General features: G+C 69.4%; 54 protein-coding genes, 1 tRNA gene and 4 pseudogenes (1 of these 59 only partly in view). 21 read left to right on the plus strand and 38 right to left on the minus strand.

Annotation, left to right across the window (positions count from 1 at the left end; all coding sequences use genetic code 11):
- The 9 genes in view from ABZT02_RS39320 to ABZT02_RS39360 are tightly spaced (at most 60 nt apart) and all read left to right on the plus strand, a layout consistent with a single transcriptional unit that may run on beyond the window.
- Positions 1-236, plus strand: partial view of an MFS transporter gene (locus ABZT02_RS39320; RefSeq protein WP_356026671.1) — the 3' end only. Its footprint begins 1,000 nt before the window's first position; only the last 236 of its 1,236 coding nucleotides appear in the window; its start codon lies off the left edge, out of view; its stop codon occupies positions 234-236.
- Positions 237-272: 36 nt separating this feature from the next.
- A complete protein-coding gene (locus ABZT02_RS39325; RefSeq protein ID WP_356026673.1) occupies positions 273-575 on the plus strand; it encodes a hypothetical protein in 303 nt (100 codons plus the stop codon).
- A 52-nt stretch (positions 576-627) separates the two neighbouring features.
- A complete protein-coding gene (locus ABZT02_RS39330) occupies positions 628-1,881 on the plus strand; it encodes an ATP-grasp domain-containing protein (protein WP_356026675.1) in 1,254 nt (417 codons plus the stop codon).
- Positions 1,878-3,041 (plus strand): MFS transporter, encoded by a 1,164-nt coding sequence (locus ABZT02_RS39335; RefSeq protein ID WP_356026677.1) that lies wholly within the window; start codon positions 1,878-1,880, stop codon positions 3,039-3,041. Before ABZT02_RS39330 ends, ABZT02_RS39335 begins: the two co-directional genes overlap by 4 nt.
- The gene (locus tag ABZT02_RS39340) at positions 3,038-3,691 is read left to right on the plus strand and encodes an HAD family phosphatase (protein ID WP_356026679.1); all 654 of its coding nucleotides are present in this window, start codon (positions 3,038-3,040) and stop codon (positions 3,689-3,691) included. The genes ABZT02_RS39335 and ABZT02_RS39340 overlap by 4 nt, the downstream gene beginning before the upstream one ends.
- Before the next feature lie 51 nt (positions 3,692-3,742).
- Positions 3,743-4,603 carry a DUF317 domain-containing protein gene (locus tag ABZT02_RS39345; RefSeq protein WP_356026681.1) on the plus strand — a complete coding sequence of 287 codons (861 nt, stop codon included), beginning with the start codon at positions 3,743-3,745 and terminating at the stop codon, positions 4,601-4,603.
- Positions 4,604-4,633: 30 nt separating this feature from the next.
- Positions 4,634-5,122: a hypothetical protein gene (locus ABZT02_RS39350; RefSeq protein WP_356026683.1), complete on the plus strand. Its 489-nt coding sequence runs from the start codon at positions 4,634-4,636 to the stop codon at positions 5,120-5,122.
- A 60-nt stretch (positions 5,123-5,182) separates the two neighbouring features.
- Positions 5,183-5,968, plus strand: coding sequence for a DUF317 domain-containing protein (locus ABZT02_RS39355; protein ID WP_356026685.1), 786 nt, complete (start codon positions 5,183-5,185; stop codon positions 5,966-5,968).
- Between the two features lie 38 nt (positions 5,969-6,006).
- Positions 6,007-7,020, plus strand: a complete 1,014-nt coding sequence (locus tag ABZT02_RS39360; RefSeq protein WP_356026687.1) for a SpaA isopeptide-forming pilin-related protein — start codon at positions 6,007-6,009, stop codon at positions 7,018-7,020.
- 130 nt (positions 7,021-7,150) lie between these two features.
- On the opposite strand, the gene ABZT02_RS39365 is transcribed toward ABZT02_RS39360, so the two are convergent.
- The 3 genes from ABZT02_RS39365 to ABZT02_RS39375 all read right to left on the minus strand — a co-directional run bounded on the left by ABZT02_RS39365 (position 7,151) and on the right by ABZT02_RS39375 (position 8,383).
- Complete coding sequence (locus ABZT02_RS39365) at positions 7,151-7,297, minus strand: hypothetical protein (protein WP_356026689.1); 147 nt, start codon at positions 7,295-7,297, stop codon at positions 7,151-7,153.
- A gap of 677 nt (positions 7,298-7,974) precedes the next feature.
- Positions 7,975-8,050, minus strand: a tRNA-Trp gene (locus tag ABZT02_RS39370).
- 57 nt (positions 8,051-8,107) lie between these two features.
- A complete protein-coding gene (locus tag ABZT02_RS39375) occupies positions 8,108-8,383 on the minus strand; it encodes a hypothetical protein (protein WP_356026691.1) in 276 nt (91 codons plus the stop codon).
- Here ABZT02_RS39375 and ABZT02_RS39380 point away from each other — a divergent pair.
- Positions 8,357-8,488 (plus strand): hypothetical protein, encoded by a 132-nt coding sequence (locus ABZT02_RS39380; protein WP_356026783.1) that lies wholly within the window; start codon positions 8,357-8,359, stop codon positions 8,486-8,488. The two genes, ABZT02_RS39375 and ABZT02_RS39380, sit on opposite strands and share 27 nt — an antisense overlap.
- Here ABZT02_RS39380 and ABZT02_RS39385 read toward each other — a convergent pair.
- From ABZT02_RS39385 to ABZT02_RS39395, 3 genes and pseudogenes are all read right to left on the minus strand, one after another.
- A pseudogene (locus ABZT02_RS39385) lies at positions 8,455-8,565 on the minus strand (IS481 family transposase); the annotation flags it as partial. The gene ABZT02_RS39380 and the pseudogene ABZT02_RS39385 overlap by 34 nt on opposite strands.
- Before the next feature lie 5 nt (positions 8,566-8,570).
- Positions 8,571-9,818 carry an MFS transporter gene (locus ABZT02_RS39390; RefSeq protein WP_356026693.1) on the minus strand — a complete coding sequence of 416 codons (1,248 nt, stop codon included), beginning with the start codon at positions 9,816-9,818 and terminating at the stop codon, positions 8,571-8,573.
- Positions 9,776-9,958, minus strand: coding sequence for a hypothetical protein (locus ABZT02_RS39395; RefSeq protein ID WP_356026695.1), 183 nt, complete (start codon positions 9,956-9,958; stop codon positions 9,776-9,778). The genes ABZT02_RS39390 and ABZT02_RS39395 overlap by 43 nt, the downstream gene beginning before the upstream one ends.
- A gap of 126 nt (positions 9,959-10,084) precedes the next feature.
- Between ABZT02_RS39395 and ABZT02_RS39400 the strand changes: the two are divergent.
- The 5 genes and pseudogenes from ABZT02_RS39400 (at position 10,085) to ABZT02_RS39420 (ending at position 13,060) form a co-directional block, all read left to right on the plus strand.
- Positions 10,085-10,718, plus strand: a pseudogene (locus ABZT02_RS39400) (XRE family transcriptional regulator).
- Positions 10,719-10,913: 195 nt separating this feature from the next.
- A complete protein-coding gene (locus ABZT02_RS39405; RefSeq protein WP_356026697.1) occupies positions 10,914-11,267 on the plus strand; it encodes a DUF317 domain-containing protein in 354 nt (117 codons plus the stop codon).
- 108 nt (positions 11,268-11,375) lie between these two features.
- Positions 11,376-11,666, plus strand: a complete 291-nt coding sequence (locus ABZT02_RS39410; RefSeq protein WP_356026699.1) for a hypothetical protein — start codon at positions 11,376-11,378, stop codon at positions 11,664-11,666.
- A 15-nt stretch (positions 11,667-11,681) separates the two neighbouring features.
- Positions 11,682-12,503 (plus strand): DUF317 domain-containing protein, encoded by an 822-nt coding sequence (locus tag ABZT02_RS39415; RefSeq protein ID WP_356026701.1) that lies wholly within the window; start codon positions 11,682-11,684, stop codon positions 12,501-12,503.
- Positions 12,504-12,652: 149 nt separating this feature from the next.
- A complete protein-coding gene (locus tag ABZT02_RS39420; protein WP_356026703.1) occupies positions 12,653-13,060 on the plus strand; it encodes a hypothetical protein in 408 nt (135 codons plus the stop codon).
- A 57-nt stretch (positions 13,061-13,117) separates the two neighbouring features.
- Here ABZT02_RS39420 and ABZT02_RS39425 read toward each other — a convergent pair whose 3' ends face one another.
- From ABZT02_RS39425 to ABZT02_RS39475, 11 genes are all read right to left on the minus strand, one after another.
- Positions 13,118-13,813, minus strand: coding sequence for a hypothetical protein (locus tag ABZT02_RS39425; protein WP_356026705.1), 696 nt, complete (start codon positions 13,811-13,813; stop codon positions 13,118-13,120).
- 74 nt (positions 13,814-13,887) lie between these two features.
- Positions 13,888-14,319, minus strand: a complete 432-nt coding sequence (locus ABZT02_RS39430; protein WP_356026707.1) for a hypothetical protein — start codon at positions 14,317-14,319, stop codon at positions 13,888-13,890.
- A gap of 440 nt (positions 14,320-14,759) precedes the next feature.
- A complete protein-coding gene (locus tag ABZT02_RS39435) occupies positions 14,760-16,502 on the minus strand; it encodes a relaxase/mobilization nuclease domain-containing protein (RefSeq protein ID WP_356026709.1) in 1,743 nt (580 codons plus the stop codon).
- Positions 16,499-17,125 (minus strand): hypothetical protein, encoded by a 627-nt coding sequence (locus ABZT02_RS39440; RefSeq protein WP_356026711.1) that lies wholly within the window; start codon positions 17,123-17,125, stop codon positions 16,499-16,501. The genes ABZT02_RS39435 and ABZT02_RS39440 overlap by 4 nt, the downstream gene beginning before the upstream one ends.
- A complete protein-coding gene (locus tag ABZT02_RS39445; RefSeq protein ID WP_356026713.1) occupies positions 17,122-17,358 on the minus strand; it encodes a hypothetical protein in 237 nt (78 codons plus the stop codon). The genes ABZT02_RS39440 and ABZT02_RS39445 overlap by 4 nt, the downstream gene beginning before the upstream one ends.
- An 87-nt stretch (positions 17,359-17,445) precedes the next feature.
- Complete coding sequence (locus ABZT02_RS39450) at positions 17,446-17,637, minus strand: hypothetical protein (RefSeq protein WP_356026715.1); 192 nt, start codon at positions 17,635-17,637, stop codon at positions 17,446-17,448.
- On the minus strand, positions 17,634-19,184 hold the full coding sequence (locus tag ABZT02_RS39455; protein ID WP_356026717.1) for a hypothetical protein: 1,551 nt from the start codon (positions 19,182-19,184) through the stop codon (positions 17,634-17,636). Before ABZT02_RS39455 ends, ABZT02_RS39450 begins: the two co-directional genes overlap by 4 nt.
- Complete coding sequence (locus ABZT02_RS39460; protein ID WP_356026779.1) at positions 19,181-19,828, minus strand: WhiB family transcriptional regulator; 648 nt, start codon at positions 19,826-19,828, stop codon at positions 19,181-19,183. The genes ABZT02_RS39455 and ABZT02_RS39460 overlap by 4 nt, the downstream gene beginning before the upstream one ends.
- Positions 19,829-19,990: 162 nt before the next feature.
- Positions 19,991-20,707: a hypothetical protein gene (locus ABZT02_RS39465; protein WP_356026719.1), complete on the minus strand. Its 717-nt coding sequence runs from the start codon at positions 20,705-20,707 to the stop codon at positions 19,991-19,993.
- A gap of 7 nt (positions 20,708-20,714) precedes the next feature.
- Positions 20,715-21,617 carry a helix-turn-helix domain-containing protein gene (locus tag ABZT02_RS39470; protein ID WP_356026721.1) on the minus strand — a complete coding sequence of 301 codons (903 nt, stop codon included), beginning with the start codon at positions 21,615-21,617 and terminating at the stop codon, positions 20,715-20,717.
- Positions 21,614-21,760, minus strand: coding sequence for a hypothetical protein (locus ABZT02_RS39475; protein WP_356026723.1), 147 nt, complete (start codon positions 21,758-21,760; stop codon positions 21,614-21,616). Before ABZT02_RS39475 ends, ABZT02_RS39470 begins: the two co-directional genes overlap by 4 nt.
- Before the next feature lie 707 nt (positions 21,761-22,467).
- Between ABZT02_RS39475 and ABZT02_RS39480 the strand changes: the two genes are divergently transcribed.
- The 4 genes from ABZT02_RS39480 to ABZT02_RS39495 are packed head-to-tail and all read left to right on the plus strand — an operon-like array spanning position 22,468 to position 26,124.
- Positions 22,468-22,938 carry an XRE family transcriptional regulator gene (locus ABZT02_RS39480; RefSeq protein ID WP_356026725.1) on the plus strand — a complete coding sequence of 157 codons (471 nt, stop codon included), beginning with the start codon at positions 22,468-22,470 and terminating at the stop codon, positions 22,936-22,938.
- A 35-nt stretch (positions 22,939-22,973) separates the two neighbouring features.
- Entirely contained in the window at positions 22,974-23,486 is a 513-nt protein-coding gene (locus tag ABZT02_RS39485) for a hypothetical protein (protein WP_356026727.1), read from the plus strand.
- Positions 23,483-24,691, plus strand: coding sequence for an MAB_1171c family putative transporter (locus tag ABZT02_RS39490; protein ID WP_356026729.1), 1,209 nt, complete (start codon positions 23,483-23,485; stop codon positions 24,689-24,691). Before ABZT02_RS39485 ends, ABZT02_RS39490 begins: the two co-directional genes overlap by 4 nt.
- Positions 24,688-26,124 carry an amidase family protein gene (locus tag ABZT02_RS39495; RefSeq protein WP_356026731.1) on the plus strand — a complete coding sequence of 479 codons (1,437 nt, stop codon included), beginning with the start codon at positions 24,688-24,690 and terminating at the stop codon, positions 26,122-26,124. Before ABZT02_RS39490 ends, ABZT02_RS39495 begins: the two co-directional genes overlap by 4 nt.
- 221 nt (positions 26,125-26,345) lie before the next feature.
- On the opposite strand, the pseudogene ABZT02_RS39500 reads toward ABZT02_RS39495, so the two are convergent.
- The 19 genes and pseudogenes from ABZT02_RS39500 to ABZT02_RS39590 form a co-directional block, all read right to left on the minus strand.
- A pseudogene (locus ABZT02_RS39500) lies at positions 26,346-26,459 on the minus strand (thiol reductase thioredoxin); the annotation flags it as partial.
- A gap of 227 nt (positions 26,460-26,686) precedes the next feature.
- Positions 26,687-27,490: a 3-deoxy-manno-octulosonate cytidylyltransferase gene (locus tag ABZT02_RS39505; protein ID WP_356026733.1), complete on the minus strand. Its 804-nt coding sequence runs from the start codon at positions 27,488-27,490 to the stop codon at positions 26,687-26,689.
- Positions 27,491-27,524: 34 nt separating this feature from the next.
- Positions 27,525-28,076 (minus strand): NUDIX domain-containing protein, encoded by a 552-nt coding sequence (locus ABZT02_RS39510; RefSeq protein WP_356026735.1) that lies wholly within the window; start codon positions 28,074-28,076, stop codon positions 27,525-27,527.
- Positions 28,077-28,081: 5 nt separating this feature from the next.
- On the minus strand, positions 28,082-29,203 hold the full coding sequence (locus ABZT02_RS39515) for an adenosylhomocysteinase (protein WP_356026737.1): 1,122 nt from the start codon (positions 29,201-29,203) through the stop codon (positions 28,082-28,084).
- Between the two features lie 31 nt (positions 29,204-29,234).
- Entirely contained in the window at positions 29,235-30,233 is a 999-nt protein-coding gene (locus tag ABZT02_RS39520; protein WP_356026739.1) for an NAD-dependent epimerase/dehydratase family protein, read from the minus strand.
- 34 nt (positions 30,234-30,267) lie between these two features.
- Entirely contained in the window at positions 30,268-31,104 is an 837-nt protein-coding gene (locus ABZT02_RS39525; protein WP_356026741.1) for an aminoglycoside phosphotransferase, read from the minus strand.
- Positions 31,101-31,757 (minus strand): histidine phosphatase family protein, encoded by a 657-nt coding sequence (locus ABZT02_RS39530; RefSeq protein WP_356026743.1) that lies wholly within the window; start codon positions 31,755-31,757, stop codon positions 31,101-31,103. Before ABZT02_RS39530 ends, ABZT02_RS39525 begins: the two co-directional genes overlap by 4 nt.
- Positions 31,754-32,509, minus strand: a complete 756-nt coding sequence (locus ABZT02_RS39535; protein ID WP_356026745.1) for a phosphotransferase — start codon at positions 32,507-32,509, stop codon at positions 31,754-31,756. Before ABZT02_RS39535 ends, ABZT02_RS39530 begins: the two co-directional genes overlap by 4 nt.
- Entirely contained in the window at positions 32,506-33,351 is an 846-nt protein-coding gene (locus ABZT02_RS39540) for a class I SAM-dependent methyltransferase (protein ID WP_356026747.1), read from the minus strand. Before ABZT02_RS39540 ends, ABZT02_RS39535 begins: the two co-directional genes overlap by 4 nt.
- A 31-nt stretch (positions 33,352-33,382) precedes the next feature.
- Positions 33,383-33,895, minus strand: a complete 513-nt coding sequence (locus ABZT02_RS39545) for a topology modulation protein (protein WP_329295952.1) — start codon at positions 33,893-33,895, stop codon at positions 33,383-33,385.
- A 96-nt stretch (positions 33,896-33,991) separates the two neighbouring features.
- Positions 33,992-35,044 (minus strand): hypothetical protein, encoded by a 1,053-nt coding sequence (locus ABZT02_RS39550; RefSeq protein ID WP_356026750.1) that lies wholly within the window; start codon positions 35,042-35,044, stop codon positions 33,992-33,994.
- Positions 35,041-36,759, minus strand: a complete 1,719-nt coding sequence (locus ABZT02_RS39555; protein ID WP_356026752.1) for a carbamoyltransferase C-terminal domain-containing protein — start codon at positions 36,757-36,759, stop codon at positions 35,041-35,043. Before ABZT02_RS39555 ends, ABZT02_RS39550 begins: the two co-directional genes overlap by 4 nt.
- Positions 36,760-36,767: 8 nt before the next feature.
- Positions 36,768-37,718: a thymidylate synthase gene (locus ABZT02_RS39560; protein ID WP_356026754.1), complete on the minus strand. Its 951-nt coding sequence runs from the start codon at positions 37,716-37,718 to the stop codon at positions 36,768-36,770.
- Positions 37,715-39,568, minus strand: coding sequence for a hypothetical protein (locus tag ABZT02_RS39565; protein WP_356026756.1), 1,854 nt, complete (start codon positions 39,566-39,568; stop codon positions 37,715-37,717). Before ABZT02_RS39565 ends, ABZT02_RS39560 begins: the two co-directional genes overlap by 4 nt.
- Positions 39,565-40,287 (minus strand): HAD family hydrolase, encoded by a 723-nt coding sequence (locus ABZT02_RS39570; RefSeq protein WP_356026758.1) that lies wholly within the window; start codon positions 40,285-40,287, stop codon positions 39,565-39,567. Before ABZT02_RS39570 ends, ABZT02_RS39565 begins: the two co-directional genes overlap by 4 nt.
- 375 nt (positions 40,288-40,662) lie before the next feature.
- A complete protein-coding gene (locus ABZT02_RS39575) occupies positions 40,663-41,268 on the minus strand; it encodes a class I SAM-dependent methyltransferase (RefSeq protein ID WP_356026760.1) in 606 nt (201 codons plus the stop codon).
- The gene (locus ABZT02_RS39580) at positions 41,265-41,519 is read right to left on the minus strand and encodes a hypothetical protein (RefSeq protein ID WP_356026762.1); all 255 of its coding nucleotides are present in this window, start codon (positions 41,517-41,519) and stop codon (positions 41,265-41,267) included. Before ABZT02_RS39580 ends, ABZT02_RS39575 begins: the two co-directional genes overlap by 4 nt.
- A gap of 130 nt (positions 41,520-41,649) precedes the next feature.
- Positions 41,650-42,270 (minus strand): hypothetical protein, encoded by a 621-nt coding sequence (locus ABZT02_RS39585; protein ID WP_356026764.1) that lies wholly within the window; start codon positions 42,268-42,270, stop codon positions 41,650-41,652.
- Positions 42,228-42,746: an ATP-binding protein gene (locus tag ABZT02_RS39590; protein ID WP_356026766.1), complete on the minus strand. Its 519-nt coding sequence runs from the start codon at positions 42,744-42,746 to the stop codon at positions 42,228-42,230. Before ABZT02_RS39590 ends, ABZT02_RS39585 begins: the two co-directional genes overlap by 43 nt.
- Positions 42,747-42,874: 128 nt before the next feature.
- Here ABZT02_RS39590 and ABZT02_RS39595 point away from each other — a divergent pair, with 128 nt between their 5' ends.
- Positions 42,875-44,119, plus strand: a complete 1,245-nt coding sequence (locus ABZT02_RS39595; RefSeq protein WP_356026768.1) for a helix-turn-helix transcriptional regulator — start codon at positions 42,875-42,877, stop codon at positions 44,117-44,119.
- 49 nt (positions 44,120-44,168) lie between these two features.
- Here the strand turns inward: ABZT02_RS39595 and cutA are convergent, their stop codons facing one another.
- Both cutA and ABZT02_RS39605 read right to left on the minus strand, forming a co-directional pair.
- Entirely contained in the window at positions 44,169-44,495 is a 327-nt protein-coding gene (gene cutA, locus ABZT02_RS39600; RefSeq protein WP_053748156.1) for a divalent-cation tolerance protein CutA, read from the minus strand.
- A 116-nt stretch (positions 44,496-44,611) separates the two neighbouring features.
- A pseudogene (locus tag ABZT02_RS39605) lies at positions 44,612-45,120 on the minus strand (transposase); the annotation flags it as partial.
- 517 nt (positions 45,121-45,637) lie between these two features.
- Between ABZT02_RS39605 and ABZT02_RS39610 the strand changes: the two are divergent.
- Positions 45,638-45,811: a helix-turn-helix domain-containing protein gene (locus ABZT02_RS39610; RefSeq protein WP_356026781.1), complete on the plus strand. Its 174-nt coding sequence runs from the start codon at positions 45,638-45,640 to the stop codon at positions 45,809-45,811.
- Positions 45,812-45,967: the final 156 nt, after the last annotated feature.

The following is a 45,967-nucleotide window of genomic DNA, read 5'->3' on the forward strand; positions in this document are numbered from 1 at the left end:
TGACAGTCGTCCTGCGCACTCTGCGCTCCCGCCTGATCCCACCGGAGGCGTTCGGCAGCACTCTGTCGGCGACCATCCTCATCCTCCTGCTGCCCTTCCCGATCGCTGGCGTGCTCACCGCGCTCACCCCGCCCGACGCGCTGGGCCACGTCATCACCGCGTGCGCCGCCTTGCAGGCCCTCGGCCTGTTCTGCGCCTTCGCCCGCCTGCGCACCGATCCCGCCCTGCGCACTTGACCCTGTCGCGGCTTCCCCCAGCCTGTGGCGAACCTCATGCCCACCGCCGTCCTCGGGACGCACCGCGCGAGCGGTCGCACCATCACCGAAGGGTTCCACGCCTTCGACGCGCACAACCCGCACGTCTACCGCGCGCTGGAAGGTATGGCCGCCCGCCGCCTGGCCGCCGGCAACACACGGATCAGCCTCAAGGACCTCTTCGAAGACCTGCGCCGCCAACTCCCATACGGCGTCGCCGGACTGAACAACAACTTCACCGCCCTCTACGCCCGCCGCCTGATCGACGACCACCCCCACTGGGCGAGCGTGTTCGAGCTGCGCCGCCGCCGTGCCGCCTGAGACACCCCTCTCTCCTCGCGTCCTGCCGTCCACCGATACGGAGAACCCCTTCTTGTCCGCTCGCCCTCTCGCGCTCGTCGTTTCCCCCGGCGACGAGACCTATCGCGGCTACTGCCTTGAGCAGGTGGCCGCCGCGTACGACGTCGTCCTGCTCACCGGCGCCGAGCCGTCGTGGGAGAAGCCGTTCATCGTCGACCACGCCGTCGTAGACCTGACCGACCCTGCCGCCCTGCTTGCTGCCGGCCGGGCCCTGGCCGAGCGCCACGGCCTTGTCGGCGTGGTCACCTGGGACGAGTGGAACCTCGTCCCCACCGCCCGCCTTGCTCGCACGCTCGGTCTGCCCTCGCCCTCCGTCGAGGTGATGCGCGGCTGCTGCAACAAGGCCACCGCCCGTACATTGTTCGCCCGCCACGGGGTGCCGTCGGCCGCGTCGATGAAGGCGCAGACCCTGCTGGAGGCCGGCCTGGCGACGATGACCCTGGGCTATCCCGCCGTCCTCAAGCCCGCCGCGTTCGCCGGCAGCATCGGCGTGATCCGCGTCGACCGGCCCGAAGAGCTGCCCGCCGCGTTCGCGTTCGCCTCGGCCGGCGCGCAGCGGAGCCGCGAGGACACCGGCGTCCTGGTCGAGGAGTACCTCGACGGGCCGGAAGTCTCCGTCGAGTGCGTCACCCACCACGGCGAGACCACCGCGGTCGCCGTGACCCGCAAGCACCTGGGCCCCGCCCCGTACTTCGACGAGACCGGCCACACCGTCGATGCCACCGACCCGCTCCTGGCCCAGGTCGCCCCAATCGCTGCTGCCGCGGTCAAGGCCCTGGGGATCACAGACGGCGTGCAGCACGTCGAGATGCGCCTCGTGGACGGCCGGCCCCGGCTGATCGAGGTCAACGCCCGCGTCGGCGGCGACATGATCGGCCACCTCGTCCGCCTCGCCACCGGCATCGACCTCGCCCGGGCCGCCGCCGACGTCGCCTGCGGCCGTGCCCCGGACCTGACGCCCACTCGCGCCCAGGCCGCGGCGATCCGCATCATCTACCCCGCCTACTCCGGCACCCTCACCGCCCGCCGCCTGAAGGAACCCGTCGGGGGAGTGGAGCGCGTGCGTTTCCAGCGACAGCCCGGAGACCAGCTCGTGCTGCCCCAGGACGGCGGCGACCTGTACACCGCCCGTATCGGCTTCCTGATCACCACCGGGCCAACCGCCGCCGTCGCCGAAGCCCGCGCCCAGCAGGCGTACCGCAACCTCGACGTCCAGGTTGCCCCGGGCCCGCCGGCGGCCCTGACCAGCAGGGAGCACGCGGCGTGAACTCGATCGCGGCGCCAGAGCTGGCGCACAGCCGCCAGCTGCTGACCGGGTACTTGGCCGGACTGGGTGTGGTGATGGCCGTCTTCGGTGCCCGCATGCCCGCCGTCCAGAACACCGCCGGGGTGAGCACCGGCGGTCTTGCCCTCGTCCTGCTGGCCGCCGCCCTCGGCATGGTCGCCTGGCTCCAGGCTGGCGGACGCCTCGCCCACCCGGCCCGCCTGCCCGCATTGCTGACCGGCGGCGCCATCGCGCTCGCCGCCTGCCTCGCCATTCTCGGGATCTGCCGCAGTCTGGAGAGCCTCCTGGCGGCGGCGTTCGCCTTCGGCATCGCGCACGGCGTCCTCGATGTCGCAGCCAATGCCGCAGCGGTCCGCTGCCAGGACGCACACGGCCGCCCCATCATGGGCCGGCTGCACGCGAGTTACAGCCTTGGCGCCCTCACCGGCGCCGCACTGGCCGCGGTCACCGCCCACACCGCGCACACCGTTCTGTTCACCGGCGTCGCAGTCAGCGCCGCCGCGGCGGCAGGCGCCACGACAGCTCTTACCCGGACTCTCGCAAGCTCTGGACTCGAGCCCGTCCGCAACCCTGCTGCACAGGGTGTGGGCGAACGCGAGGGGTTGTCCCGGCCCCGGTTGTGGCTGCTGGGCGTGCTGGCGGCGGCAACCCTGCTCGGCGAAGGAGCTGCTGCCGACTGGGCCGCCGTCCACCTGCACGACCTCGGCGCGAGCGCCGCGGCCAGCGCCGCGGCGTATGGCCTCTACAGCGCCGCCATGGCTGCGGGTCGCCTCGCCGGAGACCGGCTCACCGTCCGCTTCGGCGCGTCCGCCGTCGTGCGCACCGGCGCGGTCCTGGCCGCGCTCGGCCTCGCCACCGGACTGGCCGGCTCCACCATCGCCTTTGCCCTGCTCGGCTGGACGGCCTTCGGCCTGGGGCTGTCCGTCACCATCCCCAGCCTGATCACCGCCGCCGGCGCCGGCGGGCCCCGCGCGGTCGCCACCGTCGCGGTCACCGGCTACGTCGGTCTGCTCGCCGGCCCCGCTCTCATCGGCGCCCTCGCCACCGTCACCGCCCTGCCACACGCGCTGCTGGTGCCCGCCCTCCTCGCCGCAGCCGTGGCCACCCTCGCCCCCAAAGCCCTGGAGAAAACGACCCCTTGACTCGCACCGCCTCCTCCCCGACCGGCGTGGACGCTCTGATCCTCGACTACAACGGTGTCCTCGGTCTGCAACCCATGACTGCCATGTGGACCCGCCTGGCCGACCTCGCTGAGTGGCCCGACCGACGCCTCCCCTCCTTCCAGGACGCCTTCTGGGCACCCCGCAACGCCTATGACGCAGGCGAGCTGAGCGATCTCGCCTACTGGGCCAAGGTGCTCGGACATCACCCCGGCCCGCGGTGGCTGCGGACCCTGCGCGCCGCCGATACCGCCATGTGGATGCGCACCGACCCGCGCATGCGCAACATCCTGTACCGCGCCCGGGCCGCGGAGCTGCCGATGGTGCTGCTCTCCAACGCCCCGGCCCACCTCAGCGACGCCTTGGACGCCACCGACTGGCGGCGCGAGCTGATGACCGATGCCCTGTACTCCGCCCGCCTGGGCCTGTGCAAGCCCGATCCGGCCGCGTACGAACACGCCCTGGCCGCCACCGGCGTTGCCGACCCCGCTCGCGTGCTGTTCGTCGACGACCGCGAGGACAACTGCTGGGCCGCCGCCGAGCTGGGCCTGCGCCCCCTGCACTACACCGGTCAACCCGCAGATCTGGAACAGCAGTTGCTGCCTGCCCCGGCCAACAACCCTTCTTCCTGATCCGCATGCCGCACCACCCACCACGACCCCGACCCCGACCCCAGGACATTCGTGCCCGACACCGAAGCGCTCGACGGCGACGTCTACGTCTCCCCCCGCCATCTCGCCTCCGCCACCTACACCGGCGATCCCGCCCTCACCCCGCTGCTCGACCTCGGCTGGGATCTCCAGCACGACGACCTCGGCAACGTGTACGTGACCGCCCTCGACCGCCGCGTGCGCCTGGGCTACCTGCCCGAAGGCGAGGACGACGGGCTCTGGCGCATCAACGCCTACAAGGACTCGTTCGCGCCGCCGGCGTGGGGCGTTTGTTTCAACGACCGCGTCCCCACCGAGTTCGTCCAGGCGTTCACCACCGTCCTCGCCACGGTGTACAAGCAGGGGCCGGACGCCTACCTCGCCCGGCCGATCTCCGGAAGCGGCGAGCACGATCCCTTTCTCGCCGTCGTCCCCCTCCTGCAGCAGGGCTGGGAGATCGACCGCCCGCGCTGGGGCGTCTTCGCGGTCCAGGCCCCGGACGGACTCGCCGGCATGGAGTTCACCACCGGCGACCTCGATCCCGAAGCCGAGCTGACGACGCGGGACGCCCGCTGGCAGCTGTGGGCGGGCAAGTCCATTGACCGGCCCGTCTGGTACGCCACGGCCAGCACCGACACCCCCGTCGCCCTGCTCACCGCCGTCACCGAGTGTGTCGCCGATCCGGCTCCGCTGCTCCATTGGCGTCAGGAGAGCTTCAGCTACATCAAGGGGATGGCCCAGCTCACCCCGATCCTTCCGCCCGGACCGCCGGCGTCCAGCCCGCTCGACGTGCAGCGGGCCGTCGCGTCCCGCCGCCCGGCCGCGCTTCCTGCGGCCAGCGTCCCGCGCTGGAGCACCACCAGCCGACCGGCCCTGCCCGGTCCACGCCGGTAGGACCAGACCGACCCCTACTGGAGACCCCTCTTGTCCCTGCAGGCTCCCGAGTTCTTCGTCGAGCTGTGCCTCCCCTTCCACGATCACGCCGTCGTGGGCAACACCTACTACGCCGCCCCGACCCCGGGCACGCCCCTGCGGCTGCGGATCGACTTCAGCCGCACCATCTACGCGGACACCTATGGCGGGTTGCGTGTGGCGGTCGTCCACCCGGACCGCGGCGAAATCGATGCGGTGGCGCTCAGCTTCGTGGACCACGGAACTTTTCACCGCCGCGACGAAGCACACAACACCCGGCCGAACACCCAGCAGTACGGCACCTTCGGCACGTACCACCGTCCCGGCCGGCCACCGTGGGAGGGAGCCGTCACCACAGGGTTGCGCGACGCGATCGAGCAGTACACCGCCGTCTGGTTCCCCGGCGCCTGGACCGCGTCCGCGCCGAGCCGCGCCGCGGGCCGGACCGCGCACCCGGCTCCCGCCGTGCCCGTCGCCCGCAGCAGCGCCCGCGCCCGCTGATCCGCGCTTACACCGCCAGCCCTGGCGTTCCGCACTCGTCCACCAGGAGCCCTGCCCGTGATGACCCATCCCTTTGAGAACCTCGACCCGGCCCAGACCGTGCAGGTCCTTCCCCGCCACCTCGCTGGGCCCGGCGCCGTGGACCCTCGCACCGCATGGGCCTTCCCCTTCGACGAGGGCTGGCCGTTCGCCCAGACCGACGCAGGCACAGCCGCCGCTTTCAGCCCTTGCCTGAGACTGCAGACCACCTACGACCCCCAGCCCGACAAGCCCGGCAAGGGCACGTGGACCATCAACGCGCACCGGGCCCCGTTCACCCCGCCGGCCTGGCAGATCACCTTCGACCTCACCACCCCCATAGAGCTGCTGCACGACGTCCACACCGAGCTGCTCGACCTTTACCTCGAAGACCGGCACAGCGACCAGGACCGGCTGTTCCAGGACGAGACGGCGCCGCACGAGGCGTACGCACCGCTCCTCGCCCGCGGCTGGAGCCACGCCGTCAAGACCGACGGCACACAGACCTTCCTCACCCCGGAAGGACTCGGCTGCGTACGCCACCGATACGCCATCAGCGGCTCCAGCGGACCGGCCTGGCGGTCCTGGGGCGGATACCCCAGCGAGCCGCACTGGGCGGCACGCTTCTCCTACGGCACGCCCACCACGCTCGTCGCGGCCTTCACCGCCTCGCTGATCTCCACCGAGCCACTGCACCGCACCGTCCAGGACGTCCCTGTCCACACCCGCCGCGCCCTCTACGTCGCGACCACGACCGCCAAACAGCCGCACGGCACCACACCTGTCGCCCCGCCGCCTCCCGCTCCGGTCTCTGGCCGAACCCGATGACCTTCCCCGCCCCCCTTGATCAAGGAGTCTCCCTCCTCGTGCGCGCACGTTTCGTCCGATCCGCCGCCGCCCTCGCCGTCGCCGTGACCGGCACCCTCACCTGGGCACCGGCCGCGAGCGCCCAGCCCTCCGAACCGACCCCCTCGGCCTTCGCCGCCTCCGCCGAGACACCGGCCCCGGACGCGGGCAGCGTCGAGATCACCACCAAGGACACGGCCGGGGACGCGCTCCCCGGCGCCGCGTTCCTGCTGCTCGACTTCGTCGGCCAGGAAGCCGGACGAGGGAAGAGCGACGCACAGGGGAAGCTGACCTTCCCCGACCTCACGCCGGGCGTTTACCGGCTCAAGGAAACGGCCTCCGGCAGCCCGCTCCACGAGGTCGTCGCCGACCAGGACGTCATCGTCACCCCGGGCGCCACCACACGGCTGACGATCACCGACTCGTTCAAGGCCGCCAAGGTTCTCTTGCAGGCCAAGGACGACAAGACCGGCAAGCTCCTGGCCGGCGCGACCGTGAACATCGGCACCGGCACCTCGACGCTGCTCACCCTGACCACCGGCGCCAAGGGCACGGCCTCCGGAGACCTGCCGGTGTCGAGCCGGAACACGCAATTCTGGGTCAAGGAAGTCAAGGCGCCCAACGGCTATGAGAAACACAAGCCATCGAAGGCATTCAATGCCAAGCCGGGCGACCCCGTCACCGTGACCGTCACCAACGCCAAGACTGCCACCACCCCGCCGCCTACGGAGAAGCCGACCGGCAAGCCCACCACCAAGCCGACGGGCCGGCCTACACCGGCCAAGCCCGGCAAGGGGGAGGTCCCCTCGTTGCCGTCCGCCGCGTCTTCCGGCACCCCGGCCACCGACGAGACCGCATCGAGCACAGCGGCTCCCGCGCCCGAGGGCTCGCTCGCGCACACCGGCGCCGACGCAACCCCGCGGCTGCTCGGCGGCGCCGGAGTGCTCGTCGCCGGCGGCGGAGGTGCTCTCCTCGTGGCCCGCCGACGCCGTACGGACAACTCCACTAGCGACGACGGCTCCGCCGAAAGCTGACCCGTCTGGAACGCCAAAGCCCCCCGGAATCCGCGCGATTCCGGGGGGCTTTGGCGTGGGCGAACGTTCCATCTCGCACGGCCCGGTCGCACGATGCCAGGCTCCGACGTGAGCCGACGCACACACCGGCCTAGCGGGCGCGGAAGATCACCGCCAACTGCCGCTCTGGCCGAGCCCTGACCGCCGGGTCGGGATGCGACAGGGCCGCTGCAAACAACACCGTCAGCAGGGCGAAAAGCGGGCCGGAGACGGCCGCGAACTGCTCATTGAGTCCCATGCGTTGGACCGTAACCTATGCGAGAAATGCACTAATTTACCCTTATGGGGGGGTGTTACGCAACCTATACGAGTCAACGTCAAGAGACCTACTGGTCAAGCGCATTGAGGGGCTCCGGCGGTCCGGCTGGCGCCGAATGTCAGCTGTGATTGACGTCACTAGCCGCGGGGCTCCTTGCTCGGATCCTTCCCATTATGAGGGCTGCGCAGTGCGCCACGATTGCTGCGACGCCGGTACGGGAGAACGACCAGAGGAGCGGCGGGGCCGCGCCAGGATCGCCTCGTGCCATGCGGAGTTGGCGCTACAACTACCCGCGCCACACACTGTCTTGGTGCTACCCCTGTGCCCGACGGGCGGCGATGCCGCGTTATCCACAGGCACGCGTGTTCCCCCACTCCTCGCACTACCGTGACGCCCCTGTGGATCACAAGGGGGCGTTATGCACAGGCACGGCACGGTGTTCGAGGAGCTTGCCGTCGAGGTGATGGCCGAGCTGCCGACCGACGAGGCGCGGCACGAAGTCCTCGCGCTCGTCGACATCGCACGACGGGACTTTGCGCCTTCCCGGACGTGCGGGACCCGGGCTCAGTCGAGGAGATCCAGGAGGCGTTCGGCTCGACGTGCTGGATCCAATACATGCCGCACGCGGGTGCGATCGAGGTCCGCGAGATCGGCTGGGCTGGGTGACCGGATTCGAACCGGCGTCCTCGCGATTTTGGAGACCGCGCGCGTCGACCACTGCGCTACACCCGCCCGCCGGGATCGTAGCCGTGCCGCTGCCTACTCGGACTCGTCGGTGTTCGAGCATCCTCAGCGGTCTATGGGCTGCACTGCGTCCAGGCTCGTGTCCCGCAGGATGTGCTTCACCGTGTCGTCCAAGGTGCTGCCGGCTTCGATGACTGCCTCGATGCCGCTGGGCAGCAGGTCCCGTTCGCGATACCACTCCCGCAGATGCTCGTCGGTGACCTGGGCCAGGTACTCCAGGTCCGGCTTCGTCGAATGCCGACGGAGCGTCTCCTGCAGCGGCACATCCAAGTAGTAGCAACGCGAGGTGCCCCGGTGGTCGCGCACGAGATCATCCAGCATCACGGCATACCGGTCGGCGTACAGGATGCCCTCGACGACGGTGTGGAATCCGGCGTCCAGCGCGTGACACAGGCCCGGGAGATTGCCATCTCACCGGCGACGTGAGCAATGGGGCGCGTTCGGCAGCGCTCGACGAGGCGGCGGCGGCCTTCAACGGACAACGGTGCGTTGCGGTGAGTCACGCGGCTCACCGCGCGTGCGGGGAGGCGGGGCCCGTGGTGGCCTCATTCGGCCGTGATATGTGGGCGACGAGGAAGACCAGCACGCCACAGGTGGCGACCAGGATCCAGCCCGGGCGGGACGCGTATGCGAGCCCCGTCGGGCTGGTGGCCGTGACCAGGCCGCCGGCGAGCGCGATGCCGAGGGCGGAGCCGAGTTGCCGTGCAGTGGAGGTGATCGCCCCGGCCACGCCGGCACGGGCGGGTGGCAGTCCATTGACCGCGGTGGTGGTGATCGGGGCGTTGGCGAAGCCGAACCCGACACCGATGAGCGAGTATGCGGCCAGAAGCAGGAGCACGCTCGTGTGTGGAGTGAGCCGGACCAGGCAGAGACCGCCGGCCGTGATGAACCCACCGGCAAGGAGCAGCGGCAGCCGCGGTCCCGTGCGGCCGACCATGCGGCCGGACCAAGGGGCGCAGACAGCCGCCGCGACGGCCAGGGGCAAAGTCGCCACTCCGGCGGCCAGCGGCGTCCATTCCCGGGTGTGCTGCAGGTAGAGGGTGTTCAGCAGCAGTGTCATGGTCAGAGCCACGAAGACCGCCACCGCACCCAGAACGGCACCGCTGAAGACCGGGCTCCTGAAGATCCGCGGATCCATCAGCGGCTCACGGCGGCGGGACTCGACCCACACGAATCCGCCTGTCGCCACAGCAGCCCCTGCGTATCCCGCCAGCGCCGCAGGCGACGTCCAGCCGATGCGAGGCCCTTCGATCAGGACGCCGACCACGACCGCGAGGACCACGGTCAGCAGGACCTGGCCGGGCAGGTCGAGGCGCCGGGCCCGCGGTGCCCGGGACTCCGGCACGAACACTGCACTGAGCAGCAGAGCGGCCGCGATGACCGGTGCGTTGATCCAGAACAGCGCCCGCCAGCCGAGCCCCGCGAGCAGCGCACCGCCCGTGACGGGACCAACGGCCATGCTCAGCCCGAACACCGACGCCCAGATGCCGATCGCCTGCGCCCGTTCCTTCGGGTCCGGCATCGCGTTCACCACGATCGCGAGCGCCACGGGGCTGAGCATCGAGGCACCGATTCCCTGCAGGGCGCGGGCCGCGATGAGTACGCCGGCCGACGGGGCGAGCGCGCAGACCAGCGAGGCCGCGCCGAACGCGGCCAGACCGCACTGGAAGACCCGGCGGCGTCCGAAGCGATCCGCCAGTGCGCCGGAGGAGATCAGGGACTGGCCAGGACGAGGGTGTAGGCGTCCACGATCCATTCGAGACCGCGAGTGTCGACATCCAGGCCGCGCCCAATGGCCGGCAGACCCACATTGACGATGGTGGTGTCCAGGCCCACCAGGAACATGCTCAGGCAGCAGACGGCCAGTACCGTCCAGCGTCTGCGCGCACTCAGCATGGGTTGAACAAGGGGTGTCGTCGCAGTCACGGTCTACCTCTGAGGTCCGGGAACAGTGCCCGGCAAGGCTCAGCCCCAACGACAGCCGCCGCCCATCAATTTTGCGAACACTGCAAAAATGAATCCATGAACACAGGAGCCAGGGATACGGAGCTGGAACAGATACTCGATGGCATCGGGCCCCGGCTGCGCATTCTGCGCCGGGAACGGGGACTCACCCTCGAGGCACTCGCGGACACGACCGGGATCTCGGTCAGCACACTGTCCCGGGTGGAATCGGGCAAACGGCGCCCGACTCTGGACCTGCTCATCCCGCTGGCACGTGCCCACCACGTCACTCGACCAACTTGTGGCGGCGCCCGCCAGCGGTGACCCTCGGGTGCACCTCCGGCCCCTGCACAAGGAGCGCGGCAGCGTCCTCGTACCCCTGACGCAGTACCCGGGCCGAGTGCAGGTCTTCAAGCAGGTACTGACCCCCCGCCAGCCGGAACTGGTCACCCACGAGGGCTACGAATGGCTCTATGCCCTCGCCGGTCGGCTACGCCTCATCCTCGGGGCGCAGGACTTCACGCTGCGGCCCGGCGAAGTGGCCGAGTTCGACACCACCGAGCCCCACTGGTTCGGCCCCGCGGACACAAGCACCGTGGAGATCCTGCACCTGTTCGGTCCACGAGGAGACCAAGCCATCGTCCGCACCAGACCGTCCACAACGGATCCCGCCCCGCCGACCGCCCCAAACCCACCGTCAACAACGTCATGACCCGCAACAACTAGATTCACTGTCAGAGAAGACGAAGCGACTGGGTTCGCTGTCAAACGCCTCGGTTGGATGACAAAGGACAGCAGTTCGCCGGGGGCAGACAGGAAAGATCGCGGAAAGACTGGCCAACGGCTGCGAGGGCATGTCAACGTAGACGACCTTGCAAGAAACCCCAGGTCAGAGAGGTGATTGCCTGTGACCGTAGCCCCTGCGGGCCCCGGTTTCTCCACCACCGTCGAAGCCCTGCGACTGCGCGAGTGGCAGCTCGGCCCCGGCCAGCCCGCGCTGGTCATGGACCAGTTCTCCGCGCAGGACTTCCACCTGATCGTCGATGATCGTGCGGACATGCACGTCAGCTCGAAGGACGGCCGGTTCTACCTCGGCTGGTTCCCGCTCGGACGCCCCGGCACGGACGGCGAGGGATGGAAGATCGCCGTCACCGGCACCGCCAAGGTCCGTGGCTACCACCTGTCGTTCGATACCGAGACGCCGGCGGACATCGTCGCCGCGGCCGTAGCGCGTGTGCTGGAGACCTCACGCCGCCTCTGACACGCGGGCAAACACCGACACGAAGTGTCCGCCCTGCGATCGGCCGGCTGTACCGGCCGCCGAACCGTTCCATTGCTCCCCCTTTCCTCGTACCCCAGGAGGCTGTTCGTGACGTCCTCGGAGATGACCGTCGGCGATCTCATCGACCTGCTGTCCGGCTGCGACCGAAGTGCTCCGGTCCGCCAGGCCATGAACCCGTTCTTCCCGATGGCCCACCGCTTGGCGCAGGTCCTGCAGTCGGTGGACGAGACCGGCCGGACCGTCGTCTACCTCGCCGAAGGAGCGGACGAGGACGCACAGCTCGGCCACCTGCCGCCCGAGGTCGCCATCGCCCTGACGTGGCAGGGCCCCGTCCAGCCGCCCCCGCGCCGCCCCCGCCGCCGCGCCGGCGGCAACTAGACCCGTACGGAGCCCTTGGAGGCGCCCCTGTACCCCGATTTCCCGCCCGACCCGTCCGCCTCACGTGGCGGCCAGCCCGCGTTCTGGGTCGGCCCCCGGCACCTGGCCGGTGACGATGGGCGCCTCTACGACGCCGTCGCCGACACGCTCGCCGGCCTGGGCTGGACGAGCCTGACGATCGTCCGCGGACGGCATGAGCCGGACGAGGAGCCGGAGGACCGCCAGATCCTGCGCAGCACCGTCCTGCACATCAGCCCCGACACCTTGCGTTGGGCCCAATGGGTGCTGGCGGACGAGCCGTTCCACCTGGGAGAGGTGCCGATTGCCTGGCAGATCTCCGCCCGCGCCGAGGCGAGCAACCCTCTCGCCCAGTGGTCGGCCTACTTCACCCGCGATGTTCCCGGTGAGGCGGTGGCCGACTTCCTCATCGCGCTCGACGCAAGCGATCAGCCTGCCGTGCCGCTTGCTGGATCCGAGCTGGTTCTCGACGCGGTTGCCGCCCACGGATGGTTCCGCGACATCGACCAGCCCCAGGCGGCAGCGACGGATCCGACGTTCACCTCGCACATCAGCCTCGGCGAGGTCCCGCCCCTCATCCAGGACGCCGACCCGCACGCCCTGGCGGCCGAGGCCGACGAGACGGGACCGGCCGGATGGCAGGCTTGGGCCGAGCCCGCGCTCGGCGCACCGTGTCTGTGGGCGGCTTCCTTCGCCGCCAGCGTCCCGCACGATCTCGTCGCCGCCTTCGCCGCCTCCCTCAGCTCGACCGCACCGGTTCTGCGGCGGGTGCTGCCCGAGACCACCCAGGACCGCCTCCTGCGCGCGCCGGCCCTCTAACGTCCCGCGCGCAACTCTCGGTGATCGCAGTCCGGCACCCTCCCAGTTGAGGGTGCCGGACTTTCTTGCTTCTCGGGTGAACTGGTCGCCCGGTCTTCGATGCCCAGGATGGTTTGCCGCCCTGTGAGGGAACGATGCAGGATGCGGCCATGCACCCCAGCCCCGGCGCCCTTATGGCCATCGCTTTCATCGTCGCCGTGACGATCGCGTTGACGGTCCGTTCACGCCGCAAGCGCACGGCTGCCCTCGCCGCGCAGTGGCAGGCATTCCAGCAGCACCGAAGTTCCGGGCAAGGGCAACTCCTTCAGGTCACGCGGGTCTACCAGCACGGACGCCGTGGCTCAAAAGCCGTCGTGACCTGGTGCGACACCGGTCGGCAACAGGACGCATGGTTCTGGAACTGGCACGTTCCCGCAAGCGCGTACCTCCTCGTCAACGCATCCAGCGGCTACGGGCCGCACAGCCACAACCCGAACGTGCTCTACGTACAGCCCGGACAGGTCCGAGCCTGGGTGCCCGGCCAGGCTGCTCGCGCTGCTCAACGCGTTGGCCCGTAACACACGCTGCCTCCGACCCACGGGGGTCGGAGGCAGCGTGTGTTACGGGCAGGCAGGTCAGCTCCTTGCCGTGGCCTTGGCCAGGGCCTTGCCGAGGTGGCGGTCGACGAGGGCCGGGGAGCCGGAGACGATCAGCAGCAGACTGCCGTCGCGTACCGCGGTCTGCTTGACCACGGTGCTCCGCCCTGCCGTGGTGAACGTCAGGAGCTGGCTCCACTGCTCGTCACCGAGGTTGTGGGGCGCGGGCAGCTTCTGCGAGGCCACGTCGACCGGGGTGCCGCCCGCTACGACCTCATAGGTCGGGCAGCCAGTCATCGCGTCGAAGATCCGGGCGACACCGTCGGACAGCTTCTTCGCGCTGTCGCTGTACAGCTCCTCGGAGATCTCCGAGGAGCTGCCGCCGTAGGTGAAGTCCGTCTTCGCCTTGCGCGGGAAGGAGAGTGTGCCGCCGGTCGCTGCGTTGCCGCCCAGCTTGCTCAGGGCCGGGCAGCCGAGGACCGTGACGTCGTAGTGCTGGGCCACATGCTCCGGCTTGGGCAGGTAGCCGCTGCCGAGGTCGCGCTGGTCGAGCAGGAGCGACTCGAGCGCAGCCGAGGAGAGCGAGGCCGGATTCTGGACGGCGTCGGCCGGCTTGCTCGTCCGGGCGGCGGAGGGGCTCTGATGCTTGGCCCCGGTGGTGCCGGCGGAGCAGGCGGGCAGGGAGAGGAGGGCGGCGGTGATGCCGAGGGCAGTGGTGGCGACGCGAACGCGCATGACGGAACTGACCCCTTGGTGCTGGGCGACGGGTGGTCAGTGCGGCCCGAGGGCCCGGGTCGTAGGAGTGGTGGTCAGTGCCCGAGGTGGCGCAGACAGTCCTCGAACGTGGCGTGCGTCGCGTCCGCGGGTCCGCTGTTGCGGTTGTACCAGGCGGTGTCGAGGCGGGGCTCCTGCTGCTGGTGGCCTGCCGGACAGCGCAGCCAGATCTCGCCGCCCGTCGAGAGGATCAGCCAGTCCCGGTATGCGCCGCACTCGGCGCACATGGCCATCTCCCCGTCGAGGACGAGGGGCTGCTTCCACGGCATCATCTTGCCGTCGACCTGGTCGTGGCTCGGCACGCGCAACTCGGGCGGAAGGAAGTCGTCCACGACGCCGGCCGGCTCGGCAGGCGCCGGCACTCCGAAGCCGGGCGGGACCTGGCCCTGCAGCCGCGCGTGCAGCTCGGCGAACTGTCTCTGGGCTTCGCTCGGCTCCTTGGCCCTGCGGCGTATCCGGTAAAACACCCTGGCGTCCTCCTCTACCTCGTCACCTCGTCCTGCGCGCTTCATGATCGTGCCCCACGCCCTCAATGGTTTCAATTCACAAAGTTCACAGTCGCCTTTGGCCAGGTCAGCAGGTGCTTCGGCTTCTCGGTTGCCCCGATGACGAGTTGACCACGGTGCGGGTCTCCGCGCGGCGAATGGCCGTTGCCACGGTGTGCCCGACCACACGTCGTCGTCTCCCTGCACCGCTCAACTTCAAGACGTGCACTGGCTCGACTCGCCGCACCTGCGTCATGCCCGTCCGTCCTGCAGATGCACGGATGCCGACGGCCTCCCAGGCGGAGTCGGTCGTCATCGAGGTCCGGTGTGGCGTACGACCATGCGGTGGATTGCGGGCGGAGCAGTGGCACTGTCCCTTCTCTCGGTGATGCGTTGAGGCCGCACAGCGGCACCCGGCGGGCCTACCGGGCCTTACGCGACGTCTCCTCCCCGCTGCGCCGTCTACCGGGCGCGGAGGGCCTGGATGTCGAACGGCGCGGTGCGGACCGGCTTCCTACGGGGTTGGTCTCGGGCAGGTGAGAGGCGTCGGCGGGTAGGTCGGCTGTTCGCCGCATCCGCCACACGAGCACGTCGCTGACGGAGTCCGCGGTGCCGAGTTCGCGGCTTGCCGCAACGTCCAACAGGAGGGTGGCCGGGTCGTGGCCGGCGGCTTCGGCCTCCACGATGGTGGCGGCCAGGGCGTACCAGCCGGGCTCGGCGAGGATCTGCTCGGCCAGCTCCGGTAGCGTCTCGCGAAGCACCACGGTTTGCCGCTGGAGCATCGGCCGGCTGAGGCGCTGACCTCGCTGGTAGAGCACGCTGAGGGGCTGGGGGGCGGCCGCCTGGTAGGCGGTGCGCAGGTGCTCGGCGGCCCGGGTGGCGGCTTCGGCCTGCTGGGCGTGTCCCTTTCTGGCGTGCCAGTGCGCGGTGGCGATGATGAGGAAGAACAGCATGTCGATGGCCATCGCGGTGGTGGCGCCGTCTTCCCCGCGGCCGAGGGCGGGGCCGCTGTGGACGAGGTCGCGGGCGGCCTGCCGTAGTGCTCGGTCGTGTCCGCGGACGGCGCGGACGTGGGAGCGCGAGGCGCGTTCGAAGGCCGTTGCGGCGTCGCGCAGTTCGCGGCGGGTGTGGGCGGCGGACGTCTTCGCGAGGGCATCGAGGACCTCGCCGGCAGCAGCGATGTGGGCGGCGGCGACCGCATCGTCGCCGTACTCGACGACGAGTACGGCCTGCCACGCGGCCGATGCCGTCCCGCGGCGGGCGGCGGCCGGACTGCCCGGTCCCGTACGGGGTGGTTCCTCTTGCCGGGCAGCTGGGTTGTCCTGGGTGTCGCCGGACCAGTGCTCCCGGATGCGGGGCAGTGAGAGGTCGGGGGCGAGGCGCGCGCCGGGGTAGAAGACCGGCTCGCCGTCCTTATTGAGGTCGTCGGGCAGAGCGACCTTGTATCCGAGGAGGTCGCCGGAGGGCGCTGCGCGCTTGCGGATGAGGAGGCCGGCGGCGGCGACCCGGTCGAAGAACTCTTCGTCGCTTCTCGCTCCGGTCACCGCGCGTCGCACGGTTTCGCGCAGTTCTTCGCGGGCGGTGCGCTCTCGTCCCTGGCGTTCGGCCTTGTGGCGTTCGGCGCTGGTGGGTCGCTGTGCGGCGGTGCCGTCGCCGGGCGCGACCTGGCGGAGGCCGAGTTCCTTCTCGATGAGGCGGGCTTCGGCCTGGGCGCGGGTGCCGGAGCGGTAGTCGTCGGGGCGGTGGCCGTCCTCGGTGACGAGGGTGGCGACGATGTGGATGTGGTCGTCGGCGTGTCGTACGGCGGCCCAGCGGCAGCCGGACTGTCCCTCGCCGGGATCGATGCCGGTGGCTGCGACGATGCGGCGGGCGATGTCCGCCCACTCCTCGTCGGACAGGATCCGGTCTCCGGGGTCGGCGCGTACGGAGGTGTGCCATACGTGCTTGGCTGGGCGAGCGTGCTCGGCGAGCGCCATCACGGGTTGGTCCAGGATCTGGGCAAGGTCCTTGAGGGTGGCGTCCGGGTCGCGACCGGGGTCGGGGGACATGCCGTCGAACGAGGCGACGAGGTGGGGGTCGGTGTGGTCCTCGTACTTGCCGGTCTCGTACAGGTATTTGAGGAGGCCGATGGTCCGTGATCCCGTGTTGTTGACGCTGGGGATCATGAGCCGTGGTGCTCGATCAGACGTGTGGCGGCTTCGTGGGCGGTGTCGGCGGCACGCCGTACGGCGGCGACGGCCGCTTCGAGCTGGGGGGCGTCTGCGCCGGAGTTGAGGGCCTTGACTGCTTGGTTGAGGTTGCTGCCGGCCCAGCCGAGCCGACGCCGGCTGTCGAACAGGGCTGTGATCACTTCGCGTTCGTCGGCGATTTCGGCGCTGGTGCGGTCAAGGTCGCGGGCGGCGGCGAGGGCGGAGCGGGCGAGGAACCCGGCGACGGACAGATTGCATCGGGCGGCGGCGGACTTGATCAGGGCGTACTCGTCTTCGTTGAAACGCGTGGCGGGCTGGTGCAGGCGCTTCGTCTCGGGCGGTTGACGCGGGCGCTGACGGGCGCGGGGAGCGCGCTGTCGGCGGGCGCGCGGTTCGTTCTGCTGTTCCTCCTGTCCCGGCTTCGATCCGCCCTCGGTCGAAGCCTGGAGGACCTGCGCCCCCCGGTGCAGGTCCTCTCCCGCCCCTTTGGGGGCGGGTTTGGCGGAAGCTATGCTTCCGCCCCAACTTGCTCGCCCCGAGACCGAGTTGGAGTCGCGAGCAGGTTTCGGGGTGGTGGCGTTCTGGGTGGGGTTCGTCATCGGATTTCGGGCCCCATGGTTCGGGTGTGGTGCTGGATGGTCGCGGCCAGCGCGAGGACGTCGGCCGGCCCCAGGAGGACGCGGACGGGTCCGTCGGGCCGGTTCTGGACGAGCCACTGGCCGGTCGGCGCGAGGATGGCGGCGTGCAGGAGTTGCCGGCGGACCAGGACGTCCGCCCAGGCGCCGGCCTCGGCGGCGGTGGGCTCGGAAGAGCGAGGGGGACGAGAAATCATTACGTGTCTCCTGGAGCGGGGCGGTGGCCCGGCACGGAGCCGGGCCACCCTTTGCGGATAGGGGCGCTGAGCTGGGGCTTTTTCGGCTCAGCCGCACTCGGGGCAGCGCCCGACGTGGCTGTTGAGCGCCCGGGCCATCCGCTGCTTTGTCGAGGCAGCCTGCTTGGCACTGGTATTCGCCGCCGGCCTGCCCTCGTGCCGCTTGGAGTGGGCGAGCATGAAGCCGATCTCCCGCTCGTACTCCACACGGACGGTGTCGAACTGGTGGCAGGTCTTCATCGGGCGGTGCTCCTTGTCTTCGTGGTGTCGTCGCTCCGCAGTTCCTGGAGGACGAGGCTCAGCCGATCGTTCCGGCCGCCCTTCAGGCCCTCGCGGCGGAGGATCTCCCGCAGCTGGACCCGGGTGACGGACTCGTTGCCGTCCCGTTCGAGCAGGGCGGGAACGTGGGGGCGGACCTGCTGGACGAGCTGGTCCACCGACTGCTCCAGCTCGCGTGGCGGGCGCTGTGTCTGCGGGGTGCGGGACCGGCCGCGCATCCCCTTGTTCTTCGTCCTGGTCTTCGTGGTCGTCTTCCACCGGAGAGGGACCTCGTGTCCCCGGTCCCCGGTGGGCTCGGTCCCCGACTCGGTGGCGTTCGGTCCCCGATGCGACTCAGGCTCCTGAGCAGGCATTTCTCGCGTCAGACGCTCGGTCCCCACGCCTCGGGCGTCCCCCTCCGCGGCTTCCGGATTGGCGGGACCGGTCCCCGGGACCGCACCAGCCTCTGGGGCCTCGGTCCTCACCCTGGTCCCGGCGTTCTCGCCCTCGGTCCCCACGGCTGCCGACGCCTTCGAGTCCGCAACCTCGGGGACCGGCCTCCTCGGGGCGCTCGGTCCCCGGTCCCCGTACGACTCGTCGGGACCCTGGGGACCGGCTACGGGGACCGGCGCCTTCCAGGCCGACTGCGAGGGGACCGTGGCTGCCGTCCCGGTGCTCTGCACCGGGGACCAGGGCGAGGGCAGCGGGACCGTGGCGAGGGCGAGTGCGTGCCGGCGGGCGGCGAGCTGGTCGAGTAGCTGCGCGCGCTGGCGGGCGTCGGTGCCGACCGAGGCCCTGCCAACCGCCTTCGACAGGCGCCGCGTGAGCCGACGGCCGCTCCGGCTCCGCTGCTGCTCCGGTGTGCGCTCGGCGAGACGGGCGGCCAGAGCGACCGCGAGGGTGGTAGCTCGGTCCCGGGTGATCTGGGCGGCGTCGCGGTCTCGCGCGGCTATGCCGAGGCGGGACAGGAGCCGTTCTCGTGCCTCGCGGCCCAGGACGGCGATCAGCCCGTGGGAGGCGGCGCCCGGGGTCCGCAGGCGCAGTTCGATTCCCATGGCGAGGTGCCACAACATCGCTGCCATGACTGGCCCGACGAAGGCCCGGACCGTGCCGCCGATGGGACCGCTCTCGGCGTAGGCAGGGATCACCTGCACGCCGGTGATCACCCAGACCAGCGTGCCCGGCAGGCCGGGGGCGCCTTGAGCGGCCAGGTTCTGCCGTGCCATCAGCGCGGTCGCGAAGAGCGCCAGCTCGGCCGCGGCGAACATCCCGGCTCGTTCAGCGGTGCCGGCCATGTCGAGGTAGTCGGCGGCGAAGCGCCAGCTCGTGTCTGCGCTGTAGGCGGTGCACCCGAGAGCGGCAAGGGCCGCGACCTTGACCGCCGTGCCGCCGAGGCGTTTCTGTGGGCGGGTTTCGCGGCGCCGGAACGCCCAGGCGTTCAGCACCAGCACGAGAGCGGCGGGCAGGCCGGCGGCGAGGAGGAGAGGGAGATTCGGAGCGGCGCTCAGGGTCAGGACGGGGTGGGTCATGCGGCCTTTCCGAGAGGGGCGGACACCGGAGTCGACGCTGCTGCCGGGCGGGCTACCGGCTGCTGTGTGCCGGGTGCGGCGGCGGCCGCAGGGCTGCCTGCTGCCCGAGTGGGCTTCTTCCGCTTCTTCTTGGGCCTCGGCACGCCGTAGGCGCGGTCGCGGTCGAGTACCTTGTTGGCGGCCTGCCGGAGCAGGTCACGGGCGTGCTTGTGGCTGATCTGCAGTGCGGTGGCGAGCCGGTCGGGCCGCCAGCCGCGTACGTAGGCGTGGTCGATGACGACCTGCCGTTCTGCCTCGGTCAGGTGTACGTCGCGTCCCCGGAAGAAGGCCGTCACGCGCCGGTAGTCGAGGCGTTGGGGCAGTCCGTCGTGCCAGGGACGCCGTTCGGCTTCGGTGAGGCCACCCCAGATGCCCTCCTTGAGGACGTTCTCCAGGGCGAAGTTGAGGCAGTCGCGGCGTACCGGGCACCAGCCGCACAACTCCTTCGCCTCAGCGATGGCCTCGTGGTCCCGGGGGAGGGGGAAGAAAATGGCGTCCGCGTCCTCGACATCCATGCCGTGGCATGCCCCGCGGGTGTGCCAGCTGGTGTCTCCGATGCCGCGCAGGCTGGTGGCCGGCGCGTCGTGGGTGGTGATGTGGTGCAAGGTGATCTCCGATGTGCTGCCGCGTCGGCCGGCCGGGGCGGTGCTGGGCGGACGCGGCGCCGGGTGCCGGCTGCGGCGCGCGGGCGAGCGCCGCAGCTGGGGCGGGACGGTGGTGTTGGGATGGCGCTGCATCGGACGGGATACAGGCGCCGGACGCTCCGGTCAGGCCATGGCGGGCTGCTGGACCTGCTCCGTCGGCCGGCCCTGCTGGGCGGCTGCAAGGTCGAGACGGCCGGGATGCGGGGTGGCGCGCGGAGCGGTGGCACGTACCCCGTCGTCGAGACCAATCCGGCGGCGACGACACGGCTCGCCGGGCTGGGCCAGGCACCACTCGCACCGGACAATCAGGGCGTCGGGCTGCCCCAGGGCGACGGCTGCTTCGCGGGCGGCTCGGGCGGGCCGGTAAGGCGCGAGGGCGGCTCGGGCGGCGGGCGGTATGCAGGAGCCGATCTCCCGCAGCCGCGCCTCCAGCCTCGGGTCGACCCCGTCACGACTGCTGGTGATCGCCCGGGCCTGCGCGGGCTGCGCGGTGCCGGCGGCGACGGCGCGGCGGGTACCAACCAACTCGGCGGTCCACGCGGCCTGGTCGTCCGGATCGGCGGACGGCGTGGGGTCGGAGTGCCGGGCTAGGCGGTCGAGCCGGTAGCTCTCCCAGGGGCGGGCGACGTCCGCGGGCAGGATCTGGTACGGCGAGGTGCGGATGTGCTGGCGGGCGGCGACGCGGGCGTCCCAGCCGTGCGGGGTGGCCATCGGTACGTCGCCGAGCAGCTCGTGCCACTGGGCGAGCTGGTCGCGGGCTTCGCCCTGGTCGGTGCGGATGGTGCGGGGGTCGAGTCGGCCGATGTAGGCCAGCAGGGCGGCGATTTCGCGGCGGTCCACGGTGTGGCTACTCCGTTCCGGTCGGCTCGTCGAGGGCGGCGAGGAGGGCGGCGGTGTGGGCCTCGGCCCGCGTCATGCCGCCCGGCGCGGCGGGGCCCTTGCCGGGCACGGCGTAGAGGTTCGGGCGACCCGGGGCGTGCTCCCGGGCGACCCAGGAGCGCCAGTCGGCAGCCCAAGCATCCGCTGGCCTCGGCTTGAAGTCGGCCCGGTGGGCACGCCACTTCGCGTCGGCTGCCTGCAGGCCCTGCTTGCCGAGGCGATCGAGGTGTCCCTGCTGGCGGGTCCAGGCGTGGGTGGCAGGGTCGACCTGCCACTCGGCAGCCGAGAGGAGGGCAGCACCACCACTGCTGTACCTACGGTTCAGATCCGGTTCACTACGGTTCTGTGTGCCGGTTTCCGGTACATCGCTGTGCCGGTTTTCGGTACGTCGAGGTGGCGGTTTCCGTCGGGCCCTGCTGGTTTCCGGTACTGCCGGTTTCCGGACCGTCGCGGATGATTCCGGCACCTCACGCGGGCGGATTCCGAACCGGCGCAGAGCTGAGAGCCGGAGTTTCAGAGGGGCAGCTGGTTCGCCTGACGCTGGCGTGTCGCTGTCCCCCTCGTCGCCCTGCTGCTGCGCTCGCAGGGCCTGTGCGACCGCTTCGGTGGCGAGAGGCAGGCGGTAGACCGTGCTGCGCTGAGGGCCGACGAGGTCGTCGAGCTGCTCCAGCTCGCCGGCGTCGACCAGGCGGTCGATGGCCTCGCGCACCGTGGACACGGAAGCGTTCGTGCGCTTGGCCAGGCTGGACAGCGAGGCCCAGGAGACGCACTGCTCGTCGGCCACTCGGTCTGCGATCGACAGCATGACCAGGCGCGCCGCTCCCCGGCTGGAGCTGTGCTCCCACACCCAATCGCGGGCTTCGCCGCTCATCGGCCGCTCTCGATGAGCGGGCGGGGCCGGCGGCGCGCCGGGGCCGGGATGGTGTGGTCCGGCTCGGGATGCTGAAGTGCCGAGACGGAGGTGGCTGCCGCGCAGGCCAGGTAGAAGGGCCTTTTGCGCAGGGCAGGAGACATGCGATACTCCCCTTTGCAGTGTTGCCACGCTGGTGCGCCCCTGGAAGGACTCAGCGTGGTGATGGTGGGCAATCTCCGCCCTTGCCGGGGCGGACGTGCCACTTAGCGTTCGGCGTCCGGGAGTTACCGCTCTCGGGCGCCGTCGCTGTTACGGGACCTACTCGGTCCGGTCCGTGCTCGCGGGCTCCTCGCGTCCATCGTTGCGGGCGGGCTGCCCGGGGACGACGAACATACGCACGGGCCCGTCTCAAGATCCAGTCTTGGTTCTTAAACTCTGTACTGATTGCAGAGAGTCCCCGCGCGATCCGCAGCCGGAGCCGCCTGTGGGGCTCGATGCGGGTCGCCCTCCGGCGTCGAGGAGCACCGTTGCCGCGGTTGCCCCGAACGCCAAGATAACGTCATTGTGTCCGGATTTAAGTGGGTGTCTGGTATTCCCAGCGACGGAAATGCGACGTGGACGAAGGGTATCCACTGCCGCCTCCACGCTTTCCGGTCGAAGATCAAAATGTCTGTGCGCCAGACGTGACGTATGCCGCTGGGTGAACGTGGCTCACGCCACGTCGCCAGGCGTGCTCCTGCCGATAAAACGGACAGGCCGACCTGAAACAGACGGGGCTCGCCACGCAGAGACGTGCTGGCGAGGAAGAACTTTCCATATCCGGGATCGGCTCGTCAACTGGTGTTTATTGCGAGGTAGGGTGGTTGAAGTGACCACGGAGCCCGCCCAGGAAAGGATCATGAAAGAACCGAACGAAGGCCAGGTGAACCCCAAGGGGCTCATGGACCGCCTAAACCGCCTGTTCGATACGGTGCACCCGCCCGATCGCGGCCCCTTCAGCAACGCTGAAGTGGCCGAACTGATGGAGAAGCGGGGCCTGGGCAAGCTGTCGGCCCAGTACCTGTGGCTCCTTCGGACGGGGCAGCGCGATAACCCGACGAAGCGTCACCTCGAAGCACTCGCAGGGTTTTTCGGGGTGGATCCCGCTTATTGGTTCGACGATGCCGTCGCTGAAAAGACCGTGCAGGAGCTTGAGTTGCTCGCATTGCTTCGCGACGCGAAGATCAAGAACGTTCTTCTTCGTCTATCTGACGTCTCTGCGGACGGAAAAGATGCCGTCCTGGGGATCGTTGAGAGCGTAAGAAAATCCGAGGGGTTGCCGCCCTCAACTGGCGCGTAAAACGGCTTAGTTCAGCGAGTGATCAAGGAAAAGTAATGTGGTCTGCACGTAGGCTGCGCCGGCCTGACCTTCTGGCCGAGCTGAAGCTCCCGCACGTCACTAATGTCCGCGATCTCAGTGACGAGGTCTCCCGTCGCACGAGACGGAAGGTGGTCCTAGAGCCCCGGGAGCAGGCGCCCGCGGTGTGCGGGGCATGCGCCGTCACGGAGAGTGCCGTCCACGTGTTCTACGACCCGCGGACCAGTTCCCTGCACCAGGACCACATCATCGCCCACGAGTTCAGCCACCTCCTGCTCGGCCACCACGAGAACCGGCCGGTGTCCGCGCTGGCCCCGACCTTCATCACCAGCGTGGACCCGGCCACCGTGCAGATGATGCTGGGGCGCACCAAGTACGAGGAGGACGAGGAGCGGGACACCGAACTCCTCGCTTCGCTGCTCCAGCGCCGGATCATCGACCGGTGGCTGCGCAGCGACGAGTCCTCCGGAGACGAGGTACAGGACCGGGTGACGCACACGCTGCTGCGCCGACGGGAGGCCCGGCGGTGAAGGACCTGCTTCATCCGATCAGCCTCGTCGTCGCCACGCTCGGCTTCCTCTGCCTCCTGCGCGACGTGCCAACCCGCCGCCGAGACCCCGCCTCCACCGCGCTGGCCGCCGTTTTCCTGCTGTCAGGACTGTCGTTCCTGTTCTCCATCACACCGATGTGGAACTACCTCGACCGAGTCCTCGGCACCGTCAACCTCTCCGTGCCCCTCGCGCAAGGCTGCGTGGTCGCGCTCCTGGCCTGCCAGCAGGTGGTTCTCACGTACTGGGGCTGCCCGCCCGAAGTCGCTCGCCGGCGGAGCCACCGGTGGCTCGGAGCCGGTTTCGCGGTGATCACCGGACTGCTGGTGTTGTTTGCCCTGCTGACGCCCAGCGCGCCTCATCCGATCGACTTCACGCTCTACTACGCGCACGACGACTGGTACGCCGCGTACCTCACTGTGTACGTCACGGCCTACACCATCGGGGAGCTGTTCCTCGCCCGCGCCTGCTGGCGCCTGGCCCGCCGCAGCACCCGCGGGTCCGTCCGCGTCGGCCTGCGCATTGTCGCCCTCGGGGCCACCGTCACCCTCGGATACAGCGCGGTCCGCATCGGCAACGTGATCGCCGGCGCTTTCGACACCTCCCTCGAAGACTGGGAGGGCTTCGCCTGGACCTGCGGTGATGTCGGCGCCATGCTCACGCTCATCGGCTGGCTCGTGCCCACCATCAGCGACCAGGCCCAGAGCGTCCAGTACCGGATCAAGCAGTACCGCAGCTACTACGGCCTGCGCCCCCTGTGGCTGGCGTTCTACAGCGAAGCGCCCGAGATCGAGCTGCCGATCGACCGAGTCGACCCGGCCCAGAGGCGTCGCTTGCGCCGCATCTCGGTCCGGCTCTACCGCCGAGCAGTCGAGATTCGGGACGGCCGGTTCGTGATCCGCCAATACCTCGACGCCGCGGTCCGTGAGGCCAGCGAAGCCCATCACCGGGCCCGAGGGCTTCACGGCCAGGAGCTGTCTGCAGCTGTCACAGCCGACCAGACCGTCGCTGGAATCGCCGCCCGGGCCGAAGGCACCCGACCGGCGCCCGACCAGCTCACCGAATTTGCCGACTCCGAACGTCAGACCAGCCGACCCATGGACGACATCGACGCTCTCCTCGACGTCGCTCGCCACCTGCCCCGGCAGCCCGCACGAGCCCCCCACTTTGAGCGAGTCTCCCCATGACGACCGACCTCACCCGCCAGCCCGCACACGTCCAGCTCCAAGCCCTGGATCGCCGCGAGATCTCCAGCCGTGAGCTGCTCGACCTCCACCTTGCCCGGATCGACGCCAGCCACGTCAACGCCGTCGTCACCCGCGACGACGACGCGGCCAGGACCGCCGCGCGAGCAGCAGACGAACGTCGTGCCCGCAACGAGAGCAGCGGGACCCTCGACGGCCTTCCCCTCACGATCAAGGACAGCTTCGAGACGGCCGGCCTGCGCACCACCAGCGGCGCCGAGGATCTGGCGGATCACGTCCCCGCACGCGACGCCGATGCGGTCGCCCGGCTTCGCCACCAAGGCGCCGTGATCATGGGCAAGACGAACACGCCGGCGTACTGCCAGGACCTGCACACCGACAACAGCCTGTTCGGCCGCACGCTCAACCCCCACGATCCTGGGCGCACTGCCGGCGGCTCCTCCGGCGGCCCCGCCGCCGCAGTCGCCGCCCACCTGACTCCCGCCGACCTCGGCAGCGACCTCGCCGGTTCACTCAGGCTTCCGGCTCACTACTGCGGGGTCTACGGCCTGCGCCCCACGCATGGACTCGTCCCGGCTCGCGGCCACATACCCCGCCCGCCGGGATGGATCACCAGCAGCGACATGGTTACCCCGGGCCCTCTGGCACGCCACGCCCGGGACCTCGACCTGTTCCTCGACGCGCTGACGACACCGTCACCCGCCGAAAACAGCCCGTGGCTCGTGAAACTGCCCATGGCGCGCCGCGCAGTCGGCCAGCTCCGCGTAGCGGTGTGGGCCGAGGACGCGAGCTGCCCCGTCGACCGTGAGACTGCCGATGCTCTCGCCGCTGTCGAGCAGGCGCTGGCCTCCTCGGGCACGAAGGTCCGCCGCACCACGGGACCGGTCGGCTTCGCTGGCTCGCTCCGCCTTTTCGAGCAACTCCTCCATGCCACCGCGACGGCCGCCACCGACGATGAAGCTGGAGCGGCCGAACTCGCGGCGGCGCGTGACCTGCACGAGGATGACGCCAGCCCACGGGCCACCTTCCTCCGCCACCGAACGCAGACACACCGTGCCTGGCTCCGCGCCAACGAGGAGCGTCTCCGCCTTCGGGAGACGTGGCACCGGTTCTTCGCCGACGCTGAGCACGATGTCGTCATCACCCCCGCCGCTCCCACCGCGGCGATCCTGGCCGGTACCCGGGCTCTCACGGTCGACGGCGTCGAGCGGAGCTTCTTCGACCAGACCGGCTGGGCCAACCTCACTAGCCACGTTGGTCTGCCCAGCCTGGTCATGCCTGTTGCGCGAAACGCGAGCGGTCTCCCGATCGGTGTGCAGCTCGTCGGACCGGCGCACTCGGACCGGACCCTGCTCGCAATGGCCGAAGACCTGGGTTCGCTTCTCAGAGCGACTGCCGGGGGACTCAGCTCCTGATGCTGGCGACCAAGGGTTCCCCTTGGAAGAGGCTGATCAGCGCGGCGTTCGCGGAGCAGGTCGGTTCCAGAGCCGTACTACAACGGCCTGAACAGGGTACGCGCGATCCTGCCGCCGACGGTCGGCGCACTGGCTAGCCAGGCGCCACAGCTGCAGCCGCCATCTGCGCTGTCGTATGGCAAGGGTGCACGTCGAGGGGCCGGTCCTTCGTTTGTGGCCACTCAGCCGAGGTGGTCGGCGAGTTCACGCTCCAGGGCAGCCCTCGGCTTGGCGCCGACGATCGTCTGCACGACCTCGCCGCCCTTGTAGACGTTCATCGTCGGGATCGATACCAGCCGGGCAACCAGAACGGGTGAGGGCCGTTCTGGGGCAGGTCGGACTCAGCGGGCGCGTTTCGGGGACCGGATGCGGCACGGCGGCGAGGGGCGGTTTGGGTCAGGCGCCGTCCGGGCGCAGCGCGTTCATGTTTCCTGGGGCGGGTTGGTCTTGGCCAGTGGAGTCCCGAAGGATGTCCTGCATGTGCGGCCGTCAGTTCCTGCGGCGGAAGGAAATCGTTCTCACCTCAAGGGCCGACAGGCCGCCCCGTCGCGCCAGCTGTTAGGCATGCGTGCTGGGCGAGGAGGCTCTCGGCTCGCGCTAGATCCTCAGGGGTGTCCACCGCTACGCCGTCGTCCAGGACAGGGACCATCTGCACGGCGTGGCCGTGTTCGACGAAGCGCAGCATCTCCACTCCCTCGGTGCGCTCCAGGGGCCCTTGCTGGAGCTGTAGGAAGCGACGGAGAGCTGGGCCGGTGAAGCCGTAGAGGCCCAGTTGGCGGAGGTACTTCGGTCGGTCGCCCTTCGGATAGGGAATGGGCTGGCGCGAGAACATCAGGGCCTCGCCTCGGGCAGAGACAACGACCTTGACGACGTTGTGGTCCAGGACGGCGCCGACGTCGACGAGTTCGGTGTACGCGTTCACGGCGAACGCGCCCGGTGGCAGGCACTCCAGGGCCTCGGAGATGGCGTCGATGGCGGTCGGCGAGATGAACGGTTCATCCCCCTGGACGTTGATGTACGCGTCGGCCGGCAGGCGCTCGGCGACCTCCGCGACGCGGTCGGTGCCGGTGAGGTGCTTACCGGTGTGGATGCACTCGATGCCCAGCTGGCGGCACGCCGCTTCGATGCGTTCGTCGTCGGTCGCCACGATGGCTCCGTCGAGACGTTTTGCCTCCAGACAGCGCTGGTGGACGTGCCAGAGCAGCGGCTTTTCGCCGAGGCGAGCCAATGGTTTACCGGGAAAGCGCGAAGCGCCCCAGCGGCAGGGTATGACAGCGACGTGCCGGCGCGGTGTGGCGCCGGGAGTCAGAGCTGTGGTGGCGGCCACGGCGTCCTCCTGGTGGTCGGGTAGGGGTGGGCCTTCAGGGCAGCAGGGCGAGCTTGGAGCGGACGGTGGGCGAGGCGGCGCTCGTGAACGGCCGCCATTCGTAGCCGTCGACCTCCTCTTCCTGGAGGGTCACCGCGTGCCCTGCGCCGAGAAGGAAGACCCAGCGGAAGTCCACGTGGTGGTGTTCCGGCTCGTCCTTCGAGGGGTTCGCGTCGATGGTGTGAACGTCGATGTCGAGGGGAACGTCCTCGAAGCCGGAGAGGGGAACGACGGCGCTGGGCGGGATGCCTGCCTCCTCGTGCAGTTCGCGCAGGGCGGCGTCGCGCAGGTGCCGGTCATCCGGTTCGTTGTGGCCGCCGGGCGCCAGCAGTTTTCCGGACGTCTTGTGCACGATGTGCAGCATGTGCCGGGCGCCGTTGATGACGATGGCGCTGCATGTCACGTGGGCGGGGAACGTCTTGCGGTTCGTGGGGTCGTCTGCGGCGGCGAGCGCGGCGAACAGCAGGGTGAGGGAGTCGCGTTCGTCCGAGTGGCGGGCGAGGTACGCCTCGGCGACGGAGCGGATGTGGTCGACGGCGGGAGGCACTGAGGTCACCTTTCGAAGTAGTGGAGCCAGGTTCTGGCGATGGCGTCGCGGTCTGCCGCCGGCATCTCGTGCAGTCCGGGCTGGAAGCGGGTGTGGCTGAGCGCGGCGGTGGCGGCGAGTATCTCGGCCTGGACGAGGTGGATGTACGCGCCGACGGCAGCGCCGTGCACGAAGTTGACGGCACCGCCGTCGGCGAGGACGTAGAAGTAGTGGCCGGTGACCTCGTATCGCGTCAACTGGGCGCTGACAGGGCTGCGCTGGTAGAGGTCGTGGAGGCTTCCGAGTTCGAGCTCGTCCTCGGATGAGGTCACCGATCCGAGGTAGGCGCCATTGCGTAGGGCGGCGAAGTCGCCCTGCCGCAGGGCGAGGTTGCCGGTGGCGCACAGGACGAGTTCCGCGTCGCTTACGGCCTCGGCGGTGGAGGTGCTGGTGCGGAAGCCGAGGGAGTGCGCCTGAACTCGCTTGACCGGATCGCTGTCGTACACGGTGACGCGCAGGTCCTGGGCGCGCAGGGTCTGGGCGATGGCGCGGCCGATCTTGCCGAAGCCGATGACGCAGGCGTTGCGGCTGGTGAGGATGTCCCCGCGGGCGCGGACGAGGGCTTCGGTAGAGAACACGATCGAGCGGCCGACGAGGTGGTCTTCGCAGTCCTTGAGCGGGGAGCGGGCCACCGAGACGACCGGGCACGGCAGTTTGTCGAGGGCGGCGTACCGCTGGTGTCCGTTCTCGGTGTCCTCGACGATGCCGAGGATGCGGCCGGAGAACTTACCCACGAGTGTGTCGAGGCTTGCCGCGAAGTAGCCGCCGATATCCACCAGGACGACGTCCCGGCCGCCCGCTATGTCCTCCAGGTAGTCCAGGGCCTGAGTGTTGTCGGTGAACCGTTTTCGCGTCAGGTCGTGGACGGGGAAGGTACGGCGGACGGCGTCGAGGGTCGACTGGTGGATCGATCGGGGTTTCGGTAGCACGGCCCCGACCGTGGACACCGCGGTCATGGCCCGCAGGAACGCCGGCCGTTCGGGGAGCAGATGCGTGATGATGAGCGTCGTGATCGCGTCGCCGGCGGGGAACTGCGTCGTGATCTGCCGGAAATAGGCGTCCAGCCGCGCTCGCTCGGGACTCTCCATTGCGTTTCCTCTCGGGCTCCGGGCCGCGGGGTTACGCTGCTCGGCTGTAATTGGGGACCTGAGCGGCCAGGGCCTGCATGTGGGCGCGCAGGCCGTTGTGGAGGTCGACTCGCGGCTGCCACCCGAGGACTTCTCGGGCACGGCTGGGGTCGGCGCGGGTCAGGAAGACGTCACCGCTGCGCGCTTGGTCCTGCTGGAGCTGGATGTCGCGGCCGGTTAGGCTGGTGGCAATGTTGATCACTTCCAGCAGCGATGCGTTCGACCCGCCGCCAACGTTGATCGTGCCCTGCGCTGTCGGCACGGTCGCTGCGGCGATCGTGGCGGCGACCACGTCAGCGATGTAGGTGAAGTCGCGTCGCTGGTGACCGTCTCCGTACAGGCGAAGCGGCTGTCCGGTCAGAGCGGCCTGCAGGGCGCGGTGGGTGAACATGTCGGCGCGCTGGCGGGGGCCGTACACGGTGAAGTACCGCAGGGCGACGACGCTGGGACCGACGGGGCGCTCGGCGTAGGCGAGGCAGAGCTGTTCCTCGGCCAGTTTGGTCACGGCGTACGGGGAGGCCGGCTTCGGACGGTCGGCCTCGACACTCGCGCCGCCGTCGGTCGGCCCGTAGACGCTGGAGGAGGACGCAACGACCAGTCGCGGGACGCCGATGCGGGTGCAGGCTTCCAGGACCCGGTGGGTGGCCAGCACGTTAGACGCGAGGTAGTCGCTGAACTGCGGCCCCCAGGAGGGCCGTACGCCGGGAATGCCGGCGAGGTGGAAGACCGCGTCTGCGTCGATCAGGAGTGGGTCGATCGCGCAGTTGAGGAGGTCGGCGGTGATGTGGTGGTACCCCGGGATACCGCGCAGGGAGGCGAGATTGGCGATGGCCGTGGCGTCGGCGGAGGGGTCGCGGCGGTCAACGCCGATGACGGTGGTGCCGGCCTGTACGAGGGCGTGTGCGAGGTGGGAGCCGATGAATCCGGCGGAGCCGGTCACCACAGCCCGGCGCGGGGCGGCGGTGGTCGGGTGCTGCTCGTGCTGCGGCACGTGAATCTCCAGGAAGGTGATCGAAGGGAGGAAGTCAGGTGAGGCGGGACAGGACGGTTCGGCCGTGCGCGCCCAGGGCGAGGTCGTTCTCTTTGTGGCCCTTGACCAGGGCGGTGGTCGCCTCGATAGCGCCGAAGGACACCAGAAGGCGCCGCTCGGTGTCGGTCAGCGGGCGGCCGTACCCGTCGAGGAAGGCGGCTCGCAGGTGGGGCGCGGCCTGCCAGCGGCGGAATTCGAGCCGGGCGAAGTCGCGGACGCGGGCATCGCATCGCATGTGCTCGAAGTCGCAGATGCCGAAGGCATCGCCGATCAGCCAGTTGCGCGGCTGGTAGTCGAGGTGGCAGATCGCGCTGTCCATGAGGCTGTGGCCCAGGATGGCCGCGTGGTGCTTCAGCAGGTTCCGCTCGGCCGTGTCGATGAGGCCGACGTGAGCGGCCCGGTCGATCCAGCTCTGGAGGCGTTCGGCGAGCGCGGCGCCGACGGCGCCGCCCTGGGGCATGGCGGTTGCCCGGTGGAGCTTGCCGAGGACGTGGCCGGCCTCATGATGGGCCAGTTCCTCCTCAGGTGAGCCCGGGGCCGCGGTGTCCGCCCGATCGCCTGCGAGCGCGGTCAGCAGAAGGGTGCGGGTGGCGTCGTCACGGCCGACCAGCTTCGGCGCGTGGCCGGTCAGGTGGGTGCCCCAGGTCCGGTAGGCGTGGAGTTCCCTCGCGTATCGGCCGGGCTCGGCGTGCTGTTTGGCGATGAAGTGCTGCCCGTCGTCGGCCACCACGCGCACGACCCGGGGAGGGAGCAGGGGGTCCGGCGCGATCTCGACGGCGCCGAGGAGATCGTGCGCCAGTTGGATCCGGGGGTCGTCCGATGTGGCGATCACGGGGTCGGCTCCGGTGTGAGGAGACTGAGGTGCTCGGTGTCGTTGTGCCGATCGAGCATCCAGCGGGTCTGGCCCAGGCGGTTGCGGTGGTGCTGCCAGCGAGTGATTGAGGCGTGGTTGTGCATGAAGCCCGCCGGCGAGCCGATCGGGATGTCGAGGAGCAGGGTGTGCGCGGTGATCACCGTCTCTCCGTGGGCCGCGAACACAATGCGCTTCCCCTCGTTCTCCTCGATGAGCTGACTCAGGTTCTTGCTGGCGCGCTTCAAGTACCCGTTCCAGGTGTCGGAGCCAGCGGCCCAGGAACTGTCGGGGTGCACATGCGGGCCACCGTTGGCGGCTGTCTTCACCGCATCCCAAGGTTTGCCGTCAGCATCGCCGTGGACGGGCCCGTCGAGCCGGTCGTCGAAGTGCAGCGGAACCTGGAGCGTCTGGGCGATGATCTCGCCGGTCTGGACGAGGCGAATCCGCGGGCCCGCGTAGACCATGTCGAAGGGCCTCTTCAGGTGCTCGGTGGCCAAGCGGCGCGCGGCCTGTTCGGCCTGGGCGTACCCGAGGTTGGTCAGTCCGGTGCAGGTGCGCGGGCCCCCGACAAGGCCGTCGGCGTTGCACTGGGCCTGGCCGTGCCGTACGAAGACGAGTTCGGTGGTGATCATGGGGTTCCTCGGAGGTGGGAGCGGAGCGGCCAGTGGTAGCCGTTGCGCCCGACGTACGGGGCGGTCAGGACGGCGTGCAGGGCCAGGAAGTCGTCGAGGCGTTCGCGGTTCGTTGCGTCGAGCCGGGAGCCGTAGCATCCGGCCGCCGTGTTGTACGCGCAGAGGGCGGCGTTGACGGCTTGGTCCGTGAGTGGTCCGTACGTCAGGTGGAGTGTCGCGATGAGCTTGGCGAGGTCGTATCCCATCGGGGCTAGGGACAGGTCGTCGGTGTCGACGGTGACGATGTCCCCGGGCGCGGTGATGATGAAGTTCCGGGGGTTGCTGTCCTTGTAGAAGGCGAGCGGTCCCTGCGCGGTCCCCTTCAGCAGGCCGAGCATCGCGTACAGGGCCGTCTTGTTCGGCAGGTAGCCCTGCTCGTGGCGTCGCCGGAGCGCGATCTCCCGCGGGCCGAGGTAGTCGTCGAACGGCGTGCCGTCGTTGAAGTGGTGCGGAGTGCCCAGCGATGCCGACTGAAGGGCGCTGTGCCATGCGGCACCGTGTGCGCGGCCCAGCAGTTCCGCCATGCGCGGCAGGTCGTCGGGGCGTACGGAGCGGCCTTCGACCCGCTCGAACGCCAGACTGGCCGGTCCGATCTCGTGAAGGGCCGGCTGTCGCAGCGGCTTCGCGTGCTCTTTGATCCACCGGTAGTGGCGGACAGCTCCCGCCGCGCGCTCCAGTGTCTCGTAGTGCTTGGTGAACGGTGGGAGGGTCATGCTGGCTCCTCCTTCGCCTGTGCGACGACGAAGGTGATGAGGGACCGAGTGGTCAGCGGCTGGTCCGGAAGGAACTCGTGCAAGGTCGCTGCCAGGGCCCCGGGGTTTCCGTACAGGCCGGGCGCGAGGTCGTACTTGGGGTTGGTGGCGAGATACTGCGCGAGGTGGTCGTGGCCGTCGAAGGTGAAGGTGTGCTCCTCGTCCAGGGTGGCGATCACCTCGAGCGAGGAGGTGGCCAGGGCGGCGAGGTTGCCGCTGTGCGCGGCGGTGTAGAGGCTCTCGTGCTTCTCGGCCCGCACATCGAGGTCGGCCGCAGTGACCAGCTGGTCCATCTCCCGGTAGCTGTCGAGTCCCTTTGTGACGAGTACGGCCAGGCCCCCGGGGGCCAGAACTTTCGCGATCTGCGCGATGACATCGTTCGGCCGCGGCGAGTGGTAGAGGCAGAACGCGGCGACGGCGACATCGCACGACCCGGCGGGCAGCGGGAGGCCGTGGAAGTCCCCTTCGACGAATTCCGCCACGGTGTCGGGCAGTTCCTCGGAGCGTGCGCGGGCCTGGACGAGCAGGGCGGGGGCGGCATCCAGGCCGATGACGCGCCGGGGCCTCAGCTGCTCGACGATGGCCAGGGTGCTCGTGCCGCGACCGCAACCGATGTCGAGCACCATGCCGAGGCGGTTCGGATGCGCGTGGTGGGCCTGCACCAAGCTGACGATCGTCTCGGGCACGGGGCGACCGGACGTCTTCGCGCGCATCAGGGCGCTGGTCCGTCCGGCCAGCCGGGAGGCGAGACCGTACAGCTCATGCCGGCGGGCGGGGTCCAGGAACGGGTTGGGCCCGTTCATGCCGCACCCCCGCTCCGGGGGCGCGGGCCGTTCAGGACTGCTCGGCGGCCACCTTCCGCAGCCAGCGGCGCGTCTGGCGCCGGTTGGCCAGCAGGACCACGTCGGCTCGGCCGGCGGCGTACTCCTCGATCTTCGCCATGACCCGGGGGCGCATCTTGCGGCGGTACGTGGCGACGTACTTGATCACACCCCAGTGGATGCGGTTGTGTACGCCGTTGCCCTTGTGCCCGGCCCCGTGCCGGATCTGCCGGGAGAAGATCCCGTACAGGGCCGCCACGGTCGACACGTCCATCAGGATCACCGTGTCGCAGGCTTCGAGCCGCACCGGCAGCGTCGAGTTGTAGTTGCCGTCGATCACCCACCGCGGCTTCGCGACCAGCTCGCGTTGCACCTCGGTGAATTTGTCCATGGGCAGCGCGTTCCACTCGTCGTCGTAGAACGCGGCGTCCAGGTGCGTCACCGGGGCGTCGAGGATCCTGCCCAGTTCGCGGGCCACGTGGGATTTGCCGCTGCCTCCGCAGCCGACGATGGCGACCTTCTTCATGGTGCTCCAGCGTAGAGAGGTTCGGGTGTGCGGCGGAGCCATCACCCCGGACACGTTCTGATGAGCCAGGCGTCTGAGCCTGTCGAGCGGACTCCATCAGGCAGCTCCCCGCTCGGTCGCCGTGGTCTGGACGAGCCCGTGCAGTGCGGATTCGAGGGTGTCGACCTGCTTGTTCAGGCCGAACAGGCGCAGGCGGTCCACGCACGCCGCGATCAGGTCGGCGTGCTGCTGAGTGCCGGCGATCTCGCGGAGGTATGACAGCCGCTCGATGACGTCTCGGCCGGAGCGCACGATCAGCTCCTCCGGTACGAACCGGTCCGCGAAGCGGACGTCCGCCGGGACTAAGGGCAGGCACCCGGCGAGCACGGCCTCGAAGATGCGCTGCGTCATCTGCCCGACGACGGCGTACCGCTCGGGCAGCATGAGGACCGTGGCCAGAGACCGGCCGTAGACGTCGGCGGCGGCTTCGAAGGGGATTCGGCCGACGAAGTGGACGTCCGGCCAGCGGTCGGTCTTCGTCCACTTCCCGGCGACCAGGTGTTCGACTCGGGCGGCGGCCGGGGCGAAGAAGCGGTCGAAGGGCTCGTCGCGGTCGTACTGGTTGCCCACGTAACCGAGCGCGAGGTCCCGAGGCCGCGCGGCGAGGGTGGCGGGGTCTGCCTGGGCGATGAGGTCGTCGGCGACGGGGAAGAGGAGGGAGCGCGCGTCCAGGGTCGGCGCGAGGGCGGCCTCGCAGACGAGGGTGTGGGCGGTACGCCGCCACATGCTCTCGGCCCGCAGGGTGCGGTCCTTGTCCCAGATCACGGTGGGCGTCCGGTGCCGCACGGTGTAGTGCTTGATGAGTTGGGCCTGGCGGTGCAGGTCGCAGGTGTGCCCCTCGGTCCCGCAGACCGTGGTGTTGCGGCCGGTGATCGCCCAGCGCCATTCCAGGAACAGGACGTCGATGCCCTGGGTGCCGTCGTCGAAGGTGTACGCGCCACCGAGGTCGTCGCCGGCTTCGAGGCGGTCGCGGTCGGCCTGCAGGAAGACGATGTCGTGGCCGCGGGCGATGAGGGCGTCGATGAAGGGGCGCCGGTGGCTGCGTCCCCCGTCCGGCGTGTCGGTGACGCCGTTGCCGAGGAAGCCCCAGAAGCTGTATCCGATCTTCACTTGGTGATCCACCGCCCTTCGAGGAGCAGGGCGTCGAGTCCGGAGTTGGCCAGGCAGTCCAACGCCATCTCGGGCGTCCCGCAGATCGGCTTTCCCTTGACGTTGAGGGAGGTGTTGATCAGCACGGGTACGCCGGTACGGCGGCCGAAGGCGGTCAGGACCGCGTGCATGAACGGGTTCTGCAACCTGGTGACGGTCTGCAGGCGGGAGGTGCCGTTGGCGTGCACGATGGCCGGCACGCGCTCGCGCGTCTTGTCCCTCACCCCAGAGGCCATGGACATGTACGGCGCCTGCTGCCCGAGCGTGAAGAACTCGCCGGCGCGCTCGGCCAGGACCATGGGGGCGAAGGGCCGGAAGGGTTCGCGGAACTTCACGGTGGCGTTCAGGCGCTCGACGACGCCGGGCTCCAGTGGGGAAGCGAGGATCGACCGATTGCCAAGGGCGCGCGGCCCGGCTTCCACGGCCCCCTGGAACAGGCCGACGATCGTGCCATGGGCCAGCTGGTCGGCGAGGAACTCAGCAGTTTCGATGCCCAGGGTCTTCTGGTGAAGGCCGGGCCAGGGCGTGAGGTCGAGGGGCTGGTCCTCGTAGGAGGGGCCGAGGTAGCAGCTGCGGGCGACGCCTGCCAGAGGGCGGGGGCTGCGTCCGTCGACATGTACGGCGAGGGCGGCGCCGATCGCGGTACCGGCGTCACCGGGCGCGGGCGGCACGAAGACCTCGTCGAAGATGCCGGCCTCAATGATCTTCCCGATGCTCACGCAGTTCGTGGCGACACCGCCTCCCACGCACAGGCGTCGGGAGCCGGTGAGCACGCGAGCGCGGCGGGCAAGGTGCACCATCACCTGCTCGGTCCGCTCCTGGAGAGCAGCCGCCAGGTCCCGGTGGAGATCCGTGAGCGGCTCGCTCGGGTGCCGTTCGGGGCAGGTCTCGGCGACGAACTGCCGGGATGTTCTCGGGTATCCCGACGTGAGGGTGCGCGCGGGGAAGTAGCCGGGATTGATGCGGAAGCCCGTAGCCGTCGTGCGGACCGCCTGGGCGAACAGGTGGCGGAAGCGGGCGGGGTCACCAAGGGCGGCCAGCGCCATGACGGTGCCTTCCTCGTCGCCCCGGTGCCAGCCCAGGTGCTCGGTGACGGCGCCGTACACGTACCCCAGGGAGGCCGGGTCGTTGATCGCTTCCAGGGTCTGTGTGCGGGGGCGATGTGTGCCGTGGCCGCGGGCGATAGTGGTGGTCTGCCGCTCGCCGAGACTGTCGACCACCAGTACGGCGGCTTCGTCCCAGCCCGAGGCGGCGAAGGCGGTGAGCTGGTGGGCGCGGTGGTGCAGGATCGGCGCGACACGGGCAGAGGGGAACTGTCGGCCGAGGATGCGCAGGCGCCGTTGGGTGCGCACGGCCACCTTGGCGAACCCGTGTGCTCGGGCCAGACTTCGCTCGCGTATCGCCGGGGACAGCGCCAGGCGCAGGGCGGCGGGCGACTCGGCGAGGTAGCGGGCGGGCTGGAAGTTGTAGGCGACGGCGTCCACTTCGGCGGCGGTGAGTTTGGCCTGGCCGAGCAGCCACTCGATGGCCCGGGACGGGTAGAGCTTGGTGTGCTTCTGCTCGGAGAGGCGCTCCTCCTCCACGAAGCCGACCAATTCGCCGTCCACGAGGAGGGCAGCCGACGAGTCGTGGGTGTACGAGCACAGGCCGAGGACGACCGAAGGCGTGCGCTTCATGGCGGCGGTCACCTCGCCCCGGCCGTCGCGGCGGGCTGGGTCGAGCGCCGCTTCAGTTCTCCGTACCAGGCGGTGAGGGCCTGGCCGAGAGGGCCGTCGATCTTGTCGGCCGCCCGCCAAGCCTGCTCGCGCTCACCGTCCTTCCACAGCCGGTAGCTGCGCAGCGTCTCGACCATCGTGTCCCAGCCGGGGTGGCCGGTCACGACGCGGGCCTCGACTTGGTCGAGCAGGGCGTCGAAACGCGTCCACGGTGTTCGCAGCTCGGGCATGAGCGGGCTCGCCGCGAGTGAGGTCAGCAGCTCGGCCTGCGCGACGTGCTCGTCGTAGATGTGCAGCGAGCCGACATGCAGGTGGAATTCGCCCAGCTCCGCGTCGAGCCACCCGGCGACCAGCTCGTGCAGCACGGTGTAGAAGAACACGTCGTACGGCATGCCGATCCACACGTCCTGGCCGCGCATCATGGTCGCCATGTGCAGGCGGCCGTCGCGCAGGTGGAAGCGGAAGCCGAGGGTACAGGGCACGTCCTTGTGCCCTGCGGCGTCCTGGGCCGGGTCGTAGAGCTGGATCAGGGCCCGCCGGGAGTCGGGGTCCTCCTTGAGGATCTCCACGACACGGGCCAGCTGGTCCACCTTGCCGCCCCAGTTCCGCATCCTGGGCCCGTAAGCGCCGAGCAGTACGCCGTCGTCGGCGTACTGCCGCAGCCGCGCGTTGTAGTCGAAGATCCACGGGTCGTCGGAGCCGGAGAGGTGCCAGACGGTCTCGGCGACCGCGAAGGCCGGGTTCACGATCCGGGCCGGGGGAGCGTAGAGCAGGCGGGCGCGCGGCTGGGTGAGCAGCAGGTGGACGTCACGGACTTCCCGCGTGGCCATGCCCCGGGGGCTGACCTTCTCGCCGGACTTGGCCAGCGTGATGGCGCCGGAGAACAGCTCGGCCATGCTGTCGGCGGTGAGGTGTGTCATCGGGCAGGAACTCCTTCGCCCTGGGGCGACGCAGAGGTCGCGCCGGAGGCATCGTGGTGGACGTGGTCGGATGATCTGGCGCTGGCTTCGGCGCGCTGGGTGATGAGGCGAGCGACCTGGGCCGCGCTGTCGCCGCGCCACCGGCACACCGCGTCCATGGCCGTCTTCGGAACGGGCGTGCCCGGTTCAAGCAGTGCGGAGAGCGCTTCGGCGACATCAACGGCGTTGTGGCACCGGGTCGCGAGGCCGTGGCCGGATAGGTCCAGCGTGCGTTCGCCCGGCGTGCCGATTTCGAGGACCGGGACGTCGAGCAGCGCGGCCTCGATCCCGCACGTCGAGTACGCACTCGCCAGAGCGTCGGCCCCGGCGAGGCAGCCCCGCGCGCCGACCCGCGGGTCGGCCACGGCCACGAGCGGCCCTCCGTCCTGCTTCAGCAACGTGGCGAAGGCACCGGGGTCCTGCGCCGGGTGCGGAGCGATGACGAGACCCCAGTCGCCGTCCGCCGCACTCAGGCCGTCCAGGAGGAGGTCCGCCTGGGTCTTGAGGTGACCGGGGCTGAACGGCTGGCAGGCCCACACCGCGATCCGGGCAGGGGCGCGGCGGTTGCCCGGAGCCAGCACCTTCTCCAGGTACCGCCGCTGTGCCTCACGGCCGAGGGCGGCCAGCGCGTCGAAGCGAGGCTGTCCCAACACGTGTACCTCGCCCGCGGGGTGGCGGACCCACGCTCGGGCCAGGAGGAGGTCCCGTTCGCCCATGACGACGATGTCGCGGCTGTGTAGTGCCGGCCAGGCGACCGACTCTGCCGTCCACGCTCCGTGCTGGACGTGGACCGTGTTCGCGCCGTGACGCTCGGCCGCGTGCGCGGCCAGTGCGCCCAGCGGGCTGGTGTCGTTGCTCAGGAGGACGGTGTGCGGCCGGGTCGCGGACAGGACACCGTCGAGCCAGCTTTCTGCTCGGAGCAGTGTCCGCCATGACGGCTGAGTGCACCCGCCGCTGGTTTCGAGGAGTACGGACAAGAGCCGTACGAGACGCGCGAGTTGGAGGCTATATCCCTTGACGCGGACGACGTGTTCGTCGTCGGGCAGATGCAGGCCCTCGGCAGTGCCGGAGGGGGCGAAGAGGCCGCTCGGCGCCGAGCGCAGGTCGATGCCCGACGCCGCCGACGGGGAGCACCGCTCCGCAGGATCGGTGGCGAGATCGAGCAGCAGGTTCGTCCGTCCATCGCGCTCCAGTTCAGCGAGAACCGGCATCAGGGTGGCCGCATGCCGAGAGGTCCACGACAGCGCCACGACGTCTCGCTGCTGCAGGTCCGCAGGGAGCGGGCTCGGCTCCGTGTTCGCCGTGCTGGAACGGGAGCGGTTGCGTAACTGGGCGGAGCGGGTCGGGTTGTGCGGAGCTGCTGCCCCGAGCAAATAGGCGATGCCGGACCACGTGACGGTGTACGCGAGGTACTCCCGCGAGCTGCTGGTACGAAGCCCGACGAGCCCCTCGTACGGGGCGAGCCCCAGGGGCCCCGGAGTCGTCGCGAACGGCTCCCAGGCTTCCAGGGCCAGCAGCTTGCGCAGGATCTCGGCCACGAAGCGCCGAACGGGAACGTGCTGGACGTGGAGCCAGCCAACGCCGCCCGGTGTGGAGGCGCGCGAGGATCCGTATGGTTCCAAGGCGTCCATGACGTCCTCGACTAGGGCGCGCAGTTCCTGCCGATCGACAGGGATGGTCTCAAGTTCCCGGGTCTGGATGTGGTCGGCCTTCGCGTGGTCCAGGGCGCTGCTGCCGACGAGAGCCCATCGGGGCTGGCCGGCGAAGTCGGAGCGGACCAGACCCAGACCGCCGGTCGCGCGGGTGCTCACACCAGGCTCCCCTCGACGAACGGCGAGGCGGAGGTAAGCAGTTGCAGCAGTTCCTCCGGCGAGGCGACGATCTCGGGCGCGGGCGAGGTGGGCTGCCCGTATCCCCACCCGGCATGGACGTAGGCGACACCGGCGCGGGCCGCCGATTCCTGGTCGACCGCCATGTCCCCCACGTAGACAGCCGCGGCGGGGTCGACTCTGAGGTCGACCAACGCCAGGAGGATCGGGTCGGGGGCCGGCTTCGCCCGGCCCGGCCCAGCGGAGGTGCGGACGGTGGCGAAGGGGCATCCGAGGTGCGCGAGGAGCGGGGCGGCACGGTTGATGTCCTTCGACGTCACCACGCCCAGCCGCCAGCCGGCGGAGACGAAGGCATGGAGCACTTCGACAACGCCGGTGAATTCGAGTACGAGGTGTGCGACGGCGGCGGATTCCGTCTCGTACGTCCGGCGGACTGCGTCGACGTCGGCGACGCCCAGCCGATGCATGATGTCGCCGAACTCGCGTCCCAGGTGACGCTCGTAGTCGGTGAACGGAAGGGTGATGCCGTGGGCCTCCTGCACCTTCCGCCACGCCTTCTGCATCACCGGACGGGTGTCGAGCAGGACGCCGTCGAGGTCGAGAAGAAGCGCACGCTGCGCGCGGCCAGCGTGCTGTCTCTCGCCAGCTGTGATCTCGGATGCGGCCGGAGCCGGTGTAGTAATCGGGGCGGGAACGGTCATGCTCGTTCTCCTCATCAGGGCGGCTGCGCGCGACTCAAAGGGCCGAGACCGGATCGAGTTCACACTCGGGGTACTGGCTGGGCCCGCCGGCCTTCTCGAACGGCGCATTGAGGCTCGTGGGTGGGTGGTGACGCGGGGCGACTCGCACTCCTCTGCCGGACCGTGTGGGCGACGGCTGCGGGCGAGGCGGGCGAGCACACGTCGGATAGCGACCAGATCGAGGAAACCCCTGTAAGGCACCGTGACGGGACGATGAAATCGGATCACTCACGGTTCACTCATCCACTCGACCGGCAGCGTCCTTTCTCCCTCACTGGCTCGACTTGAGGTAAGGAAATGCCGGGCTGACGAGTGGACACCGGTGCCGACGAACGGTCACAAGGTCCGGTTGCGCGGGTTGGACAGGAACAGCGCGGTGTGTCTGCCGAGCCAGCAGCGGTTCTGTTCGGCCCAGCCGTTCTGGAGGTCCTGCACTTGTTCCTCGGTGAAGCCGCGCTGCCAGGGCCTCTCGGCCGGTTCGCCCCCACGCTCGGACCAGACACGAACAAGGACGTACAACTGCCCGCCAGGGCGCAACCAACGGCGAGCGTCGACCATGAAACGGGGGTGGTCGATGAACGGCAGGATGTTGCGGCAAACGATGAGGTCGAGAGAACCGGGCTGCAGTCGAGGCGGGATTGCCCCCGCGTCGAAATCGTGCACACCGTAGTGCAGCCGATCGTTGACGCCTTGCCGATGCTCGGTCCGGATCGCGATCGGCGAGAAGTCCAGGCCCAGCACGTCGTAGCCCCAACGGGAGAGCTGTCGGCTGAAGCTGCCGATGTCGCAGCCGACGTCGAGTACGGATGCCCCGGCGTGCGGGTTAACGTGCTGGAGAAAGCGGTCGACCTCGGCGTCGGTCACGAGGCGGTCTATGGCTCGACCCTCGCTGTACCAGGTATCCCACTGGTCGGGACTGACGCGATGCAACAGCGACTTCATGCTGCGTCCTGCGGGTCATCAGTCGAAGCCGAGGCCGCCCCGTTCCCCGAAGTCGGCAGGCGGGAGAGCCGGTGGAAGCGGGAGAGGTTGAAGCCGCCACCCTGCACCTCGCCGGCGGGGACAGCGAAGAGGTCGAGTCCGGCCTCACTGGGCGGTTCCGGGGCGGCCTCCTGAATGGCGAGGAGGGCCTCGCCTTGCTCGCGGTGCGGCAGGAGCCGTGGCGCCAGGTCAGGGTGTCCCTCGAATGTCATGGTGGGCCTCTGGTCAGGTGAAGTTGAAGGTGATGGCGAGCACGGCGAATACGGTGGTGATGAGGAGGACCTGGGCGCTGATCTGCCTCCAGCCCCAGCCCTTCTTGTCCATCCAGCGCAGCGGACGCCTTCAAGTCGGCGCAGTAGGCTCCTCGGGGATCACGAGGTGTACGAACGCCTGGTAGCGCTCGCCCAGGAGCTTGATCACGGCGTGGTACTCGTCGTCATCGGAGCTGATGTTGTGCCGGTCGAGGACGATCACACCCTCTGCGAATCCGCCTCGGATCTGTCGCTCGACTTCCCTCCATCCAGGGCGCTGCCAGGGGGGCGTGTAGACGCTCCGGCCCGTGCGCGAGCCAGGGAAGTACGTCGTGGGCACGGGTACGGCAACATCGTGGAGCCTTGCTCCTATTGCGTAGCCGTGGTGCTCCGCCTCGGCATGGAGGGTGTTCCAGTCCTCGTCGGGGCTGGCTCCCGGACTCGGCACCAAGCTGTATGCCAGGACGCGAAGCTGCCGGTCGCTGCTTTGACGGCCACGCTTTTCGACAGCCTCTCGATGGAAGTGCTGGCGGAGCTTACGGAACTGCCCATTGCGCGACAGGCGCTCCAACGGGTCGGGACCGCTGTGCCGCCCCCGGATCCGGCCAGCATTCGGCCAGCTGCCGGATGGCTGCGCCTCCAGACCCAGACCACGGTCGACCAGGGGGCTCAACACGTCGGATCCAAGATTGGTTGCGCCGTGCGGCGACATGGGGGTGCCTCCGTAAGAGTGAGAATGACCGCATATGTAGTCCGGCCGCCGTCGGCCACGCCCCACCGATGTGACAGGCGTGCGACGAGGAGCAGCCCTCGCCCGCCCAGGTCGTTGGCACCTGCGCGTCGTCGCTTGGCCGGGGTGGTGCTTCCGTCGGTGACCTCGATCTGGAGCCGGTGGTCGCCGTAGCGCACCCGCAGACCCACAGCCCCAGAGCCGTGACTGATCGCGTTGGTCACCAACTCTGAGACGACAAGCTGGGCGTCCTCTGCCGGGGCGTCCGGCAGGGCCCACTGCCTCAGCACGGTCGCTGTGGTGCCTCGTGCTTGAGCGACGTGCATACTCGCCGGCGCCATGACCATCTCGAAGGCACGGGATGCCAGCGGAGACACGGCCGACGCGCTGCTGGCGGCGGTGGGGCCGCCGTCAGTCATCCCATGTTGGGGAGACGTTGCTGCCTGGTGCGTGGTCATGTGCCCATCGCATCGTGGTGTCGTGATCTGGAACAGGGGAAACCTGAGGGGGAAAACTTTGTCAAGGGGGGAAAAAGAGGGGGGAGTTGGGGTCAGGATTGGATTCCCCACCGACAGAGGTCACACTTATGCCAGCAGATCCGTTCGCCGAACTACTCCGTCAGCTGCGTCGTAATGCGGGCCGATCGCAGGATGAGCAGGCGGATGCGATCAACGCGGCCTCGGGCCGGGGGACGGTGACCCGCCGAGAGGTCAGTCGGTACGAGAACGGTGAGAACGTCCCTACGAACCACACACTTGGGCACATCGCTGTGGCCTGCGGCGTCCCGTTGGAGCCGCTCCTGCGGGAGGCAAAGGCCGCCCGAGTCAGGCGGAAGAAGAAGGGCGACGCTGAAGGGGAGGACCTGGACGACGTGAAGCGCCGAACACTGCTGGGAGGCGCCATCGTTGGCGCAGCTGCCGCTGCGGAGCCTTGGGGCCGACTTGCCTACGCGCTCAGCAAGGGAGCCAGGATCGACTCCGAGTCCGCGTCTGTACTCATTGATCACGCGGCCGAGTTGCATGTGGACGAGCTGAGTGAAAGCGCACGCAGTTTGCAGAACCGGGTCGAGTCTCACCTGGACGCGATCACGGCGGCCCTTCCCCGTGCTGGCGGCCACGAGCGAGCGCTGACCATCGCGGCGGGGGAAACCGCGGCCCTTGCCGGATGGGTCGCCTGGGACCTGGGGGAACACGATAAGGCAGCTGCCTATTACCGGGTGACCTCGGAGTGCGCGAAGGAGGCCGGGCACCCGCCCCTGCGCGCCTTGGCGCTTGGCTACGCGAGCTACGGTGCCGCTACCCCGGGTAAGGCGCTGGAGATGTTGTCACAGGCGGCTCAGGATGTGCGGGGGCATGGCAACGCGACCGCTGCGGCGTGGGCATTGGGACGGTACGCGGAGGAAGCGGCTCAATCAGGGGACGATGCCGGCGCTCTCCGGGCCCTGGAACAGGCGAGATTCGCGTATGACTTCGCGAATCACACGAGCGAGCAGGCGTGGGTCCGCTTTGTGACGCCGTACCGGATGGACTCGCTGGCGCTTTCCGTATACGGCGAACTCAAGCGCCAAGAACTGTCGGTCACAGCCGACTCCGCGGTCGAGCGCCTCGGTAAGGAACTGCCTGACTCTGGAGTGGTGGTTCTCGGGGACCTTGCGTCGGCGCTTCTGCGCGGCGGCGACGTAGACCGTGGGGTCTACGTTGCGCGCCAGTTCGCGGCAGCAGCGGAGTCAAAGCCGAACACCATGGGACGTCAGCGGGCGCAGAGCATCGCTGCCTGGCTCCCCGACATGGAGCGCGACCTGGCCGGTCACTTGCTGGCGTTCGCGTCGTGAGCCATCCGGCGAGCAGGCTCAGTGATAGTGAGACGCCGGGTGGCGTGCCCTACTGCGGGTGAGTCTCCTCGACCACCCAGGACAGGTACGCCTCCGACCCTCCGGTCACGGGCAGTGTGACCCACTGGGGGACGTCATACGGATGCTTCTCATGCAGCCACGCCTCCAGTGCCGGGAGGCGGTCCGTTGAAGTCATGTACGAGATCCGCCACTCCTGCGCCGTCTCGACCTTCCCCTTCCACCAGTAGAAGGCGGTGATAGGCGCATCGATGTGAACGCCCGCTGCCAGCTTGCTCTCGACCGCACCCCGAGCCAGCGCCTTCGCTTGATCCTCGTTGTCACTGGTCGTCTGCGCGATCACAATCTCGTGGGCCATGCATCTACCTCTCCGGCTCGGGTACCGCGACCCTACCCAGCCGTCCAGCGCATGCTGACAGTCGGTGGCTACCGGTCAAGATGGGCGGGCCTCACCCACCGGCCTGGATCAGTGGGTCGGCAGTGTCGCCACCCACGGCTGAGCCGACCTCGGAACCGATCGCGTTCACCAGGCCGGTGTGGGCGTCGGAGACGACCAATTGGATGCCGGACAGGCCGCGGGCGGTCAAGGAGGGCAGGAAGGCGAGCCAGCCGGCGCCGTCCTCGGCGGTTGCGACGTCGATGCCGATGATCTCGCGGTGTCCGTCGGCGTTCACGCCGACCGCGATCAGGGCGTGGATGTTGATGATGCGGCCGTGCTCGCGGACGTTCTGGGTGAGCGCGTCGACCCAGACGAACGCATACGGGCCGGCGTCCAGCTGCCTGTGCGGAACGCGGCGACCTGCTCGTCCAGGTACTTGGCCATCGCAGTGACCTGGGACTTCGACAGCTTTTTGACCCCGAGGGACTCGGCGAGCTTCTCGACCCTGCGCGTGCTGACGCCCAGCGGGTAGGCGGTGGCCACTACCCACATGAGGGCCTGCTCGGCCCGCCGGCGGGCGCCGTTCGAGAAGCCAGTGCGGGAAGGAGATTTCTCACTTGCTCGAATGGTTCAAGTCCGTGTACTCGGAATGTTCTAGCCAGGGCTGTTGGCACCGGTCTCATAGCGGGCAGAAGTCACAATCTCGTCGGCAGCCTGTAGGAGGCCGAGCATGCTCCGTGGGCACCCAGTTTGACTCGAACTCGCGACCTCGCCGCTTGCGGGCTCCGTGGCGCTGAGGCTGGTAGTTGATCGCTTCACGGTCGTTCGCTTGGAAGTAGGCGCGGCGCTTCCCAAGCGTGGATGCGCTCCCGTCGCCACCCTGTTCGTCAGCCAACGCGCGCAATGTGGCCCGAGAGGGAAGGTGAAGGCGTGCAGTCCCACGGCTTGCCCTGAGTCATCGCCTATGGGTAACAGCAGTTCAGGGTGCACAACATAGACGACGATCGCCGGTTGGCCAAACCGGGGATCCTTCGGATCATGGTATTCGCTAGGAGTGTAATGAGGCCCGCCGACGAATCGAGATTGTGTAAATGCGCGTCAAATCCACGACCGCTGGTTTCATGGATGTGCGGGAAGGGGCCGACTATCTGGGCGTATCTGTTTCTTGGCTCTATAAGAATGTGACACGACTCGGGATTCCTGTCTACCGGTTTGGTGTCGGCTCTAATGCAAAGATTCGTTTTAGGCGGTCAGAGCTAGAAGTGTGGATTAAGCAGCAGCGTGTGGAGTCGTAGCGATTGTCAACGGTTCCGGGATGGTTTTAGCTTATTAGGATTTGTATTGGCTTCTTTGGTCCGTGGGATGGGTTCGTTTTTTAAGGAGTGTGGGCATCCGCGGTCGCGGTGGTCGAAGTGTCCTCACTTCTACAAGATCCGTTACCGGGCGGCGGG

The organism is Streptomyces sp. NPDC005402 (genome assembly GCF_040606575.1).
Classification (GTDB): Bacteria; Actinomycetota; Actinomycetes; order Streptomycetales; family Streptomycetaceae; genus Streptomyces.

Bases quoted from the DNA above. Each gene is read 5' to 3' on its own strand.
- ABZT02_RS39325 (WP_356026673.1), top strand. From the start codon at position 273: ATGCCCACCGCCGTCCTCGGGACGCACCGCGCGAGCGGTCGCACCATC.
- ABZT02_RS39355 (WP_356026685.1), top strand. From the start codon at position 5,183: ATGACCCATCCCTTTGAGAACCTCGACCCGGCCCAGACCGTGCAGGTC.
- ABZT02_RS39365 (WP_356026689.1), bottom strand. From the start codon at position 7,297: ATGGGACTCAATGAGCAGTTCGCGGCCGTCTCCGGCCCGCTTTTCGCC.
- ABZT02_RS39375 (WP_356026691.1), bottom strand. From the start codon at position 8,383: ATGCTGGATGATCTCGTGCGCGACCACCGGGGCACCTCGCGTTGCTAC.
- ABZT02_RS39390 (WP_356026693.1), bottom strand. From the start codon at position 9,818: ATGGATCGTGGACGCCTACACCCTCGTCCTGGCCAGTCCCTGATCTCC.
- ABZT02_RS39395 (WP_356026695.1), bottom strand. From the start codon at position 9,958: ATGCTGAGTGCGCGCAGACGCTGGACGGTACTGGCCGTCTGCTGCCTG.
- ABZT02_RS39420 (WP_356026703.1), top strand. From the start codon at position 12,653: ATGCACCCCAGCCCCGGCGCCCTTATGGCCATCGCTTTCATCGTCGCC.
- ABZT02_RS39425 (WP_356026705.1), bottom strand. From the start codon at position 13,813: ATGCGCGTTCGCGTCGCCACCACTGCCCTCGGCATCACCGCCGCCCTC.
- ABZT02_RS39435 (WP_356026709.1), bottom strand. From the start codon at position 16,502: ATGATCCCCAGCGTCAACAACACGGGATCACGGACCATCGGCCTCCTC.
- ABZT02_RS39440 (WP_356026711.1), bottom strand. From the start codon at position 17,125: ATGACGAACCCCACCCAGAACGCCACCACCCCGAAACCTGCTCGCGAC.
- ABZT02_RS39445 (WP_356026713.1), bottom strand. From the start codon at position 17,358: ATGATTTCTCGTCCCCCTCGCTCTTCCGAGCCCACCGCCGCCGAGGCC.
- ABZT02_RS39450 (WP_356026715.1), bottom strand. From the start codon at position 17,637: ATGAAGACCTGCCACCAGTTCGACACCGTCCGTGTGGAGTACGAGCGG.
- ABZT02_RS39455 (WP_356026717.1), bottom strand. From the start codon at position 19,184: ATGACCCACCCCGTCCTGACCCTGAGCGCCGCTCCGAATCTCCCTCTC.
- ABZT02_RS39470 (WP_356026721.1), bottom strand. From the start codon at position 21,617: ATGAGCGGCGAAGCCCGCGATTGGGTGTGGGAGCACAGCTCCAGCCGG.
- ABZT02_RS39475 (WP_356026723.1), bottom strand. From the start codon at position 21,760: ATGTCTCCTGCCCTGCGCAAAAGGCCCTTCTACCTGGCCTGCGCGGCA.
- ABZT02_RS39485 (WP_356026727.1), top strand. From the start codon at position 22,974: ATGTGGTCTGCACGTAGGCTGCGCCGGCCTGACCTTCTGGCCGAGCTG.
- ABZT02_RS39495 (WP_356026731.1), top strand. From the start codon at position 24,688: ATGACGACCGACCTCACCCGCCAGCCCGCACACGTCCAGCTCCAAGCC.
- ABZT02_RS39515 (WP_356026737.1), bottom strand. From the start codon at position 29,203: ATGGAGAGTCCCGAGCGAGCGCGGCTGGACGCCTATTTCCGGCAGATC.
- ABZT02_RS39530 (WP_356026743.1), bottom strand. From the start codon at position 31,757: ATGATCACCACCGAACTCGTCTTCGTACGGCACGGCCAGGCCCAGTGC.
- ABZT02_RS39535 (WP_356026745.1), bottom strand. From the start codon at position 32,509: ATGACCCTCCCACCGTTCACCAAGCACTACGAGACACTGGAGCGCGCG.
- ABZT02_RS39540 (WP_356026747.1), bottom strand. From the start codon at position 33,351: ATGAACGGGCCCAACCCGTTCCTGGACCCCGCCCGCCGGCATGAGCTG.
- ABZT02_RS39545 (WP_329295952.1), bottom strand. From the start codon at position 33,895: ATGAAGAAGGTCGCCATCGTCGGCTGCGGAGGCAGCGGCAAATCCCAC.
- ABZT02_RS39555 (WP_356026752.1), bottom strand. From the start codon at position 36,759: ATGAAGCGCACGCCTTCGGTCGTCCTCGGCCTGTGCTCGTACACCCAC.
- ABZT02_RS39560 (WP_356026754.1), bottom strand. From the start codon at position 37,718: ATGACACACCTCACCGCCGACAGCATGGCCGAGCTGTTCTCCGGCGCC.
- ABZT02_RS39570 (WP_356026758.1), bottom strand. From the start codon at position 40,287: ATGACCGTTCCCGCCCCGATTACTACACCGGCTCCGGCCGCATCCGAG.
- ABZT02_RS39575 (WP_356026760.1), bottom strand. From the start codon at position 41,268: ATGAAGTCGCTGTTGCATCGCGTCAGTCCCGACCAGTGGGATACCTGG.
- ABZT02_RS39580 (WP_356026762.1), bottom strand. From the start codon at position 41,519: ATGACATTCGAGGGACACCCTGACCTGGCGCCACGGCTCCTGCCGCAC.
- ABZT02_RS39585 (WP_356026764.1), bottom strand. From the start codon at position 42,270: ATGTCGCCGCACGGCGCAACCAATCTTGGATCCGACGTGTTGAGCCCC.
- ABZT02_RS39590 (WP_356026766.1), bottom strand. From the start codon at position 42,746: ATGACCACGCACCAGGCAGCAACGTCTCCCCAACATGGGATGACTGAC.
- ABZT02_RS39595 (WP_356026768.1), top strand. From the start codon at position 42,875: ATGCCAGCAGATCCGTTCGCCGAACTACTCCGTCAGCTGCGTCGTAAT.
- cutA (WP_053748156.1), bottom strand. From the start codon at position 44,495: ATGGCCCACGAGATTGTGATCGCGCAGACGACCAGTGACAACGAGGAT.
- ABZT02_RS39610 (WP_356026781.1), top strand. From the start codon at position 45,638: ATGGATGTGCGGGAAGGGGCCGACTATCTGGGCGTATCTGTTTCTTGG.